Below are 57,671 nucleotides of genomic sequence, written 5' to 3'. Positions count from 1 at the left end.
TCTGGCATTAATGCTCAGCTTAGGCCTCAAAGCGCAATACATTGCCAGTCCGGCACAAATAAGTACGCCGCCGGTTGCACCAGGTGAATTTTATAACGAAAGCAGCATTACACTACTACCGGGGTACGAGGCAACGGGAAGCGCCACCAATACGTATTTGTATTACATATCGAATATTTCATGCACACCCCTGGCGGCTGCACCAAGCGCCGCTCAGAACTACATCATTACCTTTGTGCCGAGAAAGCCGGGTGTCGACCCTGCTTTGGGCAGCTATACCAACTGCGACCTGATCCAAACCATCCAGTACTTCGACGGGCTGGGCCGCCCTATCCAAACGGTGCAGGTAAAGGGATCGCCGTTAGCAAGGGACATTGTGCAGCCTATAGCTTACGATGCCTTCGGGCGCGAAGCGCAAAAATTTCTGCCTTATACTGCAATGGCAGCTAACAGCGACGGCAGCTATAAGGCAACCGCAATTGCCGACCAGGCTTCGTTCTATAACAACCCCGGCAGCATCTGGAATGCGCCGGGTGTAGGGTCGATACCTGTAACAGGCTCGATAACCCCGTCATATGCCCGCACCAATTTCGAGCCTTCGCCATTGAATCGTATAACCGAGCAGGGAGCAATAGGCAACGACTGGCAACCGGTGCCCGGCAGCGCGGCGGGTCATACTGTAAAAATTGAGTATCTCACTAATAACATGTTAACAGATACTTCGGCTACGCGCCGGGTAATGCTTTATTCGGCAGCGGTGAACAGCGACCAAACGCGTACGCTTACTTATGGCAATGCGTCCGGCAATTATTATGCGGCAGGGCAATTGTATGTAACGGTAAGCAAAGACGAGAACTGGAAAAGCGGCAGCGGCCGGGCAGGGACCGCCGAGGAATATAAAGATAAAGAAGGCCGTGTATTGCTAAAGCGCAACTTTAACTGGGTGCCCGGCTCACCCGGCACTCTCCAGATGCTAAGCACCTATTACGTGTACGACGACCTGGGCAATCTGGCCTTTGTGCTGTCGCCGGGGGCAAATGGAGATGCCGGGATAACCAGCGCGTCAAACCAGGTCGCACTGAATAATTTTTGCTACCAGTACCGTTATGACGAGCGGAACCGGTTAATCCAAAAGAAGCTGCCAGGCAAAGATTGGGAGTATTTAATATATAACAAGCTGGATCAGACTGTTTTATCGCAGGACGCGAACCAGAGGTTAAGTTACCAGTGGACGGTAAGCAAATATGATGCGCTGGGCCGGGTAATTATCACCGGGCTGTGGAACGCCGGTGCCACCATCGCTTCAAATACATTGCGTGATAGTATTTATAATAAACCGCAATGGGACACCCGTAATTATAGCGACACTACCAGTGGTTACAGCATCGGCAGTTACCCGGCGCTGAGCAAAACACTGATAAGGAACTATTACGACGAATACAGCCAGATCCCTAAACTGGCGGGTACGCCTTATATTATAGCGCCTATAGGGGCAAGTACCCAAACCAAGGGCCGGCTCACCGCAAGTAAAACAGCAGTGCTTAATACCATTGGCAACACTACGCCGGATATGCTGTGGGATGTTGCTTACTATGATGGCAAGGGCCGCAACGTAAAAACATACAAACAACATTACCTTGGCGGCACCGGGTCGCTAAACGTTTACAATTATGATGAGATCGCTACTACTTATAACTTTAATGATCAGGACACCTCTTCTATCCGGCAACACTATAAAAAAAACGGCTTAGGAACGGACAAAGTGTCTGCCCTAACCATTGTCAATAAATATATGTACGATCATGCAGGCCGCAAACGGCAAACCTATGAGCGGATCAACGGGGGTAGTAATGTGCTTTTGGCGCAGGTTGATTATAACGAAATAGGCCAGGTTTGGAAGAAGCATTTGCATAGTACAACCGGCGCAGCGCCATTCTTACAGGATATTACCTATGCTTATAACGAGCGGGGCTGGTTGAGTAAAATAAACGACCCGTCGGTTGCTGCAACTGCAACCCAGCTGTTTGCCGAACAACTAACGTATAACCAGCCGCAATACGGCGGATCTGCCCAATATAATGGCAACATATCCGGGCAGGGTTACCGGGTGTATAATTCGCCAAGTGCAGGCTTGCAAACTGCCGTGTACAACTATGATAAACTGGACCGGTTAATAGCGGGCACAGGCAGCAGCGGCTATACTGAAAAGGATATTACGTATGACCTTAATGGCAACATCACCGCTTTAAACAGGCTTACCGCGCCCAATAACGCTTCGCTTTTGTATACCTATACAGGTAACCAGTTGCAAGCGGTGAGCAATTCGGTGGCAGCTTTTCGCAGCTACCCACTGTACGATGCCAATGGAAATGCAAGAAGCGATGGATTAAATAATACCATTAATTACAACCTGTTTAACCTGCCGGAAAGCGTCCCATCCAAAAACCTCAATTACGCCTACGACGCAACGGGTCAAAAGCTAAAGAAAGTAAGCGGTACGGTAACAACAGAATATATTTCAGGGATTCAGTATACAGGCACTACAATAGATTTTGTTCAAACGGAAGAGGGCCGGGTGCTGAACCCAACAACTTCGCCTAACTACGAATACACACTTACCGACCACCTGGGCAATAACCGGGTAACGTTCGACCAGGTGAGCGGCAAGGTTGGCGAAGAGGATTATTACCCGTTTGGATTAAACGTAAACCGCTTGGCAAATGCCAGAAGTAAGTATCTTTACAATAATAAGGAGTTACAGGAAGAACTGAACCAGTACGATTATGGCGCGCGGTTTTATGATCCTGTAATTGCGAGGTGGACAAGTTTTGACCCATTAGCTGAAAAAGGTAGAAGATGGTCGCCCTACGTTTATGGGTTTAACAATCCTATCAGATTTGTTGATCCAGACGGCATGTGGCCAGATTGGGGGCACTTCAGGGCAGTGACGGGGTCATATTTTAGCGCATTTGGGCAAAATTTTAGTAGTGCCATACACGCTATTAAGTATGCAGCAGATAACCCGTTTACAACAGTCAAATCTGTCTTTAACGGCTTGAAAAGGGATAAGCCCGGTCATGGTAAGACAATAATACAGGCGAATATTGAAAGACAGATCGCTGCAGGCTATAAGAGATTTCAAACAGGAAATGATATACAAAAAGCTGCAGTTTTAGGTGCTGCTTCAAGTGAATTTTTGCAGTTATTCGGAGGCGAGGCCGCTGATGTAATAAAGGGCGCAAAAGCCGGTAAAGTGGCAGAAGTTGTAAGGTTTGCTGATGAGGCTCTCGTTGTGAGAGGAGGAATTGCTACCCCAGAAAGGATTGCAGCGTCGATAGGCGAACACCCTTCAGGTGTTATAGGCTTTTCTGTTGAGTGCGGCACATGCACTCTGGAAGAACTAGGAAATGGCGTTCCGCACCCGCAAATAGGAGTGACAACTGTAGGCGACGTTCGGCAAGCAGGCGGAGATGTAATAAAAACACCATCAGCACGAAGCCCCAATCATGCAACAGTTACCAACTTATCTCCAAATGCGGCGACCGAACTTTTAACACCACCGATAAAGAATCCAAACCCTAGAAAAAAACCATGAAAATTTTAGAAACCATATATGTAGATTTCAATAACACTGACGCAGAAGGAAGGGTGCGGTTAATTACCAATGGTGCTTTGCGTGATATAAAAGAAAAAGGTATTATACTTAAGGACGGATTAGAAGTACTTTTAGATGATAGAGAAGACTTTAAAGTAAAAGGCGTAGTGCAACATTCTGTCAGTGAGAATATTTGGGTTGCCAAATTTTCTTGGAAAGAATTAACTTCAGGGAAAAGCGACTAAGTTATTAAGATTCGACTTTATTGTAAGTATAAACTTTCAATCTGTATTAAGCGGGATGATCCAACCTGACGCGAGAATGCAACATAGATAAGTGGGCTGTTTAAATGTGCCTAACCAGCCAACAAAGTTTTTTCGCGAATACTTTTATCCCTTAAAACCCATGCTTCAAATGATATTATAAGGCTGTTTACGAACAACAATAGAGGGTGGATTCGGGTTGTACCCAAAAAAACGAAGAAATATTAATGTAGTTAAGTGTATGATTTATTGGTTGCGGGGTAGGATTTGAACCTGTGGCCTTCAGGTTATCCGTACAATGGCGGCGTTCCTGCCACCGATAAAGTGCAGCGTATTCTCACAGGCTGCAATAAAGTCTTCCTTTCGCTGGCTCATAGTCGCTTCTACATACGTAAGTTGACTGGCTTCGAGGATAGCCACAAAGACCGCAACTGCAATATATTCGCCTGTACCTTAACGGGTTATAGAGTGTTGTGTTACAAGTTGATTCTTGCAGATAGATAAGTATATCCTGCTTAATTGATTAAAAGGTACCTGGACATGTCACTCACTGAATGACGATACTGGTAAAGTGCTTCTGTACCTTTTAATAAATTAGGGAAGAGTGTAATTACTAATTCCTAAACTGCATTTGTAATTCAGAATTTTAACACCCTCTATAAAGTATAAAATTTCACTTTTTCTGAATTGACAGAAAGGGCATTTAAAGAGTCATTGAGCAGTTTACCTTATAATAAAATAGGGAAGTGTAGCAATTAACAAATCCAATCGAATCGATCTAATTCAGGATTTTAACTACCCTTATAAAAGTAAAAAAGTAAGAATTTTTGAATTAGATATAGATAGTGAGGAATGAATTATTAAGCAAAGTTACGATTATAGCTGCTGTAGCGAGGCAAGGAACTACGGCATAAACGCTCATAGCAGCCACACAACCCATTTATTCCGTTCCTCCTTGCTCTTGATTGCTATAATCGTCATGGGCATCATAATTCATTTAATCACTAAAATCAAAAACCAGTATGGAAAACTCCGAAATCATGCGCCAAACGTGCGCCAAAATCAGTCTAATGTGCTACTTTGGTGTGCAAAGTTCGTATATTAGACTAAACTAAAAAGCAGTAAAAGTATTAATTAATAGATTGTAAAACCTGCATTTTAAGCTTGTAGAGGCAGATTTAGCTACAAAACAACAACACCCCTTAGAATTAACTAAGAGGTGTTTTGTGCGCCCACCTGGGCTCGAACCAGGGACCAAAAGATTATGAGTCTTCTACTCTAACCGACTGAGCTATAGGCGCGGTTATTTTCGAGGCTGCAAATATGTAAAAATGCGGCCGGAATTACAAAAATCATTTCATTTTTTCCGGCTGGGCTGTAACCGCCTGTTTCATAGGTGGGTTTTTTAATATCGAAATGAGGAAGAGGTATACAAAGCCTGCAAAGCTACACCTGTACTAAGCAAACTATCCCTTCGGAGTTCCTAACAGGACTAATGAAAATTTCTTCCCTTATGAAATGCTCCTTCCGTAGGCACTGCCGGCATGGTAGAGCGCATATCGTAAGGATGTGGCTTGCTGGTTTCGTCGGCTCGGGCCAGCGTTTGGGGCAATTCGGTGCTGGTTTCTGTTAAGCTCCGCAGTAATGCTGTTAAATTAAAGCAGCGCTGTACCACCAGGTGCGTTACGCCGTTGGCAATTTGTAGTTTCCCGGCCACCATCAGCAAACGCGATTGTACGATCTCCTTGCGGTATTTATCAAAGAGATTTTGCCATACCACCAGGTTGGCCGAGCCTGTTTCATCTTCCAGTGTCATAAACAGCACGCCTTTAGCTGTTCCGGGCCGCTGCCGAACGGTAATTAAACCGGCAATGCACACATGGTCGCCATCTTTTTTTTGTGGGATGTCGCTTACTTTTATATTACGCATTTGCGTTAATTTGGAGCGCAGCAAACCCACAGGATGATCTTTCAGCGATAGTCCGGTAGAAATATAATCCTGCACTACATGCTCGCCGCGGGTCATTGGCGGCAGATCCGGTAGTGCTTCTAAAACGGTTTCAGAGAGTTGGCCATCAAATATGCCTATTGGCCTGTCGGCCAAAGCGGAGACCTCCCATAAAGCCATACGGCGGTCGGCACCCAGCGAACGGAAGGCATCTGCATCTGCCAGTTTTTCGAGAGCGGCCTCGGGTATGCCCACCGCCCGCAACTGGTCTATGTGGGTATAGCCATCGTTGCGCATGGCCACCAGCATGGTCATATCATCCTCCTTTAAACCTTTTACCTGTCTAAAGCCCAATCTTACCAAATGCTTCCCATTGTCTTTTGCTTCCAGCGTGTTGTCCCATTCAGAATAGTTTACGTCTACGGGCAAAACCTGTACTCCATGATCGCGTGCATCCCTCACAATTTGTGCGGGCTGGTAAAAGCCCATTGGCTGGCTATTAAGTAAAGCAGCGCAGAACACATCAGGGTAGTGGTATTTAAGCCAGGAGGAGATATAAACCAACAAAGCAAATGAGGCTGCATGGCTTTCGGGAAATCCATAGCCTTCAAAGCCCTGCAATTGTTTAAACACCCGCCGCGAAAAATCTTCATCGTAACCATTCGCCAGCATCCCATTTACCATTTTTTCTTCGTAATGCTTCAACATACCATTAGCCTTAAAGGAAGCCATACTTCGCCGCAATTGGTCTGCTTCTGCGGGGGTAAAGCCGGCTGCTACAATGGCTATCTCCATGGCTTGCTCTTGGAAGAGCGGTACTCCTAACGTGCGTTTTAATATTTCTTTAAGTTCCGGTTTTGGGTATTCCGGCTCTTCCTCCTTATTCCGCCGCCGTAAATAGGGGTGTACCATATCGCCCTGAATAGGACCGGGCCTTACAATGGCTACTTCAATCACCAGGTCATAAAACACACGTGGCTTTAACCGGGGGAGCATACTCATCTGCGCGCGACTCTCTATCTGGAAAACGCCAATGGTATCTGCCCGGCAGATCATGTCATAAACCTTCGGGTCGTTCTGCTCTACATTGGCTAAGGTCAGTTGCTTGCCGTAGTGCCGTAGTACGAGGTCAAACGCCTTGCGGATCATGGTGAGCATACCCAAACCCAATACATCTATTTTAAGGATGCCGAGGTCTTCCAGGTCGTCTTTATTCCATTCTACCTGGGTGCGGTTTTCCATCCGCGCATTCAGTATGGGGCAAAAATTGGATAGCTGGCCTTCGGTAATTACAAAACCGCCCGTATGCTGGCCCAACTGCCGCGGGAAACCCATCAGGTCGCAAGTGAGCTGCAATACTTTTAATATCAGCGGATCATTAGGATTCAATCCCTGGTCGCGCAGCCGTTTTTCATCAAAACCTTCCTCGTAAAAATCCCAAATGGTGGCGCCGATGCGTTTGATAGTGTCTTCGGACACGCCCATCGCTTTGCCTATATCGCGGATAGCGCCTTTATGCCGCTCCTGCGTAACGGTAGCAACAATAGCGGCCCTATCGCGTCCGTAATCATCATAAATAAACTGGATAATTTCTTCGCGCCGCTCATGTTCATAATCCACATCAATATCCGGCCACTCATCCCGCGCATCCGACATAAAGCGGGAAAACAATAAGCGTGATTCTTCGGGATTAACAGCTGTAATGCCCAAACAAAAACAGACCGTAGAGTTTGCTGCCGAGCCGCGGCCCTGGTGCAAAATACCCAGCTCTTCGGCTTTTTGGGTTTTGCGGTGTACCCGCAAAAAATACCAGGCGAGTTTTCGCCGTTCAATAAAAGCCAGTTCAAATTCAATTTGGATACGGTGTCTTTCGGGTACCGGTTCGCCAAAAACTTTCTTAGCGCCCGCCCAGGTTAAGTTTTCTAAACGCTGCTGCCGGGTGAGCCCATCAACCAATTCTTCTTCAGGTGCCAGGTATTTAAGTTCGTCTAACGAAAATTTACAGGCTGCGGCAATTGCATTGGCGTTGGCTATGGCTTGCGGATATTTTTTGAATAACCTGTCGATTTCGTCGCGTTCTTTCAAAAAACGCTCGGCATTGGAATGTAACTTAAACCCCGCCGTATGGATGGTGCATTTTTCGCGTATACAGGTAAGCACATCCTGCAGTTCGCGCCGTTCGCGGCTATGGTAATACACATCGCCGGTGGCCACTAAAGGTATACCAGTTTCCGCAAGGCGGAACAGGCGTTTTTCATCCTGCCCCTGGTAATTAAAAGATGCCGCCAAGTAAAGCGAAGAGCCAAACTGTTGCCGATATTCTAACAAGTCCTTTTTAAAAGCTTCATCAAATTCAAAGCGTGCGTTTAATTTATCCGGCGGAATTGCCACAAACAATAAGCCTTCTTTATGATCATATACGTCGGCTTTATTTAATTTACATTTGCCCTTTTCCGTACGCAGGTTACCTTTGGTAAGCAATGCAGATAGGCGGCCATATGCTGTAATATCAGTAGGGTAGGCGAGCAGGCTGGTGCCATCCACCAGGTCGAGCCGGCAGGCGGGGATAAAACCGATCTTGGCTTCCTTAGCGGCCATATGCCCGCGTACGATGCCGGCCAAAGAGTTCCTATCAGTTATAGCGATGGCCGAATAACCTAATCGTTTAGCTTCTTCTACCAGTTCGTGCGGATGCGAGCCCCCGCGCAGGAAGCTAAAGTTGGATGTTACCTGTAATTCTGCGTATTCTATCATCCTCTATCTAAGCAAAAAAGCCATGTAAATACCATTGTGCGTCGCCACCATCGTAATATCCCGAACGGAACACCCAGTAACGCTGTCCATCAGTATCTTCTACAACGTAATAATCGCGGTGTTCGCCACTGTCATGCCACCATTCGCGCCCGATTCGTTCCGGGCCATCGGCTTTGGTAATGTTATGGCGTTTGCCTTTATAAACAAATAGTTTTGGCGGGTTATCGGGCACTAAGGCCATCACTTCAATGCGTTCGGGCGGATTTAACAAACGCATGGGCCGCATTTGCATGGGCCAGGTGGTTTCGGGTTCTTCGGTAATGGAGGTTGCTGCTTTTACAGAGCGTTCGGGCCAGTAATGTTCGGCAGGTAAAAAACGCTGAATGGTTTGCGATCCTACCTTCCCGGCTACCCGGTCAAGCATTTCGGCCAATGAAGTATCAGCCAAGCCTTTATCCAAAGCCCATAACTGTTCTTGCGGGGTTTCCATTTCTTCCACTTTTGGCACTTCCAGCACAAATAACTCTATCCCCAAAGCGGGTTCTATTTTAGAGATCTGCAGCTCGAAGAGCTTTAAAAGGTGCGAAACGCTGTGCGAGCCCCTGTTGGTGGTAATGCCCGTTTGAACCGTGCGACCGTCTATCCGGTAACATTTAAGCACCGCTTTGCGCACCCCTTTTCCTTCGGCCTGCAGGCGTGTGCATACTGCGGATAACAGTTTCTCTATGGCGATAGCAATACCCGGCGCGTTGCGGATGGGTTCAAGGCAAGGTAATCGTTCTACGTAGGGTACCGGCGGCACCAATGGTTCCGGGTATTCTGTTACCCGGCCCAAAGCCTGGTCTAACCGCAATAGTAATTCTTTGCCAAAGCGCCGCCGCAAGGCTTGGGCCGGGATGGAAAGCAAAAGCCCGATGGTACGAAACCCTAATTTTTGCAATCGCTCTAAAATTTCATCGCTTAATCTTAAAGCGGCAGGTGGTAAACCAGCAATGGCCTTAGCCTGGGCACCGGACTCTACAATGGGCCTGGAAACGGCAAAATGAGCTACAGCCCAGGCTGCGCCGGGGGTATCTGCAATGGCTGCACGGGCATCAAAGCCTGCTTTGCGCAATTTTAAAACGATCTCTGTTAGATAACCACGCTCGCCAGCCCAAAGGTGGGTGCATCCGGAGATATCAAGGATCAAACCGTTGGGCAGGTCGACAGATACAATAGGCGTGTAACGGATACAACCAAGGCCTAATAAGCGCAGTAGCTTTGCTGCTTTGCCGGGTGTATCATCAACAACCACCAGGTCGGCTACCGCTGCACGCGCATCAGCTACGGCCATACCCGTAAATGCGCCCTGTTGTTCTGCCGCTGGACTGGCTGCGGTAATCACAACCCGGTTTTTTACAGGTGCCGCCAGCACAAAAGGAGCTTCCTTAAGCTCAAGCCGACGAAGCGCCAGGGCATCTGTCAGCAAATGGCGGAACACGATAACCATATAACGTTTGGGCATGCTTCAACCTACCTGCCTTTCTTCTGTAAGAGTTATTTCCTCAACCGGGATAAACCGGCCTTCCTGCCATTCCAGGATCCAGCTGCCCGGTTGCCCGTTGCGTACTTTTAACAGGTCTACCTGCCAGCGCAGGTGGCCTATACCGGGCAAGCCATCCATATCGGCACTTGGTAAGGATCTTACCTGCCAGCGTGCCGCGCAGGAAGTAGAGCCGAGTTTATCAGCAGCATTCCGCAGCACAAAACCGGTTACCCGGCTTTGCTCTACCGCTAACTGCAGGCGGCGCGATTGTTTAAAATTTATTTCGCCCAATTCGCAAACCACGGCTTTTAGTCCGGGGCATTTTAGGGCTTCCTCCATTACCCAAAGGGCATCTTTATCTTTGCTGAGGCTGATAAAGATGACCTTATGCGGTTCTACACCAAAAAGTGCGAGCGCAGGGGCAAACAGCCGCCTTGCCCGGCCTATCCATACACAGACGCCGCCCTGCTGCATCAATACCGAAAGGATGCCCGTAACCAGCCCGCCGGAAGCGGCAGCCTGTTCGCTGCTGCCGCAAACCAGTTCATGTATAGCCCCTATAGGGAACACCCCATTTGGAAAAGCGGCCTCTACCATACCCAAACCCACCAAATTACGCGTACCCACCGGCGGAGGCCTGTAACCTTCCCATTGCAGAATATCTTTCTGCAGCCTTTCGATCATTTCTCTTTTTTCAACGGGCATAATATCGAATTGGGACTGTAAAGTTATGCTAATATTTTTAGTATTTTATAATTTATTTTAGTATTTGTTAGATTGCATTATCCTCTTTTCGCTCTCATATTGACTCACCCCGACATCGCTGCGCTGGTCGACCCTCTCTACCTTCGGTAAAGAGGGTGAAGAAAGAAAGGAAAAAAGAAAAAAACTCCCCTCTTTCCCACGCAGGAGAGAGGGGTTGGGGGTGAGTCAACTCGCCGGTATGGATATAGCCCCTACGAAACGGAATTGGTGAAATAATCGGGCTTAACTACCCTTCCATTTTGAAAAAAGTATGTTGAAATGATAGGAGGTGGATGCATCGTTCCCCATAATTTAAGCTAATTTTATACGGCGAGCCGATAAATAAAAAAACTTGGCATAAGTTTGGGGCGCAAGCTATTTTTACATTCTGGTACCATGCAACAAAACATACTCATCATTGATGATGAAAAAAAGCTGAACGGTCTTTTAACCCGCATCATCGAGCTGGAGGGCTACAAGGTTTTCCAGGCGTACACCGGCAAGGAGGGGCTGAAGATACTGGCCCAGGAAGAGATTCAGGTGGTGATAAGCGATGTGAAACTCCCCGATGTGAATGGCGTTGACCTGGTGAAACAGATCAAAGAAAAGCAGCCTTACGTGGAAGTGATAAATCTTACCGCTTTTGGTACCATTGCCGATGGAGTGCTCTCCATTAAAAACGGCGCTTTCGATTACATAACCAAGGGCGATGATAACGATAAGATACTGCCCATGCTTGCCCGTGCTATGGATAAAGCACAACTGCAGTTACAGGTATTTAAGCTGCAAAGCAAAATTGTAAAACAATTTACTTTCGACGGTATTGTAGGGCATTCCAAAGCCATCAATGCCGCTATCGACCTCGCCAAAAAAGTTTCCGTTACAGATACCACCGTTTTACTGCTTGGCGAAACCGGTACGGGTAAGGAGGTATTTGCCAATGCCATCCATTACAATAGCCGCCGCAACACCGGGAATTTTGTTGCAGTGAATTGCAGCTCCTTCAGTAAAGAATTATTGGAGAGCGAACTGTTTGGCCATAAAGCAGGGGCATTCACGGGTGCCATGAAAGATAAAAAAGGCCTTTTTGAGGAAGCCGACGGCGGAACCATGTTTTTAGATGAGATCGGCGAAATGGATATTAACCTGCAGGCCAAGATCCTCCGCGTAATTGAGCAGGGCGAATTTATCAAAGTGGGGGATACCAAAACAAGCAAAGTAAACGTGCGCATCATTGCCGCCACCAACCGCAAGCTGGAAGGTGAGATAGCCAAGGGCAATTTTAGGGAGGATTTGTTTTACCGCCTATCCGTATTCCAGATCATCCTGCCATCGTTAAACGAACGCCGCGATGATATCGCCCTGTTAGCAAAACACTATCTTAAGGAATACACCCGTAAAGTAGGGCAGAAGATAGGGGATATGAGTCCGGAATTTTTGACTGGTTTGGAGAAACACAACTGGAAAGGCAACATCCGCGAGCTGAAGAACATCATCGAACGTGCGGTAATTATCTGTGATGGCAACACCCTAAGCGCCGACCTGCTTCCGCTTGATTTTTATGACGGCGGAGATAATACGCCATCCTCCTTTGCGCTTTCGGCCATTGAGAAACACCACATCAATAAGATACTTCACTATACCAAAGGCAATAAAACAGAAACTGCCCGCTTGCTTGGCATCGGCTTAACCACCCTCTACCGTAAAATTGACGAGTACGAGCTGGAAAAATAATGCCCCAAAATGGAAATTTCCACTCCAAAATAGAAAAACCACCACCCCAAAATGAAAAAACGACCACTCCATTTTGGTAGGGTTGTGCTTGCGGTTATTTCCGAAAGTGCTTTTTAAGCGCGTATAAGCAATTTTTTATTTTTGGTATGCACGTTGCAGGCGGCTGGGCATGAATAATTACCCCTTAGCCCCAAACTATTGCATTTACTGCGTACCCGTTAAAATTAATCCAATATCAACCCTTAATCATTTTAGTTTATGAGCCACGCACGCAAGCTTTCTGCGGGTGGTGTTTTAGTTACCCTCGGTATCATTTTTGGCGATATAGGTACCTCGCCTTTATACACCCTGCAAACTATTTTAAAAGAAGGTGGCCGCGCCGACGAGTTTATGGTGCTTGGTGCTATCTCCTGCGTTTTTTGGACGCTCACCCTGCAAACTACCTTCAAATACATTTTCATCACCCTGCAGGCAGATAACCGCGGCGAAGGCGGCATCTTCTCACTTTTTGCCCTGGTAAAACGCTACGGCAAATGGCTGGCTATCCCGGCCATCATCGGCGCGGGCACTTTACTGGCCGATGGCATCATTACCCCACCGATATCAGTCACCTCGGCTATAGAAGGGCTTGGGCTGGTGCCGGCTTTATCGCATGTGATCATCCCGGGCAGTACCATCATCCTCGTTATCGTGATCATCATCATTATACTGCTCTTCTTTTTTCAGCAGTTTGGTACCAATGTAGTAGGTGCGGCTTTCGGTCCCATCATGCTGGTTTGGTTCCTGATGCTGGGCGGATTGGGTGCTGCGCAGATAGCCCAATACCCTGCCATATTTAAGGCATTCAACCCTGTTTATGCCTACGATCTGCTGGTAGAACACCCTAACGGTTTTTGGTTGCTGGGTGCAGTGTTTCTATGCACTACGGGTGCCGAGGCATTGTACTCCGACCTGGGGCATTGCGGCCGCAAAAACATCCAGGTAAGCTGGATATTTGTTAAAACCACCTTGCTGCTCAACTATCTTGGCCAGGGAGCCTGGGTGTTGAGGCAGGCCAACCCGGATATTGTGCATAATGTAAACCCGTTTTTTGCGATAGTGCCGCATGGCTTCATCATCCCGGCGGTTATTGTGGCTACTATGGCTACCATTATTGCCAGCCAGGCACTTATCAGCGGCTCGTTTACCTTAATAAGCGAAGCCGTGAGTATGAATTTTTGGCCCCGCATAACGGTAAAATACCCATCCAACATCCGCGGACAAATTTATATCCCCAGCATCAACTGGCTGCTGTGTATTGGCTGTATACTGGTAAGCTTATACTTTAAAACTTCCGAGGCGATGACGGCTGCCTATGGTTTCTCTATCACTATAGCCATGTTGATGACCACTATTTTGATGTATTATTTTATGCGCTATAAAATGCACTGGCCGGTATGGTTGGTTACCATTATCCTGTGCATGTTCCTTTCGGTAGAGTTTTCTTTCTTTGTGGCCAACGCCGTTAAAATTATGAAGCGATTGTTCTTTGTCGGGTTCGAAGTTGGCTTGATATTTACCATGTACATCTGGTTCAGGGCGCGGAAGATCAACAACAGGTTCCTTAGTTTTGTGGACCTGGCCGATCAACTCCCTGTATTAACGGCCTTGAGTGCAGATACCACGGTATCTAAATTTTCTACGCACCTTATCTACCTTACTAAGGCCAACAACAGCAAACAGATAGAGCAAAAGATCATCTACTCTATCCTCAGCCGCAAACCAAAAAGAGCCGATGTATACTGGTTTTTGCATATCGAACGTACCGACGAGCCTTTTACCATGGAATATAGCGTAGAGGAGTTAAAGGAGGATAAAGTGATACGGGTGGAGTTTCGCCTCGGGTTCAGGATCCAGCCGCGTATAAATGTGCTGTTCCGCAAAGTGGTGCAGGAGATGGTAGCCAATAAGCAGTTGGATATTACCAGCCGATACCCGTCTTTAAAACAATACCACATGGCTGCCGACTTCCAGTTCGTGCTGATGGAGAAATTCCTCTCGTACGAAAATGAGTTCAGCGCCAAAGAAGGTTTTATCCTGAACAGCTATTTTGCCATTAAACGACTGGCACAGTCGGATGCCAAGGCGTTTGGGTTGGACACCAGCGAAACCAAGGTAGAAAAGATACCGTTGGTGGTAAGCCCGGTGTCGTATTTTAACTTGAAAAAGATAGCGCCCTCCGGGCACGCCTGATGTTTTCCCTTTATGATAAGCAACCCTTCCAAAACGGAAGGGTTTTTTGTTATACAGTATTTTTATTTATGGCTTTATTTTGATTAAAATATTGATAATGAGTATTTTATGAATAAATATAAAAATGTGGCCCCTCTATTGGCATAGGTGGTGAAAATAATAAGACAATGATCACCATAATCCTCTTCCTTTCCCTGCTTGTGATAAGCTGGTTTATTTTTAAATCAATCGACTGGTTCGAAAAAATCTAACACATCATGATCGCATTATTCATCATCTCTATCGCAGTTTTCCTATACATGGTATACGTGCTGCTTAAACCCGAAAACTTTTAACTAAGAACACAATGAACACAGAACTATTAGGAATTGCGGTCTCCTTTGTGCTGATGCTGATCATCGGCATCCCGCTGGGCAAGTACCTGGCAAAAATGTTTGCCGGCGAAAAAGTATGGACCGATTTTATGAAACCCATCGAAAACGGTATCTATAAATTATCGGGCATTAACCCCAACGAGCCGATGGACTGGAAACAGTTTTTAAAAGCCATGATGTGCATCAACATGCTTTGGCTGGTTTACGGCTTTTTTGTTTTAATGCACCAGGATAAGCTGCCCCTTAACCCCGATGGCAACCCCGGCATGACTGCCGACCTGGCCTTTAATACCATCATTAGCTTTGTAGTGAACTGTAACCTGCAGCACTACAGCGGCGAAAGCGGTGCCAGCTACCTTATACAGCACTTTATATTCATGTTTTTGCACTTTACCAGTGCGGCTACAGGTATCGCCTGCGCGGTGGCATTTTTTAAAGCCTTCCGCGATAAAACCACAACCAACCTGGGCAACTTTTGGCAGTACTTTGTAAAAGCCATCACCCGTTTACTGCTGCCGTTATCTATCGTAATAGCTCTAATATTAACTTTTAACGGTACGCCAAGCAGCTACGCCGGTAAAGACCAGTTTATATCCCTACAGGGCGATACCGTACACGTATCGCGCGGACCGGCTGCACAAATGATAGCCATTAAGCACTTAGGTACAAACGGTGGTGGCTGGTTTGGCGCAAACTCGGCACATCCGCTGGAAAACCCTAACTACTTAACCAACATCACCGAAATTGTTTCGCAAATGATCATCCCGATAGCGATGGTACTGTGCTTCGGTTATTTTATCGGTCGTAAAAAAATAGGCTGGGTAATATTTGGTGTAATGATGATAGGTGCTTTAATGCTCCTCATCCCAAGTATCAGCAGCGAAACCGGTGGTAACTCTGCCATCGCCAAAATGGGCATCTCGCAACCAACCGGTGCCATGGAAGGTAAAGAGGTAAGGTTTGGGCCAACTGCCACAGCGTACTGGAGTACTTTCACTACCATCGTATCTACCGGCTCTGTTAACGGTATGCACGATAGCACCATGCCCCTTACCGGTTTATGGCAATTACTGGGTATGATGATCAACGGTTTTTTTGGAGGCTGCGGCGTGGGGATACTCAACTACTTTATCTACCTCATTATCGCGGTGTTTATTTCCGGCTTAATGGTAGGTCGTACCCCCGAATTTTTGGGCCACAAAGTGGAGGCGCGAGAAGTAAAGATAGCCGCTTTGATCACCTTGCTTAGTCCGTTTTTAATTATGGCGGGCACGGCCATAGCAGCCTTTGTTTTTACCAACCACGGCAATGCCGACTGGGCGGTTAAACCATCGGCCTGGTTAAATAACCCGGGCTACCACGGCTTTAGCGAAATGCTTTACGAGATGACCTCATCCAACGCCAACAACGGCTCCGGTTTTGAAGGCTTGGGCGATAACAACATCTTTTGGAACGTAAGCACCGGCATCCTGATGATACTGGGCAGGTTCCTGCCGATCATTGGTCCGGTAGCTATCGCAGGTTTGCTGGCCAAAAAGAAGTTCATCCCCGAATCGGCAGGTACGTTGAAGACCGATACCGTAACCTTCGGCCTGATGACCTTCGCTGTAATATTGGTACTCAACGCATTATCATACTTCCCTGCACTGGCTTTAGGGCCGATTGCAGAGTTCTTTTCAATGCCTAAATAATCTAAATCATGACAACCAGATCAAATAAATTGTTCGAACCGGCACTTGTGCAAACTGCATTGAAAGAGTCGTTCATAAAACTGAACCCAAAGGTAATGCTGCGCAACCCGGTAATGTTTACCGTGGAAGTGGGCACCGTTATTATGGCCTACATGTGCGTTTACAGCTTTTTGCACAGTGGCCAGGGTTCATTCGCATATAACCTTATTATCTTCATCGTGCTGCTGCTTACCCTGTTGTTTGCCAACTTTGCCGAGGCTATTGCCGAGGCACGCGGTAAAGCACAGGCCGATAGCCTCCGCAAAACCCGCGAAGAAACACCCGCTAAAGTGTTGTTGAAAGACGGCAGCATCGTAGGTAAGTCATCAAACGAACTGCGTAAAGGCGATGTGTTTGTTTGCGAAACCGGCGATACCATCCCAACCGATGGCGAGATCATCGAAGGTTTAGCTACCATAGATGAATCGGCCATTACAGGTGAATCTGCCCCGGTTATCCGTGAGGCAGGCGGTGATAAGTCATCTGTTACAGGTGGTACCAAAGTATTATCCGATAATATTAAAGTAGTGGTAACTACCGAACCCGGTGAAAGCTTCCTGGATAAGATGATCGCCTTGGTAGAGGGTGCATCGCGCCAGAAAACACCGAACGAGATAGCTTTAACTATCCTGCTGGCCAGTTTTACGCTGATCTTTATCATCGTATGCGTTACGCTGAAACCTTTTGCCGATTATGCAAATACCCCTATCACTATAGCCGCGTTAATTTCGCTTTTCGTTTGTTTAATCCCCACAACTATCGGTGGCCTGTTATCGGCCATCGGTATTGCGGGGATGGATAGAGCGCTGCGTGCCAACGTGATCACCAAATCGGGCAAAGCGGTAGAAACTGCCGGTGATATTGATGTATTGCTGCTGGATAAAACCGGTACCATTACCATTGGTAACCGTAAAGCAACCCAGTTTTGGCCGGCCCCCGGTGTTTTACCTGCCGACCTGGTGAAAGCCGCCGTGCTTTCTTCCCTGGCCGATGAAACCCCCGAAGGTAAATCTATTATAGAACTGGCACAACACGGCGATTTGAAAATTTCGCTTACCGCACCAGCCGGGGCCGAGTTTATCAAATTTACCGCCGAAACCCGATCCAGCGGTATAGATACAAAAGATGGCCTGCGCATCCGTAAAGGCGCTTTTGATTCTATCAGGAACATGTCGGTAGCGGCGGGTAACAAGTTTTCCCCCGATGTGGAAGAACGCGTAAAAGCCATTGCATCAAATGGTGGTACGCCACTGGTGGTGGCACAAAACGAAGTGGTTTTGGGTACCATAGAATTGCAGGATATCATCAAACCCGGCATTGCCGAACGTTTTGAACGCCTGCGTAAAATGGGTATCAAAACCGTGATGGTAACCGGCGATAACCCGCTTACCGCCAAATTTATTGCCGAAAAAGCGGGTGTGGATGATTTTATTGCCGAGGCCAAGCCCGAGGATAAAATGAACTACATTAAACTGGAGCAGGCCAATGGCCGCCTGGTAGCTATGATGGGCGACGGTACGAACGATGCCCCTGCATTGGCCCAGGCAGATGTAGGCGTGGCCATGAACAGCGGTACACAGGCCGCAAAAGAAGCCGGGAATATGGTGGATCTGGATAACGACCCAACCAAGCTGATCGAGATAGTAGAGATAGGCAAGCAGTTGCTCATCACACGCGGTACGCTTACAACCTTCTCTATTGCTAACGATGTGGCTAAGTACTTCGCTATTGTGCCGGCTTTATTTATCGCCTCTATTCCCGCCCTGCAAAGCATTAATATTATGCGCCTCCACAGTCCGGAGAGCGCGATATTATCGGCTGTAATATTTAACGCCATTATCATCCCGATGCTGATACCATTGGCGTTGAAAGGAGTGGAATACAAACCTATCGGCGCCAGCGCGCTGCTTCGCCGTAACCTGCTGATCTATGGTTTGGGCGGTGTTATCGCACCATTCATCGGTATCAAATTAATCGACTTACTTATTTCCCTATTCTTCTAATTAATAGAAATCATGAAAACGAATTTAATGAAATCCATACGCTTAACACTGGTACTCATTGTGCTGCTTTGTGTAATATATCCTGTGTTTATCTCTTTTGCCGGTAAACTTTCTAAAGGCAAAGGTGACGGTGAAACCATATCTGTAAACGGCAAAGTAGTTGGCTATGCCAACGAAGGCCAAAGCTTTACCCAACAAAAATACTTCTGGGGCAGGCCATCGGCAGTAGCTTATAATGCCGCAGGTTCTGCAGGCAGCAACAAAGGCCCAAGTAATCCTGATTATTTAAAAGATGTTGCCGGCCGGATAGATACCCTGCTAAAATACCACCCGTATTTAAAGCGCAGCGATATCCCTGCCGAAATGGTAACCGCATCTGGCAGTGGTTTAGACCCGGATATTTCCCCGGATGCTTCTAAGATCCAAATTAAACGCATTGCTGATGTGCGTGGCCTAAGTGTGCAACAAGTAACAGATTTGGTTGCTGCACATACCGAAGCCCCGCTGTTAGGCTTATTTGGCCCTGCAAAAGTGAATGTATTAAAATTGAACGTAGCGCTTGATCTGTTAAAAAAATAAGTAATCTCGTCATGCTGAACTTGTTTCAGCACCTCATCATAAAGGTAGCCATTATGCTAATTGCCCTGCTTAGCTGCGAGCTTTGCATGTGGGGTGCCGAAACAAGTTCGGCATGACGTTTAAGAAAATTAACATGAACAAAATACTATTATCAGCTGCACTAATACTATCAGCAGCATTCGCAAAAGCACAGGACACTACCAAAACTGTAGAGGCCCCCTTAACCATCTCCGGCTCTGTAGATGCTTATTATAAATATGATTTTTCGCGGTTTCGCAATGCGGCGGGCAGTTCCAATATCCCCACCAGCTTTGCTACCGACCAAAACTCTATATCCATCGGCATGGTCGATCTGGCCGTAAAAAAGAAGGTGAGCAAAGCCTCCTTCGTAGGCGAAATTTCTTTTGGTCCGCGCGGGGAGGGACAATCCATTCCTAACGCCGGTACCAACGGGCAATCCTTCCATATCCAGAATTTATACATTGGCTATGATGTTACCGATAAACTGAACCTTACTGCCGGTTACATGGCCACCTTTGTAGGTTATGAGGTAATATCGCCGGTAGGCAACTTTAATTATTCTACCTCGTACCTGTTCACCAACGGTCCGTTTCAAAATGCAGGGTTTAAAGCTACTTATGCTTTCAGCAGTAAAGTAAGCCTGATGGCCGGCATCTTTAACGATACCTGGAACAACTACCAATCCAACCGGGATGTATCTACCTTTGGCGCACAGCTGTTTGTAAGTCCGGTAAACGGCTGGACGGCCTACCTAAACGTATTGAGTGGCCCAACATCGGGCACCATATTCGACTTAACCACCGCTTACCAGGTAACCAACGCCTTTAAGCTCGGGCTAAACGGCGCCACTTTCTCGGCACCGGATGCTGTTGGCGGTGGCTTTGAAGGTGTAGCACTGTATCCGCAACTCGCCGTATCTAAAGATGTAACTTTGGGCTTACGCGGCGAGTATTTTAAAACAAAAAACGGCGGTTTTGTACCTGCAGGCCCTGCGGCAGGCCAATCTATCAAAGCGTTTACGTTAACGGCTAATGTAAAAGCCGGCCCGTTGACTTTGATACCTGAGGTACGACTGGATAAAGGCAAACAAATGCAGTTTGTAGATAGTAATGGTGCGCCAACCAAAACGGCATCGCAGTTTTTAGTAGCAGCGGTTTACGCCTTTTAATTCTATAGCAATGGCAGAAGAGCAGGAACATAAAGACGACTCCGTAAAAAACTTCATCGAACTGGTGAAGAAAAGCAGGCGCGGCAAGCTGAAGATCTACATCGGCATGAGTGCCGGTGTGGGCAAAACTTACCGGATGCTGCAGGAAGCGCATGCCCTGCTCAAAAATGGCATCGATATCCAAATAGGCTATATCGAAACCCACAACCGGGCCGAAACACATGCCCTGCTGGCCGGTGTTCCGTTCATTGGCCGCCGTAAAATATTTTACAAAGGCAAAGAGCTGGAAGAGATGGACCTGCAGGGCATCCTTAACCGCCACCCCGAAGTGGTGATAGTAGATGAGCTTGCCCACAGCAACATGGAGGGTAGCAAAAACAGCAAGCGCTGGCAGGATGTACGGGATATTTTAGAGGCCGGTATCAGCGTGATCACCGCCGTAAACATTCAGCATCTGGAGAGCCTGAACGAGGAAATAGAATCCATTACCGGCATCGCCATCACCGAGCGTGTACCCGATAAAGTGCTGGAACTGGCGGACGAGATCGTCAACATCGACCTGACAGCCGATGAGCTGATAGCCCGTTTAAAAGAAGGCAAGATCTACGATAAAGCTAAGGTGGCTACCGCTTTGCAAAACTTTTTCCGTAACGAGAAGATCCTGCAGTTGCGCGAGATCGCTTTAAAGGAAGTTGCCCATCACCTGGAGCGGAAGATAAACGTAGAGGTGCCCAAACAGATCAAGCTACGGCCCGAGAAGTTTTTGGCTTGCATATCCTCCAATGCCGAAACCGCTAAAATTGTGATCCGCAAAACGGCGCGGCTGGCCTCTTATTACCGTTCGCCCTGGATAGTACTTTACGTGCAAAGCAGCAACGAAAGCCTTGACCGGATAAAATTGGATAAGCAGCGGCACCTCATCAATAATTTTAAACTCGCAACTGAGCTTGGCGCCGAGCTCATCAAAATAAAGAGCGACGCCATCACCAAAACCATTATGCAGGTGGCCGAAGAAAAGGAAGTAACCACCATTTGCATAGGCAAGCCTCATTTAAATTTGTGGCAGGTGATATTAAGAACGGCTATATTTAACGAATTACTTAACAAAATTGCAGCGACGGAAACGGACCTGGTGATATTATCATGAAAGTAAAAACTAAACTCCGGTTAGGCTTCGGCTTCTTATTTGTAGTGGTGCTATTTTTTGGCGCTACAGCATTATTCTACATCCGCGATATCTCGGAGAACTCGAAGATCATTCTTAAAGATAACTACGAGTCGCTGAGTTTTGCGCGCGAGATGCGGAATATATTGGATGGTAATGAACTGCCATTAAATAGAGGCGCCCTGGATAAATTCAATAGTTACCTATTAAAACAGGAAAATAATATTACAGAACCGGGTGAACGGGAGTTGACTCATGGCGTAAGAACTGCGCTTGATTGGCTATCCGTATCTCAACCAATCGAAAAGCAAAAATACGCATGTCGACTGATAAGGAAAGACCTTGCGGAGATAGAACGCCTTAACATGCAAGCCATTGTGCGCAAAGACGAGAATGCCCGAAAGGCAGTAAGCAAGGCCACCTTGTTTTTGGGTTTGGTAGGCAGTTTTACCTTTTTGGTGCTGTTTAGTTTCAGTGTGAATTTCCCCGGTTTTATTGCTAATCCGTTACGTGCCTTGCTAACCGGTATCCGCGAAATTGGGCAGAAGAATTACGATACCCGTCTCCATTTTGAAAAGGACGATGAGTTTGCCGAAGTAGCTAATGCCTTCAACTTGATGGCCTCCCGGCTGAATGAATGGGAAAATAGCAACCTCGCCACCGTAATATCCGAGAAGCGCCGTATCGAAACCATTATTGAGCAGATGCAGGATGCCATCATCGGGGTGAATGAAAAGCAGGAGATACTGTTTATGAATGATGCCGCCCGCAAAACGCTTAATATCAATGATGATAAAGTAATCGGCAAAAACACGGATGCGCTAATAAAAGGTAACGACCTGTTCCGGTCTATCATTGGTGATGAGGCTATAGTTAAGCCCTTTAAAATTGTGCTGGATGGGCGGGAAGCTTATTTTCAATTACAGAGCAGCAGTATTGTGGTGCCCAATGTTAGCGAAACTGAGGAGGTGCTGCGGGTTGCCAACCGCTCCGCCGGTAAGGTTTATATTCTTAAAAACATCACCGAATTTAAGGAGCGAGACGAGGCTAAAACAAATTTTATCGCCACCATTTCGCATGAACTGAAAACACCTATCGCCTCTATAAAAATGAGTTTGAAATTGTTGAATGATGAGCGCGTAGGGGCGATGAATAGCGAACAGCATCAGCTGATAGCCCATATAAAAGACGATAGCGACCGCCTGCTGAAGATCACCAGCGAATTACTGGAACTCTCGCAGGTGGAAACCGGCAATATTCAACTCAACTTTGTGCCGGTTAGCCCCATGAAGATAGTCGACTATGCCATCACGTCCATTAAATTCCAGGCAGACCAGAAAAAAGTACAGCTGGAAATAGTGCAGGATAACACCTTGCCCGATGTACATGTTGATATCGAAAAAACGGCCTGGGTGCTGGTGAATTTCCTATCGAACGCCCTGCGTTACAGTGCCGAAAAATCGAAGATCGTGATACAGGTGGCAGCTAAAAACAGCAAGGTAGAGTTCTCTGTAAAAGATTTTGGCAAAGGCATAGATGAAGCCTACCAAAAACGCCTGTTCGACCGCTACTTTCAGGTACCAACCGATGGGCAGAATAAGTCTGGCTCGGGTTTGGGCCTCGCCATCTCCAAAGATTTTATCAATGCCCAGGGCGGTACCATCGGTGTAGAAAGCGAAATAGGAGAGGGCAGCAGGTTTTACTTTAGTTTGCCGGTGTAGGTTATGTAGTTCATAGATCATAGTTGATGGTTCATAGCCGGTGAAGGATCCTCCATGGATTGTAAACCATCAACTATGATCTATTAACTATCAACTTCCTCACATAAAACTATCCGCTTCCCTGTACGCCTTTATCAGCGCCAGTTCGCCTTCTTTGCCTTTGCCGGCGTTGCCGTGTTCCATGCCCATTACGCCGCGGTAACCTTTATCGTAGATGTGCTTAAAGATATTTTTATAGTTCATTTCGCCGGTGCCGGGTTCGTTGCGGCCGGGGTTATCGCCAATTTGATAGTAGCCAATTTCGCTGATGCAAAGATCAAGCGTAGGAATAATATTGCCCTGGTTACGCTGCACGTGGTACATATCGTACAGTATTTTGCAGCTTGGGCTGCCAACGGCTTTGCAAATTTCATACGCCTGGTCGGGCGTGCGGAGGAATAGGTTGGGGTTATCGCTCAGGGGTTCCAATACCATCATAATGCCATGCGGTTCGAAGATAGCAGTGCCTTTTTTAATAGCCTCTATCACATGCCCGGTTTGCACACCAATAGGCAGCCTGCGCTCAAAATCGCCGGGGACAACCGTAACCAGCTTGCTGTTGATGCGTTTGGCAACTTCCACTGCCTGTTGGCACGATTTTATAAAGTTATCCGTATGCTCCTGCTTACCCGAAGCCAGCATATTGCCATCGTTGCTTAAGCCGGGCTGTACAAATACGCCCATGGCCATGCCCAGTTTCGCTAAGGTATCACCTATCTTTTTCTGCTGCTCAACCGGGCGGCCGCTCATGCCATTATCTTCAATAGCGCGGAAACCCTGCTCATAAGCAAACTTTATTTGCTCTACAAAATCATCGCCTGCGTGGTTTTTAAACATGCCATCATGAATGCCATAATTTAAATTGAAGGTTTTGCCTGCGAGGGATGAACTGTTTTTATCAGATGCGGCGGCTTTTAAAACACCACCGGTTAATAAAGCACCACCGGCAAGCACGGAGCTTTGTACGAAGTTTCTGCGTTTCATATATAGGTTTATTTGGAAGAGGCAAGATAGGGGAAATGGGCGGAATGGCAAAGGGCGGTTTGAATGTCGAACACCGAACGCCCAACTCCGAATAATGAAGTTTTAAAATTCATCATTCATTATTCGAAATTCGGTTTTCGATATTGTTTCTTTACTCCTCAAACACCCTCACCGTCTTCACATACCTGCCCACATAATAGCTGTTCATGGGCGTTTCGGTAACGCCAAGGTTATCATGGCCGGAGGTGGAGTGGATAAACCTGAGTTCCTGCCCGGGCGTGGCTAAGATGATGCCCATATGGCCTACAACACGCACGGTGCTGTCGGTGCCGGTAAAGAGCACCAGATCGCCGGTTTTGGCGTCTTTCAGGTTCACCTCGCGGTGCAAATAGGTAAAGCCCTCCGATGTGCGGGGCACGGCGATACCGAAGTGGTTAAAAACATAAGTAATAAACCCCGAGCAATCAAAACCTTCGGCAGGGTCTATCGAGCCATATTTGTAAGGCACGCCTGTAAGCGTTTTTGCAAAGGTAACGAGTTCTAACGGTGTGGTTTGCCCGGTTACAATACGGGTGGTATATCCTGCGCTGTCTGCCGTCGGCAACGGGATGATGCCTTCGGGTGTTTTTTTAACGGTATCGCCTGCGCTGGTTATTACATAGGTTGGCTCATCGGGGCCACCGCAACCCATGGCGGCAATTAATAATATTCCGTATAGCAGCGTTCGTATCATATCTATAATACACAAGTGCAGTGCTTTAGTTTTAAGCAAAGGAATAGCGGTGACATTTAGCAGCGTGAACCACTTAATACCTGTCTGTTTTACATTTTATCATTTGTGCCGTTTTTAAACTGCAATATTTTTCTTTATTTGCATCCTAATTATAAACCTACTATGAAACGCTACTGCCTTACCCTCGATCTGCAGGACGATCCCGCCCTTATAGCAGAATATGAAGCTTACCACCAGCGCGTGTGGCCCGAAATTTTGCAAAGCATTACCGGCAGCGGGATAGAAAATATGGAGATCTACCGCCATGCTGATCGCCTGTTTATGATCATGGAAGTGAATGATAGCTTTAGTTTTGAAGCCAAGGGCGCTGCCGATGCCGCCAACCCTAAAGTACAGGAATGGGAGCAACTGATGTGGAAATACCAAAAGCCCCTGCCAACTGCAAAGCCCGGCGAAAAATGGCTGTTGATGGATAAAATATTTCAGCTATAATTTATGCAGAAGATAGATGCACACCAGCATTTTTGGAAGTTCGACCCGCTGAGGGATGCCTGGATCACCGATGATATGGCCGTTATTCAGCGCGATTTTTTCCCCGCGCATCTTGCGCCTGTATTGGCAGAGAATGCTATAGATGGCTGCATAGCCGTGCAGGCCGATCAAAGCGAGGCGCAGAATAGTTTCCTGATGGAGCTTGCGGCAAACAATTCATTTATAAAAGGCGTAGTAGGCTGGGTAGATCTGCAAGCAGATAACCTGGACGAGCGCCTGCAATATTACAAACAGCATAGCATCATTAAAGGCTTTCGCCATGTTTTACAGGCCGAGGCAGGGGAGTTTATGCTGACGGAGAAATTTACGCGGGGCATTTCGCAGCTCCATCAATATGGCTTTACTTATGATGTTTTGATAAAGCACGATCAACTCAGCTATGCCGAAAAACTGGTGGCCGCTTTTCCGCAGCAAAAATTTGTGATAGACCACCTGGCCAAACCTGCCATTAAAGCACAGGAAACTGCACCCTGGGCGCAGCAGATAGCTGCCATAGCGCAGCATAAAAATGTGTATTGCAAGATAAGTGGTTTTTGTACCGAGGCAGATTGGGATAACTGGCAGCCAGCAGATATAAAACCATATTTGGATGTGGTGTTTGATGCTTTTGGTACCGATAGGCTGATGTTCGGTTCAGATTGGCCGGTGAGCCTGCTGGCTGGTGGTTACAATAAAACAGTTGAATGCCTTACAGCATACCTGGCCTCGTTTTCGCCTGCCGATCAGGAAAAATTCTGGGGCGGCAACGCGGCGGCATTTTATAATTTATAAAAAATGGACTTACAGCTTAAAGATAAAGTAGTAATAGTAACCGGTGGTGCCCGCGGCATTGGTAAGGGCATAGCCGTAGCCCTTGCCGGGGAAGGTGCTATACCCTTCATCATCAGCCGTACCGAAGCGGAGAATGTAAAAACGGTAGGGGAGATAGAGCAATCCGGTGGCAAAGCGTACCATACTGTTGCTGAGCTGAGCGACCCCAAGGCCTGTGAGCGCGCCGTAGCCGAAGTAATAATGCAATGCGGCCGTATAGACGCGCTGGTGAATAACGCCGGCGAGAACGATGGAGTAGGGCTGCAAAACGGCAGCTACGAGCGCTTTATGCAATCGCTGCATAAAAACCTGGTACATTATTACCTAATTGCGCATTTTGCGTTGCCGGAGTTGATAAAATCGCAGGGAAGCATCGTTAATATCACCTCGAAGGTTGCCGATACAGGGCAGGGGGGCACATCTGCCTACGCCGCATCAAACGGCGGCCGCAACGCCATGACGCGGGAGTGGGCGGTGGAACTATTACCACACAATATCCGTGTAAACGCCGTTGCCGTAGCCGAGTGTTACACTCCCTTATACGACCGCTGGATAAAAACCCTTGATAACCCCGAAGAAAAACTGGCATCTATAACAGCCCGTATCCCGCTTGGTAACCGGATGACCACTATTGAGGAAATAGCCAATACAACGGTGTTCCTGCTGTCGCCATTATCAAGCCACACTACCGGCCAAATTACTTATGTAGATGGTGGGTATACGCATTTAGACAGGTCGTTGTAAGCTTTTTTCCGGCCTGATAACCGCAAGAGCGGCTAAGCGGTCTTTCGCTTGTTTTCATACCAGTATCTCGCCAGCACAATGGGCAGGGCCACGCAAATAATAAGGATGGCCATGCCCGTAACGGTGCCCTTAAATGTGAATTTGTTGATATCTATTTTTAGTTTGCTAACCGGTAAAACCAGTAAATTCATTATCACCCACATCAATATCCCGTAAACAAAGGCTACTACGCCGGCATTCCTGCGCAAAATTGCTTCGCGCTGATAAAAGATAAAGAAGATTAGCGTAAAAATGGCGGCAATAAGGTAATGAAAGCCCACACCAATTAATATCGAACGGTTCCCTCCCAAAAAAGCGGCTTCGCGGCCAATAGCACCGGCGGCGATGTATTGAAATACCATTTTACCCTGCCCCGCGGCAAGGATATAAACGGCGGCGAGCGCGTCAAGACTACCAGCTATCAGAGCGGCTACGATACCGGTTAGCAGCAGCCCCGGCGTGTTTTTGTTTGGCATGTATAAGGGTTGTTATAAAAGGTGCGGTAAATATGCATATTTATTACCGTATAATATTGGCCATAAACAACAAAAGCCCCCTCACACTCGCTGCTTGGGGGCTTTAACCTAAACCTTATCACAATGGTGGCAGACGCCACCAGTAATAGATACAGCGAATTTATTAAATAGTATTCGATATCACCAAGTGTTTTATGGAAGTATCATTAAATTTAACGTAATGGGCAACAGTTTTTCTTATTAGTTGTGGCGAATTTCTTATAAATGTGTTTTTATGACACATCGTGCCTTAAATGCTTACCTATATCATGTTTTAGGTGTTTAAACAGAGATTTTTGCTTGTTTTCTATCAAAAGTGCAATAGATAATACACAAGTGAAACAATGCCCTTGCCACCGGTTTTTCTACTGTGTTGATAAGTGTTTAAAGTATTTTTTAGTATATAATATCTATTGAATGCATGTAAATAATATAGATGGCGATATTGACAGGCTGTTACCGTGGTGACATTAAAATTTGCTGTTTATGCCATACATTTACCTCATGAAAAACCTCGCCGCCTTGTTACTCACCCTGTTCGCCTGCCTTAACGGCGCTTTGGCGCAAATAAGCTACCCGGATGCGGGCCTGCCCACCGATACACCGAAACTTTTTGCCCCCGGCCTGCTTACCGATGGGTTAAGCAACCGCGATCTTACCATGTCGCCCGCCGGCGATGAGCTGTTTTTTACCATCCAGCACCCCAAGTTCATCGCCAGTGTGATCGTCCGCGTGGACAAAGTAAACGGCGTTTGGGGCAAGCCGGAAGTAGCACCCTTCTCGGGCATTAACCGCGACCTGGAAGCCGCATTCTCGCCGGATGGGAAAACGCTTTACTTCAGCAGCGACCGCCCTCTTGCGGATAAAAAGCCAAAGCGTGATTTTGATATCTGGAAGGTGAGCAAAACCGCAGGCGGCCAATGGGGCGTGCCCGAAAACCTTGGTGCGGTGGTCAACAGCACCAAAAGCGAATTTTACCCCAGCGTAGCAAAAAATGGCAACCTGTATTTTACGGTAGAAGCCGCTTACGGCAAAGGCAGCGAAGATATTGTGCTGTGCCGATACACGCCTAAAGGCTACGAGGCCCCCATCAGCCTGCCCGAAGATATCAACACCAAATTTGATGAGTTTAACGCCTTTGTAGATCCTGATGAGCAATTCATCCTCTTTACCTGCCAGGGCCGTGCCGACGATATGGGCAAAGGCGACCTGTACCTTGCCCGTAAAAACGCCGCAGGCAACTGGCAGCCAGCCCAGCACCTGCCCGCCGGCATCAACAGCACCTCGCTGGATTATTGCCCCTACATAACCCCCGATAAAAAGTATCTCATTTTCACCAGCAACCGCCTCAGCAAAGGCTGGTACGATGACAAGGCAGTGGATTATAAAACGTTGAAGGCCCTGTTAAGCGAAGCCGGGAATGGGTTGGATGATGAGTATTGGGTGAAGTGGGGGTGGTGATAATATTTGAAATTTGTTATACTAGTTTAGTATATTTAAATTTTTATGCAATATGTTTATAATTAAAAGTATAGAGGTCGAAGGTTTTTGGGGTAATAGCAGCATTCAAGTAGATTTAAACCCTGATGTTAATATTTTCATCGGAAAAAACGGAAGCGGTAAAACTACTTTTATCAATTTGTTGGAGGCAACGTTAACTGGAGACGTTAATAGGTTGTCAACTTATCGCTTCAACAAAATCAAAATAAACTTAATCGAATCATCTCATAAAAGGCAGATCATTGTAGAGAGAAATGATGTCACAAACTTTATCTTGGTTAAAATTGGCACTTCAAAGTTCGAGTTTTCAATGTATGACCTTAACAACATATATCGAGCACAATTCGGTTACCAACATCCGCGTAATTATAACCAGAAATTATTAAAGGATAGGTTAGGAGAGTTATTAGGTATTACATATTTGTCCGTACATCGAAATGTTATAAAAAAAGAAACCGATATAATTCAAGACGAGCAATTGGGACAGCAAAATCCAGTTGATGCCAGATTGACTGACTTGATGAATAGATTACTCTCTTACCAATTGGAGTTGCAATCTTTCGTAAACGATTTATCTAAACAGTTTCAACGAGATATCTTGAAATTGATGTTATATAATCCAAATTATGATGTTGTAAAAATAGACTCATTTATAAGCATAGATTTCGAAAAACTAAAGCGCGGTTTAACCCAAGCGTATAAAGATTTAGGATTGTTGGACGATGAGCAAAAACAAAACATAAATCATCATTTATCAATAATTAAAAGAGCATCAGATCAAATTAATAGATACACTAATAAGGAGGCACAGGACCTGTATGTGGATGATGTTACAGCTCTAACATTGATGAAAAGATCTGAAAAAATAGTTGAACTATCCTCTGCGCTTGAATACAAAAGGAATGAAATTTTTGAGCCAATTGATAGCTATATGAGATTGATAGCTGACGATTTTATATCTAACAAAACGCTAAAATTTTCAACTGGCAAAAAACATGATTTAGTCTTTACTAATGATAACAAAGACTTCCTACCATCCCAGTTGTCATCCGGAGAAAAGCAGCTCTTGATTTTATTTACTGAGGCATTATTGCAAAAAAGAAGTAAAAGCATATTTATAGCTGATGAGCCGGAATTATCCTTACACATCTCATGGCAGCGTAAAGTGATATCAACTTTGCAATTGTTAAATCCAAATTCACAAATAATTCTTGCGACCCATTCTCCAGAAATTGTTGGGCCATTAAAGTCCAAAACTATAAATATGAAAGATATTATAATATAATGAGGGAGGATGATCTTGTGTACTCGACGGCTGCGTTAGAAGCAAAAGCGACATTTTACAATAAAGACTACACCATTTATGTTGAAGGGAAAGATGATTTATTGTTTTGGGACACCATATGTAAATACGCAAAGTTGAGTAATTATCACATTGAGGATGTTGGAGGCGAACCAATCAATTATTACAAAGAGCTTCTTACCGACGATCCAGATTTTATTGTTGCGTGTGACTTAACATATGACGAGATTAAAGGAATTAAAAATAAGTCTCCAAAACTCGTTTATACCTATGGTCACTCAATAGAAAATAGCATGTATAGGTCAATTGACCGTATTGATTCAGCAATAAAAAAATATTCAAAGGATTTGAAATCTCATAGAGAAGAAATCAAGTCAGCTATTGATGAGTTGATTGATAAAATTAAAAAACTTATAATTTACGATATTGCAAACGAGGTGTTTAATAAGTCTGTTGCTGTTATTGCAAATAATTGTGCTCGTTATTTAAAAGTAGGCTATTCATATCATCTATGTAATAATAAGATCAACGAAACGATAAATAAAATTTCTCACTTATTTGAAAAGGAAGAGTTGGAATTTTGTGAAAACAGGCTTAATAAAGTTAATAAAAGTTTGTGGTTCTATATACGTGGTCATTTTCTAACTACTTGGATATTAAAACTAATCAAATATTTGTGCGAACAATCTTCTAAGGTAAAAATCGATATTACTTATAATGCTATTTATTCAGAGTTTATTGAATGTAATAAAAGTGATAGCGATATCAAGTATCTAATAAGAAGTTTAAAGCGAGCAAAAAATAGTATTTATGTTACGTAGACTCAAGTTACCGTTCTCGCAGGCTCTCGCGATAGAGGACTCTGTGCGTTGTCACAATCAACCAACGCCAATCAAACGTATTAAAGTTCTTTGATCCGCTCTCTATTCCCACCATTCGTCAAACCTCCACTACCATTCGTCAAAACAATTTCCCCACCCAAAGCGCAAGCCATTCTTTTGAGTAAAAATCAAAGAAAATGGAAACCACGCAACGACAAACTTACCTGGACTGGCTCAGAATAATCTCCATTGCAGGTGTACTTATTTTCCACTCGGGGATGCCCTATGCAGATGATGAATGGTGGCACGTCCGCAACCACGATACCAGCCAGTTGATGGCCATGAGCAACTATTTTATGCACTTGGTGCGGATGCCTTTGCTGTTCTTTATCAGCGGTACAGTGAGCTATTATATGATGCAGCGCCGATCGGCCTGGAGTTTTATCGGGCTGCGCTTTACCCGGTTATTTATCCCGTTGGTGGTAGGCATGTTCATCATCGTGCCGCCGCAGATCTACATGGAACGCCTTACCCAGGGTTTTACAGGCAATTACTGGGATTTTTATAAAACAGTTTTCAGGTTCGAGCCTTATCCTAAAGGAAGCTTTAGCTGGCACCACCTGTGGTTCATCTGCTACCTTTTTGTGTACGACCTGGTGTTCGCGCCGGTATTTATGTGGCTCATCTCGCCAAAAAGCGCCCGTTTTAAGCAAGCGCTCCATGCGTTAGGCAAAGGCAAATGGGTATACCTGCTGGCCATCCCATCTATTGTATGGTACACCATGTTCGCCCGCAAATTCCCCGAAACGAACGATTTAACACACGATGCCTGCTTTATTGTTTACTGGCTATTGTTTTTGCTGGCGGGGTTTATCTGCATACTGCAACCCAGCCTGATGGAGAGCCTGCAGCGCAATCGCCGCTTTGCCATTGCTATCGGCTTTATCAGCCTTGTACCTATTTATTACCTATGGCTAAACCCGCCGGCTAATGGTGCCGCGTGGAGTGCTCTGCGGGGCTACAGCTTCCGGTCGTTCTCGGTAATTGTGGCCTGGAGCTGGGTGCTGGGCCTGGTGGGCTACGGCAAACAATATTTGAACAGGCCGCACCGTTCGCTGGCGTATTTAAACCAGGCAGTGTACCCCTTTTATATCCTGCATCAAACCATAATTGTTATTTTAGCCTACTACATTGTAAAAACCAACGATACGGTGATCATGAAGTATATTTATACGGTAGGGGTAACGCTGTTCTTCACCATGGGTATTTACCACTTGTTTATAAGGCCTTACGCCATAACGCGATTTTTATTTGGGATGAAGCCTTTGGAGAAGAAAGTGGAGAGGTTAGAGGTTAGTGGAACAGACGTTAGAAAGACGGAAGTGGTGGTAGCGGAAGTTAAAGAAGCGGTGCTCGTATAATTCGCTATTTTACTCACCCCGACTACGCTAACGCTGGTCGACCCTCTCTGCTTCGCAAAGAGGGTTAAAAAAAAGAAAAATGCAGCTCACCCTCTTTCCGCTTGCGGAGAGAGGGTCGGGCAGCGAAGCGTACCCGGGGTGAGTCGACTCACCGCCATGCAATAACAAATAAAAATGAATCAAGTCCTTAAAAATATATTCCCGGCGTTTTACGGGCTGCTCAACTACTTTACCATCAGGTTGCTGCAAGATACCGATTCGCACTCGCATTTTTGGGGGCGCCCCTGGCAAACCACGGCCGGAGAAATGGCCGTTAGCGTTGTGGTGGGGTACGCCACGCTTTTTGGGGTAAAGCGCATTTGCCGGTACAACGATAACAAAGCGGTAAAAAGTTCGCTCACTAAGGAGCTGCTTACAGTAATGGCACTTTCCGTGGCGGTAAATAACCTGGTGCTGGTACCCATGGCAGCCTTTACAGATGATGGACTGTCCATTAGCGACCTGGCGGAGATAAACACCATTCCGTTGTTGTACACCATTTTATATTACGGCATAGTACGCAGTCGCATTTACCTTAAAGCGTACGTTGCGCACCAACTATTGGTAGAAAAACTGACAAACGACCAGCTGGAAACCGAGCTGAAATTCCTACGGGCGCAGTACCACCCGCATTTTTTGTTCAATGCATTAAATACCATTTACTTTCAGGTAGATGATGATGTGCCGGGGGCGAAGCAGAGCATTGAACTGCTCTCAGAACTATTGCGCTACCAACTGTACGACCGGCAGCACCAGGTGAGTATTAAGCAGGAGCTGGACTACCTGCAAAACTACATCCAGCTGCAAAAAGTTCGCGCCAGCAAAAAAATGGTATTAAATGTTGATTTTGATGCCTCGCTCGCCGAACAGCAGGTTTACCCGCTGCTGTTTTTGCCGCTGGTGGAGAACGCTTTTAAATACGTGGGAGGGAAGTACGGCATCAGCATAATTGCCCAAAGTGAAGCAGGCGGCATTCTATTTACGGTAGAGAACGATCTCCCCGGGCAATACCAGCCGGATAAGGAAAACAGCGGCATCGGGATAGAAAACCTTAAACGCAGGCTGGAACTTTTGTATTCCGGCAGGCACCGCTTAACTTTAGATAAACAGGCCGATAAGTTTACCGCCACACTGCACCTTAATAACTAACATGAAACCCATCACCTGCATTATAACCGACGATGAACCCTACGCGCGCAAAGGCTTGCAGGCCTACGTGGAAAAAACCGCGTTCCTGCAATTGAAGGGGCAATGCGAAGATGCCATGGAACTTGGTGAAATGCTGAAACAGCAGCCGGTAGATCTGCTGTTCCTCGATATCCAGATGCCGCATATTACAGGTGTGGAGTTTTTACGATCGCTAAGAAACCCGCCAAAAGTAATATTTACTACCGCTTTTAAAGAGTACGCTATAGAAGGATTTGAGCTGGACGTGCTGGATTATATGCTGAAACCCATCAGCGAGGAACGGTTTAAGAAGGCCGCATACAAGGCCAAAGATTACTTTGACCTGAAGGGTACTACTGAAACACCTACTTACCTTTTTGTAAAAGCCGAGGGCAAATTGGAGAAGATAGTTTTTGATGAAGTGCTGTACCTCGAAGGCATGGAGAACTATGTTATTATCTATACAGCCCTAAAGAAGGTGATCACCCATAGCACCTTAAAAGCCCTTATTGAGAAATTACCCAAACAGGCCTTTATGCAAACCCATAAATCCTTCGTGGTATCTCTTGATAAGGTAAATAGCATCGAGGGCAATATGCTGCATATTGGGCAGCACCGTGTGCCTATTGGCAGGCAATTGAAGGATGAGGTGATGGAGCGGCTGATAAATCGGCGCTAAGCTTGTAAATACCATACCCGTAGCTTAGTTTTGGATAGATAAATCACATCCTATGGCTAACTCCCCGTCCGCTTCGCCCGAAAAACTGGTGTTTAAAACCCTGCGCGACCAGTACCTGCACTTCGGGCTGCCGGTGGATGATATAGATGAGAAAACCGATTTCTCTATCCATAACCTTAAAGATATCCACGCAACGCTGCCCTATATCTCGCAAACCTTCAGGCCGAATTTTTTTTCCTTTGTGTTTGTGAAAAACGGCTCGGGCAAATACACTACGGATGACCTGGTTTTTGATACCGTACCCGGTACCATTTACTTCACCAACCCGGGGCACTATAAATCGTACCATTGGAAACAGATGGAAGAAGTTTACCTGGTCACGCTAAGCGAATCCTTCCTGAAGGAGAACGTGCACCCGGATGTTTTTGAGGAGTTTCCATTCCTGCTGGCCGAGACCGTGCAGCCAAGGGTACTGGCCGAAGCCGAGTTTGCCGAATTTGAGCAGCTGTACCTCCAGATCAATAAAGAGTACCTGGCGGCGAGCCCGTACCGTAACCGCATTATAGGCAACCTGTTTGTGGTATTGCTGTTGAAGATAAAGGAATACTTCTGGAAGGATTATAACCCTATTTATGAAGGCAACCGCAGTTCGCAGATCGTAAAAACCTTTAAACTGAGCCTCGAAAAACACTACCGCGATCTCATCAGCCATAAAGTGGAACATGTATTTCGCGTGCAGGATTATGCGGATGAGCAGTTTCTGCATCCAAATTACCTTAGCAACGTTATCAAAATAAAAACCGGCAAACCCATCGGCACCTGGATAGCCGAGAAAACCATTGCCGAAGCAAAATCGTTGCTGCAAAATTCAGCCACCTCTATTAAAGAACTCGCCTGGATGCTGGGCTTTACCGAGGCTACCCACTTTAGTAACTACTTTAAAAAACATACCGGTACCTCACCGGTGCTGTATCGCAAGCAGCATTTAAGCAGCTCTTAACAAACGGCGCTCTACGGGTTTATTTTATTGATTTGTTCTACGCTTATCTTTAAAATTTATACCAATCTTTAATATTCGTATGTAATGCTTTGATATCTGTATTTCTGGCGTAGTGCGTTCTCCGACCTTTGTTCTATCAAATAAAACAAAGAGAAAACATGAAAACGCTATCACAAAAAGTAATCTTAGTAACCGGCGCATCAAGAGGTATTGGTGCAGCTATCGCCCACAAACTGGCTTCACAGGGGGCAAAAGTAATTGTAAACTACGCCGGCGGTAAAGACGCCGCCGCCGAAACCGTAAACAGCATTATCAGCAAAGGCGGCGAGGCCATTGCCCTGCAAGCCGATGTAAGCAAAGCCGATGAGGTAAAGGCCCTGTTTGATAATGCCATTGCCCACTATGGCCGTATTGATGTACTGGTGAACAACGCCGGTATCATGATCACCAAATTGATAAAAGATACAACCGACGAGGATTTTACCCGCCAGTTTGATATCAATGTACGCGGTACCTTCAACACCATGCGCGAGGCCGCGGCCAAACTGGCCGATAAAGGCAGCATCATCAACTTTTCATCAACCACCACCCGCGTAATGATGCCAACTTACGGCACCTACGTGGCTACCAAAGCTGCTGTTGAGCAATTAACCCGTGTATTTGCCAAAGAGGTTGGCGCAAGGGGGATCAATGTAAACTCGGTGTCTCCCGGCCCTACCAATACCGAACTGTTCACCAAAGGTAAACCACAGGAAGTTATCGACCGCCTGGCATCCCTGTCTGCCTTCAACCGCATCGGCGAGCCCGAAGATATCGCACAGGTAGTGGCCTTCCTGGCCGGAGATGAGGCTAAATGGATCAGCGCCCAAAATCTGGGCATCAATGGCGGAATGGCTTAATCTTTAGATAAAAGAGAAAAGACAAAAAGAATCAAGACAGCAAGAATTAAGAATCAAGAGAATCACCAGAATCGGTGAAATCAATAAAAAATCAGTGTAATCACAATAAATAAAAACAATCATCATGAACTCACTAAAAAACAAAGTAGCATTAATAACTGGTTCGGCCAGGGGTTTGGGTAAGGCAATTGCAGAGCGTTATGCCGCGTTAGGTGCCGATATCGTCATCAATTACTCACGCGATAAAGCCTCTGCCGACGAAGTGGTAAGTAACGTCAAAGCCATGGGTGCGAGGGTAATTTCGGTACAGGCAGATGTTAGCAAAGTGGCCGACCTGGAGCGTTTATTTGCCGAAGCAAAAGCGGCTTTTGGCAAAATAGATATCGTAGTAGCCAATGCAGGTATCGAACTGGTGGAAACCCCGGTAGTTGATTTTACCGAAGAACAGTTCGACAGGGTGTTTGGGATCAACACAAAAGGCACTTATTTTACCATGCAGCAGGCGGCAAAAAATGTGGAGGACAACGGGCGCATCATTTATATTGCCAGTAGCACCACATCGTTCCCGGTACCCGGCATGGCGGTTTACGGCGGCAGCAAAACCACGCCACGTTATTTGGTAGATATCCTTTCAAAAGAGATAGGGCACAAGGGTGTAACCGTAAACTCTATCATCCCTTTCGCGGTAGACCACTCCGGCATATTCGCCGAGGCCGACAGCTACCCAGAATTAAGGAAACAACTGCTGGATAGCTGCCCGATGGGCCGTTTAGCCGAAGTGGAAGATGTAGCCAACGCCGCCGAGTTTTTCGCCAGCGATCTGTCGTCCTTTGTGTCAGGCCAGCACCTGTTGGTAAATGGCGGCGCGACAAACTAAACGGTAAATTACAACCAGGTTTGAGCCTTCACCGGTTCAGCAAAACGGATAGCCTTTGGTTAGCCGTTTTTGTGCGTTGGAAAAAGGCACAATTGCGAAAGCAAGGAGGGAGCGGGGCCGGTAAGCTATCCGTCATACAACCACTTACTACTCACTTTTCACCACTCACTAAAGCGCCTTCTTTATCGCCCTTGCTAAAATATCCACCGCTTCCTCCAGTTCCTTTACATTCATGGATGCAAACCCCAGCCTTACAAAATTATGCCTCACAAGCGGGTCGTGGTAATGCTCGCAGCCGCTGCCTATGGTAAGGCCCATTTCGGCGGCTTTCTCGGTCACTTTCAATCGGTCGATGCCGTTTTTATACTCCATCCACACGGCAAAACCACCATTAGGGATAGTAAAGGATACATTATCGCCCAGTTTCTCCTGCAGCAGCCGGCAAAGCACATCGCGGCGTTCCTGGTAAAGTTTGTTGGCCTTTTTTAGGTGGCGGCCTATATCCCCGTTTTTAAGCAGGTTGGCCATCGCTTCTTCTAATAGCTGCTCGCCTTGCCGGTCAATTAGCCTGCGCAGTCGGGTGGCTTGCGTAATAAGGTTCTGCGGGGCTATCATAAAGCCGATACGCAGGCCCGAGGCAATAGTTTTGCAAAACGAGCCCACGTATATTACGCTGCCATAATCATCGGCACTGGCCAGCGGTAAAATAGGGCTGCTGGAGTAGTGGAAATCATAATCGTAATCATCTTCCACAATGGCAAATTTGTAGGTTTTGGCCAGTTCCAGCAGGCGCATCCGCCTTTCGGAACAGAGCGTAACCGTGGTGGGCTGGTGGTGGTGCGGTATCACAAACAGCATTCGTATGGGCTGCTTTTTGCAAATGGCCTCCACGGCATCCAGGTTAATGCCAAACTGGTCTACGGGTACCGGGGCTATTTGTGCCCCGGCCTGCTCAAAAACTTCGTTGGCCATGCTGTAGCCCGGGTCGCCCACTATTACGGTGTCGCCCTTGTTCAGCAGCACTTGCGCAATAATGTAAAGCGCCATTTGTACGCCTTTGGTAATAATGATGTTATCGGCGCTTACATGCAGTCCGCGGGTTTCCGAGAAGAATTTGGCCAGTTCTATCCGCAGGTTTTCAGAACCTTGCTCAGGGCCGTACATAAGGTATTTGGTATTGAATTTTTGCGATGCCAGGCGGCGGTATTCGCGGATCATCAGTTCCAGCGGTGCTATGCGTGTATCCGGCGAGCCGTTGTTGAACACGAGGTTACCTTCGGGCGGGGCCACAAACATATCCTGGCAAATGACACGGGTATCATCCACATCGTACAGCGTTTGGCGTGCAAAGCCAACCGGGTGCGGTGCATCTGTTAAAGCCCGTGGCGCTATATTGGGCAGATTTTTGGCTACGAAGATACCTTTGCGCGGCAAAACATCCACCCAGCTTTGGGCGTAAAGCTCGTCATAAGCCGCCACCACGGTTTTACGGTGCACATTAAGCGACTGCGCCAGTACGCGGCTACCCGGCAAGGCTACACCCGGTTTTAAAATGCCTTTGCGGATAGAGCATATCACTTCGTTGGCTACCTGCAGGTACACCGGCACCTGCAGGTTTTTGTCAATGCAAACAAGGCTTTCTAATAATTCCATCTGGACTATCTTGATTGTTATTTCTGGACTATGTGTATAGTCCACCAAGTACGTAATTTTATATCAATAAAACAAATCAGATCATGCAACTCGCCGGAAACTTCAAAGCCCCATCCGTTTTTCTCAGAATAGCCATTGCCGCAAGCTACCTTTGGGCATCAGCCGATAGGTTAGGTATTATAGGTGCCCATGGCCAGCCACATATAGGCTGGGGCGATTGGCAGCATTTTTTGGATTACAGCAAACAAGTAATGAGCTTTTTACCCGATGCATTGGTAGCGCCACTGGCTGTTATAGCAACTGCGAGCGAGGTGATCATTGGCCTGATGCTGATCATGGGGTTGTTTACACGTGTGGCTGCTGTTGCCAGTGGCCTGCTGAGCCTCAGCTTTGCGTTATCGATGGCTATTTCCTTAGGCATTAATGCACCGCTTAACTACTCGGTATTTACGCTGAGCGCCGCGAGTTTTTTACTGGCGACCGCGCCTTATTATGTTTATAGTTTGGATGCCATGAAACAGTTGCCGCTCTGCCGGCGCCTGGACTACTATGCAGGTGACCACCTGATAGATATCATCAGGTAATAACTTTATTTAATAAACAAAGGCCTCACCCCAAAGCCCTCTCCAAAGGAGAGGGGCTTTAAAAATTTTAGAACCCTCTCCTTTGGAGAGGGCAGGGTGAGGCAAAAAAACATATAAAACCACAACACAATGGAAACCAGATCGATCAATAAACCCTCTACCTTATTAGTAGTGGTAGCATTTGCTACCGTATACGTGGTATGGGGGTCCACTTACTTTTTTATACAGATGGCTCTTAACGGTATCCCGCCGATGATAATGGGTGCCATGCGTTTTGTAGCAGCCGGTATTTTGCTACTGGGCTGGTGTTACTTAAAAGGCGATAAGATATTCGATAAAGCAACCATCAAAGCATCCGGCATCAGCGGGCTGTTTACCTTGTTTGTAGCAAACGGGATAGTAATATGGGTAGAGAAATTTATCCCCAGTGCCATGGTGGCTATTATGGTATCGGCCAACCCCATCTGGTTTGTGATACTGGATAGGGCGAACTGGAAGATCAATCTGAAAAGCCGCAGCACCATTTGGGGCCTTATTATTGGCTTTAGCGGTGTGATACTGTTATTCGGCGAGGCTTTCTCCAAATCGGTTGCAGGCGGTGTAGATACACAGCACGTTGTTGGTTTGCTGCTGCTTATTGTTGGCCCGATAGCCTGGGCAGGCGGATCATTATATTCGAAAAAAACAGCGACCAACGCGCCGGTGCGTGTTAACACGGGCTGGCAAATGATGGCAGCAGGTATTGCGTTTATCCCGGCAGGGTTTATAGATAATGAGTACGCTACATTTAATATCGGCGCGGTACCTGCACAAACCTGGATGGCTGTTGCGTACCTGATATTCTTTGGATCGATAGCAGCCTTTAGCGCTTATGTTTGGCTGTTGCAGGTAAGGCCGGCTACGCAGGTAAGCACACACTCGTATGTAAACCCCGTTATAGCGGTGTTGCTGGGCGTATTTTTCGCCTCGGAAGTAATTAGTTGGATGCAGGTTGTAGGGCTTGTTATTATCCTGCTGAGCGTATTGCTGGTGAACCTGAGCAAATATTCGTTCGGCAAACCCGTGGCGATAAAACCCATTAAACCCGCGCCCGCAGAAAAGACCGAAGCTGTATTAGTGGAAAAACTTTGCGGCGTAAATTCCTGATCAGTTAGTTAATAGTGTGAAGGCCGATAGCTGTAATGGTTGTCGGTCTTTTTTATTTTACCTTGTGGTACGACAAGAGTATCAAGCCAACGATATCCCATAAAAAATGGCAGGCTATCAGCACTTTTATGTTGCGGTATTTTTGGTAAAAATAAGCGAATATAAAGCCGATGAGCATCGGACCCAAAACGTTCACGAGGGTTCCCCAGCGCATATGGGCCAGGCCGAATATTACAGAAGTGATGATCACCGGCCAATGTGTGCTCTTGAAGAAGAGCTGCAGCCTTGGCATTAAGTACCCCCTGAAAACAAATTCTTCTACTACGGCGGCGGTAACCGAAATAAATACTTTTAACGGCAAGCTAAACTGACCGATGCCAACCATGGCGTCGCTGCGTTTAAAGAGCTTAAAAACCGTTAAAAGTCCGCCAATAATATTGGTACCAATAATTAGGGTAAACAGCATACCGAATATCGACGCGAAATAAAAACCGGCGCCGTATCTTTTTTCGGACCAGAGTAAAACCGGCTGATGTTCGCGGCGCCACACGTAAACAAAAATTAGCGCCAGCCACAGCCAATATAAAAAGCGGGATATAATGAAAGATGTTGGCGACCAATCGGAAATACCGATGGCGGTGTTGATACCCCGGTTAACAAAGGAGATAATAGCGAAGAACAGCACAGTTAAAGCCATGCCCCTGATAACAATAGCGTGTTGAGGTGTTGGTTGTTCGGCGGTGAGCGGCATGTATTAAGGTTTATCGGGGGATTTGAATACCTAATATAGATAATTTATCGTAAAAAATCACCTTGTTCGGGCTTGTTCGGGCTGTTCGCACCCCATGCCGAACGCGAACAAGTCTAAAAAAGCAGGCATTGGTGGTGATAAAATACCTATAGCCATTAATTTGTTCGCTTCCCCATCAACCCATCATTAAACTTCAGCAATAAATTAAACAGATCCTCATACTCGTTCAGGGGCAGGGTGGCGCTGATGTCATAAATATCGTGATAGGCCTTTATCCCGCCAAGGGTGTACATAAAAAACGCAGGTACGCCCTTCTCGCTGAAAAAGTAATGGTCGCTGTTGGCGGCTTTGCCGCGGGAGTTCACTTTTACCAGGTAATTGCCCTTTTCGTTCACCTGTTTCAGCAGGGCAAATTCAGCAGGGAAAACCGAAGCGTTTACCACCGTGATACCGTCTATGCCGGTACCTTCCAGATCGAGATTCGTGAGAAAGCGGATGTTTTTTAAGTCGATAAGCGGATGCTCGGTAAAATACTTGGAGCCAAGCAAACCCGCTTCTTCTCCCGCAAAAAATATAAAGGCCATAGTGTAGGGCTGCGGATGTTCGCCGTAATATTTGGCCAGGCTAAGCACCTGCGTTACGCCGCTGGCATTATCATTGGCCCCCGGGAAATAGGTTTTGCTGCCCATGCCGCCGAGGTGGTCGTAATGTGCGGTGAATACGATGATAGAATCGGGTTTGGAGGTGCCTTTTACCACACCGCAAATATTGCCGGTTTTAAAATTAGGATTGAACTTGTTTTCTATATCCACCTTGATGGTTTGCGGCAGGGTGTTTTGCAGTTTTTTGTCCAGTTGGATAACCGTATAATCCAATACCGTTTGCTCTGCCGACCAGGTGAGCTTATTCTCCAGCGTAACGATGATTCGGTTCGCCTGGTCGATAAAATGGGTGCTGTCCTGCTGCGTTAGATTGCCTTCGCCTTTTACGCCTTTGCTATCCGGTGTAACCAAAAAATCTTTGCCGGGCACAAGCAGTACGCCGTTTATCGCTACCTCCACCTTGCCGGGGAAGGTATTTACGGAGTAGCTGAACTCCTGCAGGTAGCTTTTGCCGCCCATGGGTTTTACGCCGTATCTTTTTAGCTGGGCACTGATGAAATCCGCCGCTTTGCCCATCCCATTGTTGGTGTAGCCGCGACCCCAAAAATATTTGGAGGTAAGCGTATCCACCATTTTGCGGGCGAATTTGATGTCCTGTGCCTGGGTGAATTGGGTTGCGAGTAGGAATAAGGTTAGGAGTTTGAGTTTCATAAGTGCTTAGGTTAAGGAAATGGGTTATGCTTTGCTGTTCTTAACAGTGCAGCCGGTTAACTATACCGGCATCGTCGGGTCAACCTTCTCCGTAACTTTCTTATAGATGGAAAAGCCCCCGTATGCGTAAACCACAGCAATAAATATATACACCCAAACCGAGATATTGCGCCCGGCAAATATCAAATAGGAATAGGGGATACTGAAACATACACAGGCGATGAGCAGCTGCGTCATAAATGGTTTTTTGTTGCGCATGTTTTTGATCACCCAACCCAGGAAGAAGAAGAATAGCGGCTTGCTTACTAAATAAAGAATGGCAAGCAGTAAAGGATTTACATCATGCTCTTCGCCGAGACTGAAAAGCCAATCCTTAAATATGTTGAAATATTCTATCATTGGATGCAAGGTAGGATTTTCTTGTTAATCTGCCACCAACAAAAAACGCCGGACATTAGCCCGGCGTTCCATCATAATTATAAGACCCGTATTTAATCCGCTTTCAAGCCATACTTTTCGCTGAATTTGCGGTACAGTTGCTTGTGCAGATTATCCAGGTTGATGCTGCGGCCTTGTATGTAGGCTGTTTCTACCTTCAGGGTGATCATATCCAACGCGTCGCCGGCGGAGATGAAAAGGGTGGCATCCTTACCGACTTCGAGAGAGCCGGTAGTTTTATTGATGCCCAAAATTTTAGCGTTGTTCAGGGTGATCATGGATACGGCCTGCTCTTTGGTTAAGCCGTAGCCAACAGCCTGACCCGCCTCGAAAGGCAGGTTACGCTGGCGCCAAAAGCCGGTGCCGGTTAAGCCGTACAATACACCTGCATCCTGCAATATTTTTGGCATTTTGTAGGGCAGGTACACATCGTCCTCATCCTTGTCGGGCAAGGTTTGGGTTTCGCGGAGGATAACGGGTACGTTGTTATCTTTCAACGTTTCGGTAACCAAATAAGCTTCCTTGCCGCCAACAATTACGGCCTGTACGCCAAAAGTTTTGGCAAAGGCCACCGCCTGCATAATTTGCTTGGCTGCATCGGCATTAATAAATAGTTTTTTGCTGCCGCTGAACAACCCCTTCATAGCCTCGAAACGGAGGTTAGCTATAGCAGGTTTGGCGCCTTCATTGTAAGCTTTTGCTTCGGTAAAAAGGCGGGTAAGGGCGTCAATAGCTTTCTGCGCGCGTTCAGCAGGAGTTTCGGCACCCGGGGCGGCAGGGCCCCTGCGGCGACCGGCTGATGAGGACGGCCAGTTCAAATGAATAGCTATATCGGTTTTGTAAGCAGCATCTTCCCAGTTCCAGGCATCAAGCTGTACAACGGATGATTCGCCCGGGATAAGGCCACCGCTTGGTACGGGTTGGGCCAGTAAAATACCGTTGCTGCGTACCGTTGGTATTACTTTACTATCAGTATTATACGCGATGATAGAGCGCACATGCGGATTCAGTTCGCCGGTTTCTTCATCATCCACCGTGCCGCGCGCGCCGGATTCTACCTCTATCAAGCCCAGCGTGGTCATGGGGGCGATAAAGCCGGGATAAATTTGCTTACCGGAAGCGTTAACTACTTCGTAACCTGTTGCAGGGCCGGTGCCTTCGCCAATGGCGGTAATTTTGCCTTTATCGAAGGCGATGTAACCGTTATTGATCACCTGCCCGTTACCCACATGGATGGTGGCACCGGTGATGATAACGGGTTTGCTTTGCGCTTTGGCCGGCGATATATTGGCCTGCGCAAAGGCGAGGGTAGTGCCAAGCAATAATCCCCCTATGCTTAAAATTGTTCTTTTCATGGTTATTGTCATTTGGGATTATCGTATTTTGCTTGCTGCCTGTTTTGCGGCGCGCTCTTTTTCCATTTCGGTGTACTCATCGGCTACCACAAAGTTTTCTTCTTCCAAAGTTTCGCACTGGTAGGAGCGTGGCCTGCGCGGCCCGCCCGGCTTTTGGGTGTTTTGGCCGGCGTTTTTCAGCTCCAGCATTTTTTGGATAATGCGTGCCGCATCGGTTTTAACCGCCTTTTGTTTTTCTGCATCCTGCGAGTAATCCCAATATAAAATACCATCTACAAAGGTTTTCTCCGCAACTGCGTAAATACTCAACGGGTTGGCCGACCATACCACAATATCCGCATCCTTGCCTGCTTTTATACTGCCAATGCGATTATCTACGTGCATCATTTTAGCCGGATTAAGGGTGACAAGTTTCAAAGCATCTTCCTGGCTCATGTTGCCGTAGGTTACCGCTTTACCGGCTTCCTGGTTTAGGCGGCGCGCCATTTCTTCATCATCCGAGTTAAAGCCGGTTACCAAACCAACTTCGTGCATCAGCTTGCCGTTGTATGGGATAGCTTCGGCAACTTCGTTTTTGTAGGCCCACCAATCGCTGAAGGTTGAGCCGGCAATGTTATGCGCCTTCATTTTATCGGCCACTTTGTAACCCTCCAAAATATGGGTAAAAGTGTTGATCTTGAAACCAATCGAATCGGCAACGTGCATCAGCATATTAATTTCTGACTGTACGTAGGAGTGGCAGGTAATAAAGCGCTTGCCGTCCAATATCTCTACCAAAGCGTCCAGCTCCAGGTCGCGGCGCACGGTATTGCCTTTTACGGCACGCGCAGCTTTATATTCTTTGGCGCGGGTAAAGGCATCTATATAAACCTCCTCTACACCCATACGTGTTTGCGGGAAACGCAGTACTGAGCCTGGCGTAATGTTATTATTACTGCCTTTGACGTTCTCGCCCAGGGCGAATTTGATAAAACCATCAGAGCCCTCAAACTTAATTTCCTCGGGCAATAAACCCCAGCGGTGTTTGATCAATTGGGTTTGACCGCCAATAGCATTTGCCGAGCCGTGCAGGATATGCGAGGTTGTTACCCCACCTGCCAGCTGTCGATAAATGTTGATGTCTTCTGCATCTATCACATCGGCAATGCGCACTTCTGAGGTTACGGATTGTGTACCCTCGTTGATACCGCCGGTGCCTGCAATGTGCGAGTGCTCATCCACAATACCCGCGGTAATATTTTTCCCTGTTGCATCTATCACCTTAGCGGTGCCTGCTGCCAGGTTTTTACCAACAGCTTTTATTTTGCCATTCTCTAACAATACATCGGTGTTTTGCAGGATGCCATCTTTTTCGTTGGTCCAAACGGTGCCGTTTTTAAGTAATACGGTCTCAGCCTTGGGTAATTCTGTATAGCCAAAAGGTGCGAAAGGATAAATAACCGGGCCTACCGCTAAATTTGGTTTAGTAGTTGGCTTTGGTGTTTGCCCTACAGGTGCAGCACCAGTATAGGTAGCGCTAAACCCTGTAGAACTTCCATCCGGCAATATAGCGTTGCCGCGAATAGTAATTGGCGATACCGATGAGATATGTCCCGCTAAGCGGATCACGCCCGCCGGTTTGGCCTTATAGTTAAAATAGATGCTGACATCATCGCCGGTGCGGGTGATGGTGCCTTTTACTTTTACGCTATCGATACCGGTACGTTCGATGTTTACATCATAAGTGCCCGGGGTACCGCCTATCTTAAGAGAAGTATTGGCAAAGCCGTCGCCGGTTAAAGTATAGGTGCCACGAAGGTCGGACACATCCATTTTTGATACCACATACTGGCGGCCTTCTACCCAGTTCTCGTAGATCACGTTCTCGGCTTTAAACAGGCTGTCGGAAGTGATGATAAAGCTGGCCATTTTGCCTTTCGCCAGGGTACCCACTTTGTCGCCCACACCCAGCATTTCGGCGGGGATGGTGGTTAATGCGTTCAATGCTTGTTTCTCGGTAAGGCCGTAACTGATGGCACTGCGCAGGTTGGTCCAAAAGTCTTTAGCACTGGCAATACCATAAGAAGTAAGCGCGAATTTGATGCCTGCTTTTTCCAGTGCGCCGGGGTTGGTAGGGGCAAGCTCCCAGGCTTTTAATTGCTCATAGCTTACGTTACGGGCATCCAGCGGGTCCTCGATATCATAAGGTGCCGGGAAGTTTAGCGGAACAATCAGCGTGCTGCCGGTTGCTTTTACAGCGGCAATACGCTGGTATTCCAGTCCGTCGGTTTTCAGGATGTATTGTTTACCGAACTCTTTGGCGATTTTCACCGCACGCAGGATGGATTGCGGGTCGCTCACCTCAAAGATCTGCGGAAGCGCCTGGGTACGGTTAAATTCATCCAGCGAAATATTGTACTCGGTTTTTTGAGTTTTGTACCATGCCGCATCCAGGTAGGTTTGGCGCAACAAGGCTATGCTGCCCATTAGCGAGGATGGATAGTTGGTAGCAGCGGTACCCTTACTGAAGGAGTAATGCGCTGCAGCCTGGTCGTTCAGCATCACGAAATTATCGCGTTCATCGGCGAGGCTTACCACTACGGATGTACCGCGGGCAATACCATCATGTATCAATGATTGTACGGTGCCGAAGCCATTCTTTTTCAAAGTTTCAGCTGCATCAGCATTTACATGGAAAAGGTTTTTGGCGTTTATTTCGGGGCGAATGGCTTCGTTCCAGCCGAATGCGCCGGGCTTGGTAGATACATATACACGCGGGCCGCCGAAACCACCACCACCGGCTGTACGGGGCGCATCGGGGATGCCGTAGGTGGTGTAAGCATCAACTAAGCCGGGGTAAATAAATTTGCCCTTCAGGTCGATAGTAACATAGCCTTTTGGCACGGTTACCTGAGCGCCAACGGCCTCTATTACGCGGTCGTTAATCAGCAGGGTAGCCTTGCTGATGGTTTGGTCGGCATTTACTACAATGGTGGCGTTGGTAAACGCATATTTCCCGGGTCGGATATCCCAGCTGCCGTTCACCGGGAAGGTTTCCTGGGCGCGGCATAATTGAAATATCAGCAGGAAAAAACAAAAAAGTAAAGGTTTTTTCATTTGATGTGATTGTTTACTGCTAAACTATTAAATTTTCGTTTGGCTATTACCGGTTAAGGCAAAATCATACAATTGTTACATCTTTGTTAGGAGAGAGGAGGGGAGCAGTGTGGCTATTTGACTCACCCCGACGACGCTTCGCTGGTCGAATCTCTCTGCTTCGCAAAGAGGGTTGAGAAAAATAAAACTCTTTACCCTCTTTGCCGCAGGTAGAGAGGGGCGGGCAGCGAAGCGAACCCGGGGTGAGTCAAATAACAGAGCGGACAAGATGACTAAATCACAAACGGGAATACAATGCGGATATTAATTTTAGGCGCCACAGGCCGCACCGGCAAAATACTCCTCCAAGAGGCGATTGCTCAGGGCTACGAGGTGAATGTTTTGCTGCGCGATAAAAGCAAACTGAATATAAGCCACCCCACACTTCGGGTATTTGAAGGCCTGCCTACTGATAAGCCCCTGTTGGCAGCCGCCATGGCCGGGTGCGAAGCCATCCTGAGCGCCTTAAATATCTCCCGTACTTCCGACTTCCCCTGGGCCAAACTGCGCACACCCGCTAATTTTCTTTCCGAAACTGCTGAATGTATCATCGAACTGGCCCCTCTTCATAACATTAACAGGGTTATCCTCACCTCGGCCTGGGGCACGAGGGATACCCGCGAAGACATCCCCTGGTGGTTTAAATGGATAATTGATAATAGTAACGTAGGCATGGCTTACCGCGACCACGAACGGCAGGAGGAATTGTTCTCTGCATCAACCTTAAACTATACCATTTTGCGGCCGGCAGGGCTTATCAATTCAACAAAAAGCAAAACGGTTATTGTTAGTCTTAATAACCAACCCAAACCCCACCTTACCATCAGCCGCAGCAATGTGGCCAAATTTATGGTGCATGTACTGCAGGATGATCTTCTTTTGCGCCAGATGCCGGTGATATCAGTCTGATAATATTTATCAGACTGTTGATGAACCACCGCTTATTAACCGTAAGTTTTTATTTTTTTAACTTACGGAGATTGTTTTCTCTCTCTCTTAATATTGATATGTATCATATTTATTACAAAGCAATTTTATTATTATTTATAAATGGTATAATAGTTTAAACATATATATTTGGAGCATACAAAGCCGTAGCCTGCTGCTGTTTATGTCTTTTAAACGCAGTATTATCACAGTCCCATATTGTGCCTGCAGTCTAAACCCTGCGGTCATTATTAAATCATTGTTAGTGCAAACTATTATAATATCATAAGATGAATAACCTTACCTTATCTGCAATTTTATTGCCCAAACTTTCCTACCGGAGGGCTAAAGCAATAATCCTGGCGCTTGCTATTAGCTGCACCGCCTTTTCGGCATCGACCGCTAAACCGATACCTGTTGCCAATGGCCGGCACGCTACGGCATTCGCTTCAACCATTAGCTCGTTTGCACCCGCATCGGGTGCTCCGGGTACGCTGGTAACCGTAACCGGTACCGGCTTTACCTCGGCATCTACGCTTATTATCGGCGGAAAGCCTGCTATAGTAACCTCTTTTACCTCTACACAAATTGTGGGTATGGTAATGCCAGGCGCGAGTACGGGTAAAGTAACCGTAAATACCGGTGCCGATGTAAATTCAGCTACCAATTTTACGGTAACGCCAACGCCGTTCCCAACACAACAGTTGGGCGGTAAGCTGGCGGATACCACGACTTACCCTAATGCTTATCAACTACAATACGCTGAATCTCACGGAGGGCTACCACTGCCTGCCACCAGCTATAGGTACAAAAATGTAAAACAAGGCAATAACGTAGTGGTAAGCGCCGACGGCAATACAGCCGTTGCAGCATCATTGGTAGGGTTAAATTACGAAACACAACAAGCCTACGCTATACCAGGAGGGTTAACGTTTTATGAAAAGCATGACGGTGCCTGGGTTAAAACCGGCTATTATTTTTTAAATTTCAGTATTGGCCCTGCTCCATTTGGAAAAGCGCTTGCGTTAAATGCCAATGGAACAGTGCTTTTTGTGACCCATTCCGCAGATTACGACCCCTACAACGCGCCGATAAGCGTATTTGAAAAGCAAAATGGGGTATGGAAACCTACTACCTTCCAGGGGAATGGTCAGTCGGTTGCGGTAAGCGCCGATGGCAACACCGCTGTAACTGGATATGGAGCTCTCAGATACGTTAGGGGCGGTGTTATCACAACGGAGTATACAACTGTATATCATCGTATAAACGGCAACTGGGCCAAAGACCCAACGTTGCCGGGCGACGGCTCTTTTAACCTGACCGGGATACCCGATAGTGTAAAAACGATAGATTTTGGAGAAAACCAAAAGGCAGGTGGCAATGTGGCGCTAAGTGCTGATGGAAAAACGCTGGCGGCTACATCATACTTAAGTGGTACTTTTATTATGAAGTTGAATGGTACACAATGGGTTAAAGAAGAATTGCTGACAGGAGCGACTGGCCTTATTTCATTGAGCGCCGATGGTAATGTTTTGATAAGCACAAACGCAGGTTATCTCGGTAATACCGCACCGGGGTATTCAAAACTATTTACCCGCGCCGGTTCTACCTGGAGCAGTGCGCAAATCATACAAGAGGCGGGCACCGAATCTATTACAGCCGATGGCAACATCATATTGTTTAGCGGTAATTCCGGCCCCGTAATATATATACGTAACAACGCGGGTGTGTGGGTAAAGCAAAACAAAGCACTATCCGCAGGCTCGGCTACCTCGGTAGCCATTAGTGCCGATGGTACAACAGCCTTCTCGGGTAACGTAGATGATAACAGCGTAGGGCAGGTGAAAACAAAAATTTATACCAGTAATACAGTTTATGAGAACGGCCAATATATTACCACAACTGATACGAGCTACCGTACCGACCCTTACGGTTCACTTACGGCGTACAGTGTAGCGCCACCAATGTCCATAGCCTCGGTAAGCCCAACAACCGGGCCAGTTGGTACACTGGTTAAAGTTACGGGTACCAGTTTAGAAGGTGCTACCTTAAGCATTGGCGGTAAAGATGCCATTGTGGTATCTAACACAGGCACGGTTATTACCGGTATGGTTATGCCGGGTACTGTTACGGGTGTGGTAAGCATTACCAATGGCACTACCGTGGCCGGCGGCAATTTTACGGTAACCCCTACGCCATATCCGAAACAACAGCAGGGCCCGATAATGGCCGACTTAAATACGTATAACGGAAGCAGGCCTGTCGGCCAGGGCAGTTCGCTGGCCTTAAGCGCGGACGGTAACACCGCTATGGTTGGATCGCTTAACGGTTTAAACGGCGTAAACCGGGGCGGTCTTACGTTCTATGAAAGAAATAATGGTACCTGGGCACAATCCGGCCAGTATTATGCAACCGCCGCTGAAGATGTACAGCTTGGAGGAAATATTTCTATAAATGCCGACGGCACAGTGGCCATCTCAGCTTCTAATTGGCGCGGAGGGAACGCTCCCGAAAACTTAGTTTATGCTTTCGAAAAACAAAATGGCGTGTGGAAAAAAACGGCTGAGCTTGGGCGTGGTTTCTCGGCATCAGTAAGCGCCGATGGCAACACAATTGCTGTAGGATACGGCGTTTCTAGAGCGACCCCTATCCAGGGCGTTACTATTTATCACCGTATAAATGGCATTTGGGTAAAGGATCCAGAAGTGCCAAATTCTCCTGTGCCTGCAACTATAGACTTTGGCGCGGGTATTTCAGCCGGTGCGATAGTAACTATGAGCGCCGATGGAAAAACCATAGCGGCGGCGTCGTTATTCGGCCATGGTACTTATATAGTTACATATAATGGTACAAAATGGGTGGTACAGGCCAATATACCCCAAATTGAGAATAGAATGAGTTTAACCGCAGATGGCAACTTATTGCTAATGGGCGGAAATATATATGCCCGTAAAGGTACAGCCTGGAGCCTTGCACAAACCATGCCGGAGCACACTGATGGTTCTATCAGTGCCGACGGCAATAGCATCATTTTGTCGCGTAACACCGGGCCCGTGGTTTATACACGTAATGGTGCCGGCACCTGGGTAAAACGAAATGTTATCTTATCAGACAAGTTTGCGCCGGAGGTAGCCATAAGCGCCGATGGTACTACCGCATTCTCCAGCAATTCAACTGACTTTACTTTTGGGCTGCAAGGTGGCCCTAACGTAGGCTCAGTTACCGCTTATACTACCGGCGAGCCAACTACCGTTGCATCGGTTAGCCCGACTACCGGGCCCGTTGGTACCATCATAAAACTTTCGGGAACAGGTTTATTAGGTACCGGCGTAAAAATTGGCGGTGTAGATGCTGTGATCGTTAACAATACAGGTACAACAATGTCGGCATTGGTTATGCCGGGTACTATTACAGGGGCAGTAACCATTACCGATGGCAACATTGCCGCAGGCAACTTTACTGTAACACCCACTCTATACCCCAATATAAGGCAAAGCCCGGCAATGGCCGATACGTCAAAATATATATCACACAATCCCGGCAGGCAACCGCTATCGTTACGCCGCGCACAGCAAGGCTACTCGGTAGCCATTAGCGCCGATGGTAATTCGGCTGTGGCAGGCGTGGGCGTTGGCGAAATACAAAATTTTGTAAACGGAGGCGTGATTTTTTATGAGCGGCAAAACGGAGCCTGGCAACAATCCGGAGGAGTGTTTAGCACAGGCTCCCAAAACGGAAACTTCGGCCCCAGGGGTTATGAGAGTACCATGAACGCAGATGGCACAGTGGCCATTGTAACAGGGCAAGGGGCCACCGGTGTTAATAGTGGGAACTTTGCGGGGGTTTATTACAAAGTAAACGGTATATGGACCGAGGGCGCCGGCATTGGCGGAGGCCAGACAGCGGCATTAAGCGCGGATGGTAATACTGCCGTAATAGGCGATTACCATACGGGGAAAGGCACCAAAGGTGGAGTGCCCCAAATTAGAACATTAAATGTATACAACCGAATTGGCAGCAACTGGGTGCAGGGCTCCGATATTCCATTTTCAGCCGGCACAACGGCCACCGCGGCTATAAGTGCCGATGGCAAAGTAATAGCCGGAAGCACGCCTGTTGGCAGCAACCAGTATACTTCTGTATTCGTAAAAACTGATGCCGAATGGGTGCTTGCTACCGATTTGCCAAATATAGCGGGCGATAAACTGGCACTGAGCGGCGATGGCGCACTGTTGCTTATCTCTAATAGTATTACCGGGGCATCTGTTTATGGCCGCAATGGGAATACCTGGGCGCTTAAACAACAATTGCCTCAAAACGGCAGAGGCAGTATTAATATTGATGGCAGCGTGATCATGTTTGCCGAGGCAACCGGTACCGTGGTTTACACCCGCGCTGGTAGTGCCAACTGGGTAAAACAAACCACAAGCTTTGATCCATCGGCTGGCTTTGCGATAGCGGTAAGTGCAGATGGCACAACTGCCTTTATGGGCAACCCGCGCGATAGCAGTAAGGTGCCTAACCAAAATGTGATGATAGCTGACGCTTATTACCCTAATGTGGGTGATCTTACTAAGTTACAAGCCCTGGGCGCTGTAACGGCATTTGTAGCAGGCACGCCGGTAAACGCGCCAAGCGGTTATGCCAATACATTAACCTTTACCAATACAACTACAACAGGCACCACCCTTAGCTGGACAAAAGGTAACGGAGGCTTACGTGCAGTGTTCATTGGTGTAAAAGGCACCGCGGCACCATTGCCGGCAGATTTTACCACCTACAACGCCAATGCGGCGTATGGTTCGGGTAAGCCACTGGGTACGGCGGGCTGGTACTGTGTTTACAATGGCGATGGCTCATCGGTCAATATAACTAACCTGCTGGCCGGTACCACTTACCGCGCCGAAGTAATAGAATACAACGGCAATAACGGCAACGAAAGATACCTCACCACAAGGTTTGCGCCTGCTGATGTTACCACTTTAAAAGCGCCAGGAACGGTGCAGGCATCGGCTGTAACATTTGCGGGTACAACAGGTACCACAACAACCGTAAACTGGGTAAACGGTAACGGCACAGGCCGCGCGGTGTTCATCAACAAAACCAACAGCGGCGCACCGTTGCCAGCCGACGTTTACTATTCGGGCAACTCTAAGTTTACAGGCGGCAACCAAATAGGTAGCAGCGGCTGGTATTGCATTTATAACGGCACCGGGTCTACTGCAAATGTAACTTTGTTAACTTCAGGCCAAACCTACCGTGTAGCGGTGGTAGAATACAGCGGTACTATTGCAGCACCAAAGTATCTTACTACAGGCATAACACCTGCAAATGTGTCAACGCCAATTGAAGCCCCATCCGGTTATTCAACAGCCTTAACCTTCAGCAATACAACGGCAACATCAAGCACCTTAAGCTGGACAAATGGTAACGGTGCCGCGCGTATCGTATTTATTAAAAAGGGTACAAGCGGCGGCTTTACCCCGGTAGATGGTGTGGGCTATGCGCCAAATAACCCGTATACACAGGGCTTCGCCTTATCTGATGGCTGGTACTGCGTTTACAGGGGCACAGGCAATTCGGTAAACCTGTTAGGTTTATCGCCTGTGTCTACCTACCGCGTTGCCGTGATTGATTATAATGGCACGGGTAACACCGGCGGCGTGGCTTATGGCAAACGCTTTAATTCGCAAAACGTAACCACTCTGGCCGCGCCAAATGTACAGGCAACGCCGCCAACCGGATATGCAGTTTCTTTAGCGTTTAGCAATACGGCATCAACATCAACCACCTTAAGCTGGGTAAACAGCAATGGCGCTGCACGCGCGGTGTTTGTGAGGATAGGCACCAGCGGCGCGCTTGGTGTTACGCAAGGCACTACCTACACTGCCAATAACACCTTCGCAGCGGGTACACAGGCAGGCACCAGCGGCTGGTTCTGCGTTTACAATGGTACCGGTAATAACGTAAACATTGTTGGATTAAACCCATCAACCACTTACCGCGCAACGGTTATTGAATACAACGGTGCACCCGGTTTAGAAGGTTATAACCTGAGCAGGTATAATGGCGCCAACGTAACTACAACTGTAGCACCTGTTTTACTGTTAACCACAAATCAAAAACGGATGCTGGTAGAGCAGGATGTAATAGCAGATGATGCGGTGTCTGAATTGAATGTGCATCAGGGGGTATCTCCAAACGGCGATGGGGTGAACGACGTATTTACTATCGACGGGATAGGCGCTTACCCGGAGAATACTGTGAAGGTTATAAACAATAGCGGCGACGTTATCTACAGCGTTACAGGCTATAATAATTACGGCAAATCTTTCGACGGCCACGCCGCCAACGGTACATTACAAAAAGCCGGTACTTACTTTTATTCATTAGAATATAAGAAAGGTACTGAAGTGATCCACAAAACCGGTTATTTGGTTATTAAGTACTGATGTTTAAGCTTAAGCAAATGCCACGCAGAAAATACTGCGTGGCATTTGCTTTTTAAGCCCTTAACGGCGTTTACTTAACACATTTGATAAACAAGGTGATTTTATTTAATGGCTTGTTTGACCAATTTGTTGCATGCAAAGAAATTAACTGCTTTAAAGGCAATCTATAATCGCGAAAGTTGATTTTTTCGTGCCGATTTCTTTTTAATCACCTTATTAAATTGCCCCAGTATTTATTAAATATTATTATTTGATTTAAGCCGGATATTAGTTTAAACATCTATATTTGGCATATACAAAGCCGCAACCAACTGAGGTTTAAAATTTTAAACTTTAGTTATATAAACAACCTTATTACATCTGTCGGTGCATATTTAGAAAGTATGTGCATTTATTGGTGAGTACTTAGTAACTCCATTGCACACAAATACTTATTTAAATATGATGAATAACCTTACCTTATCCAGGATTTTATTGCCCAAATTTTCCCGTCATAAATTCAAAGCGATTGCTTTAGCGCTGGTTTTGGCGTCTACAACATTGGCCTCCTTTGCTTCAAAACCAACTGCTGTTGCAGACAGAAGAAGTAATACGGCATTTGCCTCAACCATCACATCTTTTTCGCCGGCTTCGGGAGCACCGGGTACTTTGGTTACCGTAACAGGTAGCGGCTTTACATCGGCATCAACACTTACTATAGGCGGCGTGCCCGCTATAGTTACGTCATTTACTGCAACTCAAATCGTCGGTATGGTAATGCCGGGCGCAGTTACAGGTAAGGTCACGGTTAACACGGGTATCAATGTAAGTTCAGCCACCGATTTTATAGTAACCGCTACACCATACCCGGCTTTTCAACAAGGTGCAAAGCTTATCGATACAACAATCAAATACGGCCCTTACAACTTGGTGCAAACATCTGCCCTGGCCGCTGATGGAAACTCAGCACTTGTAAACGGCGGCTCAAGCTATCTTTTTTACGCCCGTAAAAACAACACGTGGACTGTTTCCTCAGCATTTACGGGCAGTAACCGATACAGAACAGTTAGCAATTACCTTGCTTTGAGCGCAGATGGTAGCACCGCATTAATAGGAGCCGACGCAGGGCCTGCTAAGTTGTACAAGCGCAATAATAGCGCTTGGCAAGATGCCGGTACGCTAAACGATTCTTTAGGTAACGTAGTAGGGCTTTCTGCCGATGGTAAAACAGCCATATTAGGTAAAAATACGTATGGGGGCAGTTATAGTGGCGGCGAAACGGGCTTGGGTATCACCATCATGAAACTTGTTGGCAATACCTGGCAGAAACAAGAGGTAGCGGATGTTCCAAACTACACAGAAGAGCATGTGTATTATGGCATGCTCCGTTTTGATGAAGAGGGTAACCTGATCAACACCCCTATATATTATACGGTGGGCAGGTCGGCTCCGGGCAACCGCGTGGCCATAAGCGCCGATGGCAAAACGGCCGCAGCATCCTCTTTTCAAAACGCCGGGCGTTACAACCGCCTGTTTAACCTGGGTTACACCGCTATTTACAAGCTTTTATCAACGGGGTGGGAAGTGCAGGCAGTGCTGCCGCAATATCGTGATTTTAAGTTTAGTGCCGATGGAAATACTTTTTTGGCAGGCGGGGATGTTTACAGCCGGAACGGGGCTGTATGGAGCCTGCAACAGACATTACCCTACGGCGGGGGTTCTATGAGTGCCGACGGAAACACCATTGTATTTGCCGCCCCAACGCCTACTGCCTATATCCGTACAGGCAATGGCTGGGTACAAAAAGAAATACCTGCGCCAAACCCGGCGGCAGTTGCAACAGAGAATAGTTTGAACAATATTGCCCTTAGTGCAGATGGCGCCACTGCATTTTTCGAGGTTCCGGACGATGCAACACGCAAGGGCCAATCTGGATCGCCGCTTGGTTCGATAACCGTTTATGGTACCGAACCATATAACCCACTTGATTACGCTACCACCATAACGTTCTCAAATACAACTGATAAAACCACCACCCTAAGCTGGCCACGCGGAAACGGCACTACCAATCGCGCGGTATTTTTAAAGATGGGTACGGCAGGTTTACCGGCAGCCATTAAAGGTACAGCGTATGCCCCTGATAGCTCTTTTATGTCGCTTGGCTCGTATGTAAAGGGCGGTGTTGCGGCTACAGGCTGGTATTGCGTTTACAACGGAAAGGGTGGCTATGTAAATATTACCGGGCTAAAAACCGGTACCA

General features: G+C 46.9%; 41 protein-coding genes and 1 tRNA gene (2 of these 42 cut by a window edge). 28 read left to right on the top strand and 14 right to left on the bottom strand.

Annotated features, from left to right (window positions below):
* Nucleotides 1-3,595 carry the 3' portion of a DUF6443 domain-containing protein gene (locus IDJ77_RS03705; protein WP_191187582.1) on the top strand. Its footprint begins 56 nt before the window's first position, so the window shows 3,595 of its 3,651 coding nt (coding positions 57-3,651); its start codon lies off the left edge, out of view; it ends in the stop codon at nucleotides 3,593-3,595.
* The gene (locus IDJ77_RS03700; RefSeq protein WP_191187581.1) at nucleotides 3,592-3,840 is read left to right on the top strand and encodes a hypothetical protein; all 249 of its coding nucleotides are present in this window, start codon (nucleotides 3,592-3,594) and stop codon (nucleotides 3,838-3,840) included. Before IDJ77_RS03705 ends, IDJ77_RS03700 begins: the two co-directional genes overlap by 4 nt.
* Nucleotides 3,841-4,140: 300 nt before the next feature.
* Here the strand turns inward: IDJ77_RS03700 and IDJ77_RS03695 are convergent, their stop codons facing one another.
* From IDJ77_RS03695 to IDJ77_RS03675, 5 genes are all read right to left on the bottom strand, one after another.
* The gene (locus tag IDJ77_RS03695; RefSeq protein ID WP_191187580.1) at nucleotides 4,141-4,278 is read right to left on the bottom strand and encodes a hypothetical protein; all 138 of its coding nucleotides are present in this window, start codon (nucleotides 4,276-4,278) and stop codon (nucleotides 4,141-4,143) included.
* An 807-nt stretch (nucleotides 4,279-5,085) separates the two neighbouring features.
* A tRNA-Ile gene (locus IDJ77_RS03690) sits at nucleotides 5,086-5,159 on the bottom strand.
* A gap of 191 nt (nucleotides 5,160-5,350) precedes the next feature.
* Nucleotides 5,351-8,560: an error-prone DNA polymerase gene (locus IDJ77_RS03685; protein WP_224750953.1), complete on the bottom strand. Its 3,210-nt coding sequence runs from the start codon at nucleotides 8,558-8,560 to the stop codon at nucleotides 5,351-5,353.
* A gap of 7 nt (nucleotides 8,561-8,567) precedes the next feature.
* The gene (locus IDJ77_RS03680) at nucleotides 8,568-10,064 is read right to left on the bottom strand and encodes a Y-family DNA polymerase (RefSeq protein WP_191187579.1); all 1,497 of its coding nucleotides are present in this window, start codon (nucleotides 10,062-10,064) and stop codon (nucleotides 8,568-8,570) included.
* A 3-nt stretch (nucleotides 10,065-10,067) separates the two neighbouring features.
* Nucleotides 10,068-10,790, bottom strand: coding sequence for an ImuA family protein (locus IDJ77_RS03675; RefSeq protein WP_191187578.1), 723 nt, complete (start codon nucleotides 10,788-10,790; stop codon nucleotides 10,068-10,070).
* A 435-nt stretch (nucleotides 10,791-11,225) separates the two neighbouring features.
* Here IDJ77_RS03675 and IDJ77_RS03670 point away from each other — a divergent pair, with 435 nt between their 5' ends.
* The 9 genes from IDJ77_RS03670 to IDJ77_RS03630 all read left to right on the top strand — a co-directional run bounded on the left by IDJ77_RS03670 (nucleotide 11,226) and on the right by IDJ77_RS03630 (nucleotide 23,556).
* Nucleotides 11,226-12,563 (top strand): sigma-54-dependent transcriptional regulator, encoded by a 1,338-nt coding sequence (locus IDJ77_RS03670; protein WP_191187577.1) that lies wholly within the window; start codon nucleotides 11,226-11,228, stop codon nucleotides 12,561-12,563.
* A 258-nt stretch (nucleotides 12,564-12,821) separates the two neighbouring features.
* Nucleotides 12,822-14,795 (top strand): KUP/HAK/KT family potassium transporter, encoded by a 1,974-nt coding sequence (locus IDJ77_RS03665; protein WP_191187576.1) that lies wholly within the window; start codon nucleotides 12,822-12,824, stop codon nucleotides 14,793-14,795.
* A 257-nt stretch (nucleotides 14,796-15,052) separates the two neighbouring features.
* On the top strand, nucleotides 15,053-15,130 hold the full coding sequence (locus tag IDJ77_RS27995; RefSeq protein ID WP_078346467.1) for a potassium-transporting ATPase subunit F: 78 nt from the start codon (nucleotides 15,053-15,055) through the stop codon (nucleotides 15,128-15,130).
* 11 nt (nucleotides 15,131-15,141) lie between these two features.
* The gene (kdpA, locus tag IDJ77_RS03655; RefSeq protein ID WP_191187575.1) at nucleotides 15,142-16,860 is read left to right on the top strand and encodes a potassium-transporting ATPase subunit KdpA; all 1,719 of its coding nucleotides are present in this window, start codon (nucleotides 15,142-15,144) and stop codon (nucleotides 16,858-16,860) included.
* 8 nt (nucleotides 16,861-16,868) lie between these two features.
* Entirely contained in the window at nucleotides 16,869-18,902 is a 2,034-nt protein-coding gene (gene kdpB / locus IDJ77_RS03650) for a potassium-transporting ATPase subunit KdpB (RefSeq protein ID WP_191187574.1), read from the top strand.
* A 12-nt stretch (nucleotides 18,903-18,914) separates the two neighbouring features.
* Nucleotides 18,915-19,481: a K(+)-transporting ATPase subunit C gene (locus tag IDJ77_RS03645; protein ID WP_191187573.1), complete on the top strand. Its 567-nt coding sequence runs from the start codon at nucleotides 18,915-18,917 to the stop codon at nucleotides 19,479-19,481.
* A 133-nt stretch (nucleotides 19,482-19,614) separates the two neighbouring features.
* The gene (locus IDJ77_RS03640; protein WP_191187572.1) at nucleotides 19,615-20,670 is read left to right on the top strand and encodes a porin; all 1,056 of its coding nucleotides are present in this window, start codon (nucleotides 19,615-19,617) and stop codon (nucleotides 20,668-20,670) included.
* Between the two features lie 10 nt (nucleotides 20,671-20,680).
* Complete coding sequence (locus tag IDJ77_RS03635; RefSeq protein ID WP_191187571.1) at nucleotides 20,681-21,817, top strand: sensor protein KdpD; 1,137 nt, start codon at nucleotides 20,681-20,683, stop codon at nucleotides 21,815-21,817.
* A complete protein-coding gene (locus tag IDJ77_RS03630) occupies nucleotides 21,814-23,556 on the top strand; it encodes an ATP-binding protein (protein ID WP_191187570.1) in 1,743 nt (580 codons plus the stop codon). Before IDJ77_RS03635 ends, IDJ77_RS03630 begins: the two co-directional genes overlap by 4 nt.
* 99 nt (nucleotides 23,557-23,655) lie before the next feature.
* On the opposite strand, the gene IDJ77_RS03625 is transcribed toward IDJ77_RS03630, so the two are convergent.
* Nucleotides 23,656-24,579, bottom strand: a complete 924-nt coding sequence (locus tag IDJ77_RS03625) for a hydroxypyruvate isomerase family protein (protein ID WP_191187569.1) — start codon at nucleotides 24,577-24,579, stop codon at nucleotides 23,656-23,658.
* A gap of 151 nt (nucleotides 24,580-24,730) precedes the next feature.
* Nucleotides 24,731-25,312, bottom strand: coding sequence for a C40 family peptidase (locus IDJ77_RS03620; protein ID WP_191187568.1), 582 nt, complete (start codon nucleotides 25,310-25,312; stop codon nucleotides 24,731-24,733).
* A gap of 162 nt (nucleotides 25,313-25,474) precedes the next feature.
* Between IDJ77_RS03620 and IDJ77_RS03615 the strand changes: the two genes are divergently transcribed.
* From IDJ77_RS03615 to IDJ77_RS03605, 3 genes are read left to right on the top strand one after another with little or no spacing between them, the layout of a single operon-like run.
* Nucleotides 25,475-25,804 carry an L-rhamnose mutarotase gene (locus IDJ77_RS03615; RefSeq protein ID WP_191187567.1) on the top strand — a complete coding sequence of 110 codons (330 nt, stop codon included), beginning with the start codon at nucleotides 25,475-25,477 and terminating at the stop codon, nucleotides 25,802-25,804.
* Between the two features lie 3 nt (nucleotides 25,805-25,807).
* Nucleotides 25,808-26,635, top strand: coding sequence for an amidohydrolase family protein (locus IDJ77_RS03610; protein WP_191187566.1), 828 nt, complete (start codon nucleotides 25,808-25,810; stop codon nucleotides 26,633-26,635).
* 3 nt (nucleotides 26,636-26,638) lie between these two features.
* Complete coding sequence (locus IDJ77_RS03605; RefSeq protein ID WP_191187565.1) at nucleotides 26,639-27,418, top strand: SDR family oxidoreductase; 780 nt, start codon at nucleotides 26,639-26,641, stop codon at nucleotides 27,416-27,418.
* 32 nt (nucleotides 27,419-27,450) lie between these two features.
* Here the strand turns inward: IDJ77_RS03605 and IDJ77_RS03600 are convergent, their stop codons facing one another.
* Nucleotides 27,451-27,933: a hypothetical protein gene (locus IDJ77_RS03600; RefSeq protein WP_191187564.1), complete on the bottom strand. Its 483-nt coding sequence runs from the start codon at nucleotides 27,931-27,933 to the stop codon at nucleotides 27,451-27,453.
* Between the two features lie 525 nt (nucleotides 27,934-28,458).
* Here IDJ77_RS03600 and IDJ77_RS03595 point away from each other — a divergent pair.
* The 9 genes from IDJ77_RS03595 to IDJ77_RS03555 all read left to right on the top strand — a co-directional run bounded on the left by IDJ77_RS03595 (nucleotide 28,459) and on the right by IDJ77_RS03555 (nucleotide 37,678).
* Entirely contained in the window at nucleotides 28,459-29,433 is a 975-nt protein-coding gene (locus IDJ77_RS03595) for a TolB-like translocation protein (RefSeq protein ID WP_191187563.1), read from the top strand.
* A gap of 52 nt (nucleotides 29,434-29,485) precedes the next feature.
* Complete coding sequence (locus IDJ77_RS03590; protein WP_191187562.1) at nucleotides 29,486-30,757, top strand: AAA family ATPase; 1,272 nt, start codon at nucleotides 29,486-29,488, stop codon at nucleotides 30,755-30,757.
* On the top strand, nucleotides 30,757-31,596 hold the full coding sequence (locus IDJ77_RS03585) for a DUF4435 domain-containing protein (RefSeq protein WP_191187561.1): 840 nt from the start codon (nucleotides 30,757-30,759) through the stop codon (nucleotides 31,594-31,596). Before IDJ77_RS03590 ends, IDJ77_RS03585 begins: the two co-directional genes overlap by 1 nt.
* 197 nt (nucleotides 31,597-31,793) lie before the next feature.
* Nucleotides 31,794-33,017 carry an acyltransferase family protein gene (locus tag IDJ77_RS03580; protein WP_191187560.1) on the top strand — a complete coding sequence of 408 codons (1,224 nt, stop codon included), beginning with the start codon at nucleotides 31,794-31,796 and terminating at the stop codon, nucleotides 33,015-33,017.
* Nucleotides 33,018-33,191: 174 nt separating this feature from the next.
* A complete protein-coding gene (locus tag IDJ77_RS03575; protein WP_191187559.1) occupies nucleotides 33,192-34,205 on the top strand; it encodes a sensor histidine kinase in 1,014 nt (337 codons plus the stop codon).
* Between the two features lies 1 nt (nucleotide 34,206).
* Complete coding sequence (locus IDJ77_RS03570) at nucleotides 34,207-34,902, top strand: LytR/AlgR family response regulator transcription factor (protein WP_191187558.1); 696 nt, start codon at nucleotides 34,207-34,209, stop codon at nucleotides 34,900-34,902.
* A gap of 52 nt (nucleotides 34,903-34,954) precedes the next feature.
* Nucleotides 34,955-35,902 (top strand): helix-turn-helix domain-containing protein, encoded by a 948-nt coding sequence (locus IDJ77_RS03565; RefSeq protein WP_191187557.1) that lies wholly within the window; start codon nucleotides 34,955-34,957, stop codon nucleotides 35,900-35,902.
* Between the two features lie 158 nt (nucleotides 35,903-36,060).
* Complete coding sequence (locus IDJ77_RS03560; protein WP_191187556.1) at nucleotides 36,061-36,801, top strand: SDR family oxidoreductase; 741 nt, start codon at nucleotides 36,061-36,063, stop codon at nucleotides 36,799-36,801.
* Between the two features lie 124 nt (nucleotides 36,802-36,925).
* A complete protein-coding gene (locus IDJ77_RS03555; RefSeq protein ID WP_191187555.1) occupies nucleotides 36,926-37,678 on the top strand; it encodes an SDR family NAD(P)-dependent oxidoreductase in 753 nt (250 codons plus the stop codon).
* Nucleotides 37,679-37,846: 168 nt separating this feature from the next.
* Here IDJ77_RS03555 and pdxR read toward each other — a convergent pair whose 3' ends face one another.
* Nucleotides 37,847-39,331, bottom strand: a complete 1,485-nt coding sequence (pdxR, locus tag IDJ77_RS03550) for a MocR-like pyridoxine biosynthesis transcription factor PdxR (protein ID WP_191187554.1) — start codon at nucleotides 39,329-39,331, stop codon at nucleotides 37,847-37,849.
* Between the two features lie 83 nt (nucleotides 39,332-39,414).
* Between pdxR and IDJ77_RS03545 the strand changes: the two genes are divergently transcribed.
* Entirely contained in the window at nucleotides 39,415-39,915 is a 501-nt protein-coding gene (locus IDJ77_RS03545; protein WP_191187553.1) for a DoxX family membrane protein, read from the top strand.
* A gap of 129 nt (nucleotides 39,916-40,044) precedes the next feature.
* Nucleotides 40,045-41,061: an EamA family transporter gene (locus IDJ77_RS03540; protein WP_191187552.1), complete on the top strand. Its 1,017-nt coding sequence runs from the start codon at nucleotides 40,045-40,047 to the stop codon at nucleotides 41,059-41,061.
* Between the two features lie 52 nt (nucleotides 41,062-41,113).
* On the opposite strand, the gene IDJ77_RS03535 is transcribed toward IDJ77_RS03540, so the two are convergent.
* The 5 genes from IDJ77_RS03535 to IDJ77_RS03515 form a co-directional block, all read right to left on the bottom strand.
* On the bottom strand, nucleotides 41,114-41,812 hold the full coding sequence (locus IDJ77_RS03535; RefSeq protein ID WP_191187551.1) for a CPBP family intramembrane glutamic endopeptidase: 699 nt from the start codon (nucleotides 41,810-41,812) through the stop codon (nucleotides 41,114-41,116).
* A gap of 155 nt (nucleotides 41,813-41,967) precedes the next feature.
* Nucleotides 41,968-43,125 carry a M28 family metallopeptidase gene (locus IDJ77_RS03530; protein ID WP_191187550.1) on the bottom strand — a complete coding sequence of 386 codons (1,158 nt, stop codon included), beginning with the start codon at nucleotides 43,123-43,125 and terminating at the stop codon, nucleotides 41,968-41,970.
* A 60-nt stretch (nucleotides 43,126-43,185) separates the two neighbouring features.
* The gene (locus tag IDJ77_RS03525) at nucleotides 43,186-43,524 is read right to left on the bottom strand and encodes a hypothetical protein (RefSeq protein ID WP_191187549.1); all 339 of its coding nucleotides are present in this window, start codon (nucleotides 43,522-43,524) and stop codon (nucleotides 43,186-43,188) included.
* A 92-nt stretch (nucleotides 43,525-43,616) separates the two neighbouring features.
* The gene (locus tag IDJ77_RS03520) at nucleotides 43,617-44,918 is read right to left on the bottom strand and encodes an amidohydrolase family protein (RefSeq protein WP_191187548.1); all 1,302 of its coding nucleotides are present in this window, start codon (nucleotides 44,916-44,918) and stop codon (nucleotides 43,617-43,619) included.
* A gap of 18 nt (nucleotides 44,919-44,936) precedes the next feature.
* Nucleotides 44,937-48,014 carry an amidohydrolase family protein gene (locus IDJ77_RS03515; protein WP_191187547.1) on the bottom strand — a complete coding sequence of 1,026 codons (3,078 nt, stop codon included), beginning with the start codon at nucleotides 48,012-48,014 and terminating at the stop codon, nucleotides 44,937-44,939.
* Between the two features lie 294 nt (nucleotides 48,015-48,308).
* Here IDJ77_RS03515 and IDJ77_RS03510 point away from each other — a divergent pair, with 294 nt between their 5' ends.
* From IDJ77_RS03510 to IDJ77_RS03500, 3 genes are all read left to right on the top strand, one after another.
* Nucleotides 48,309-48,962 carry an NAD(P)-dependent oxidoreductase gene (locus IDJ77_RS03510; protein ID WP_191187546.1) on the top strand — a complete coding sequence of 218 codons (654 nt, stop codon included), beginning with the start codon at nucleotides 48,309-48,311 and terminating at the stop codon, nucleotides 48,960-48,962.
* A gap of 308 nt (nucleotides 48,963-49,270) precedes the next feature.
* Nucleotides 49,271-55,432, top strand: a complete 6,162-nt coding sequence (locus IDJ77_RS03505; RefSeq protein ID WP_191187545.1) for a T9SS type B sorting domain-containing protein — start codon at nucleotides 49,271-49,273, stop codon at nucleotides 55,430-55,432.
* Nucleotides 55,433-55,873: 441 nt separating this feature from the next.
* On the top strand, nucleotides 55,874-57,671 hold the 5' portion of the coding sequence (locus tag IDJ77_RS03500; RefSeq protein ID WP_191187544.1) for a T9SS type B sorting domain-containing protein. 1,631 nt of this gene lie beyond the right edge of the window; 1,798 of the gene's 3,429 nt are visible here — the first part of the coding sequence; the start codon lies at nucleotides 55,874-55,876; its stop codon lies beyond the right edge, outside the window.

The sequence above is a fragment of the Mucilaginibacter pankratovii genome (genome assembly GCF_014773265.1).
Lineage (GTDB): Bacteria > Bacteroidota > Bacteroidia > Sphingobacteriales > Sphingobacteriaceae > Mucilaginibacter > Mucilaginibacter pankratovii.
The sequence above is the reverse complement of the archived record's forward strand: the minus strand, read 5'-3'. Positions and strand labels throughout refer to the sequence as shown.

What these genes read in the sequence shown, in the direction of transcription:
- IDJ77_RS03700 (WP_191187581.1), top strand. Translation starts at nt 3,592, where the DNA reads ATGAAAATTTTAGAAACCATATATGTAGATTTCAATAACACTGACGCA.
- IDJ77_RS03685 (WP_224750953.1), bottom strand. Translation starts at nt 8,560, where the DNA reads ATGATAGAATACGCAGAATTACAGGTAACATCCAACTTTAGCTTCCTG.
- IDJ77_RS03680 (WP_191187579.1), bottom strand. Translation starts at nt 10,064, where the DNA reads ATGCCCAAACGTTATATGGTTATCGTGTTCCGCCATTTGCTGACAGAT.
- IDJ77_RS03675 (WP_191187578.1), bottom strand. Translation starts at nt 10,790, where the DNA reads ATGCCCGTTGAAAAAAGAGAAATGATCGAAAGGCTGCAGAAAGATATT.
- IDJ77_RS03670 (WP_191187577.1), top strand. Translation starts at nt 11,226, where the DNA reads ATGCAACAAAACATACTCATCATTGATGATGAAAAAAAGCTGAACGGT.
- IDJ77_RS03665 (WP_191187576.1), top strand. Translation starts at nt 12,822, where the DNA reads ATGAGCCACGCACGCAAGCTTTCTGCGGGTGGTGTTTTAGTTACCCTC.
- IDJ77_RS27995 (WP_078346467.1), top strand. Translation starts at nt 15,053, where the DNA reads ATGATCGCATTATTCATCATCTCTATCGCAGTTTTCCTATACATGGTA.
- kdpA (WP_191187575.1), top strand. Translation starts at nt 15,142, where the DNA reads ATGAACACAGAACTATTAGGAATTGCGGTCTCCTTTGTGCTGATGCTG.
- kdpB (WP_191187574.1), top strand. Translation starts at nt 16,869, where the DNA reads ATGACAACCAGATCAAATAAATTGTTCGAACCGGCACTTGTGCAAACT.
- IDJ77_RS03645 (WP_191187573.1), top strand. Translation starts at nt 18,915, where the DNA reads ATGAAAACGAATTTAATGAAATCCATACGCTTAACACTGGTACTCATT.
- IDJ77_RS03640 (WP_191187572.1), top strand. Translation starts at nt 19,615, where the DNA reads ATGAACAAAATACTATTATCAGCTGCACTAATACTATCAGCAGCATTC.
- IDJ77_RS03635 (WP_191187571.1), top strand. Translation starts at nt 20,681, where the DNA reads ATGGCAGAAGAGCAGGAACATAAAGACGACTCCGTAAAAAACTTCATC.
- IDJ77_RS03630 (WP_191187570.1), top strand. Translation starts at nt 21,814, where the DNA reads ATGAAAGTAAAAACTAAACTCCGGTTAGGCTTCGGCTTCTTATTTGTA.
- IDJ77_RS03625 (WP_191187569.1), bottom strand. Translation starts at nt 24,579, where the DNA reads ATGAAACGCAGAAACTTCGTACAAAGCTCCGTGCTTGCCGGTGGTGCT.
- IDJ77_RS03620 (WP_191187568.1), bottom strand. Translation starts at nt 25,312, where the DNA reads ATGATACGAACGCTGCTATACGGAATATTATTAATTGCCGCCATGGGT.
- IDJ77_RS03615 (WP_191187567.1), top strand. Translation starts at nt 25,475, where the DNA reads ATGAAACGCTACTGCCTTACCCTCGATCTGCAGGACGATCCCGCCCTT.
- IDJ77_RS03610 (WP_191187566.1), top strand. Translation starts at nt 25,808, where the DNA reads ATGCAGAAGATAGATGCACACCAGCATTTTTGGAAGTTCGACCCGCTG.
- IDJ77_RS03605 (WP_191187565.1), top strand. Translation starts at nt 26,639, where the DNA reads ATGGACTTACAGCTTAAAGATAAAGTAGTAATAGTAACCGGTGGTGCC.
- IDJ77_RS03600 (WP_191187564.1), bottom strand. Translation starts at nt 27,933, where the DNA reads ATGCCAAACAAAAACACGCCGGGGCTGCTGCTAACCGGTATCGTAGCC.
- IDJ77_RS03595 (WP_191187563.1), top strand. Translation starts at nt 28,459, where the DNA reads ATGCCATACATTTACCTCATGAAAAACCTCGCCGCCTTGTTACTCACC.
- IDJ77_RS03590 (WP_191187562.1), top strand. Translation starts at nt 29,486, where the DNA reads ATGTTTATAATTAAAAGTATAGAGGTCGAAGGTTTTTGGGGTAATAGC.
- IDJ77_RS03585 (WP_191187561.1), top strand. Translation starts at nt 30,757, where the DNA reads ATGAGGGAGGATGATCTTGTGTACTCGACGGCTGCGTTAGAAGCAAAA.
- IDJ77_RS03580 (WP_191187560.1), top strand. Translation starts at nt 31,794, where the DNA reads ATGGAAACCACGCAACGACAAACTTACCTGGACTGGCTCAGAATAATC.
- IDJ77_RS03575 (WP_191187559.1), top strand. Translation starts at nt 33,192, where the DNA reads ATGAATCAAGTCCTTAAAAATATATTCCCGGCGTTTTACGGGCTGCTC.
- IDJ77_RS03570 (WP_191187558.1), top strand. Translation starts at nt 34,207, where the DNA reads ATGAAACCCATCACCTGCATTATAACCGACGATGAACCCTACGCGCGC.
- IDJ77_RS03565 (WP_191187557.1), top strand. Translation starts at nt 34,955, where the DNA reads ATGGCTAACTCCCCGTCCGCTTCGCCCGAAAAACTGGTGTTTAAAACC.
- IDJ77_RS03560 (WP_191187556.1), top strand. Translation starts at nt 36,061, where the DNA reads ATGAAAACGCTATCACAAAAAGTAATCTTAGTAACCGGCGCATCAAGA.
- IDJ77_RS03555 (WP_191187555.1), top strand. Translation starts at nt 36,926, where the DNA reads ATGAACTCACTAAAAAACAAAGTAGCATTAATAACTGGTTCGGCCAGG.
- pdxR (WP_191187554.1), bottom strand. Translation starts at nt 39,331, where the DNA reads ATGGAATTATTAGAAAGCCTTGTTTGCATTGACAAAAACCTGCAGGTG.
- IDJ77_RS03545 (WP_191187553.1), top strand. Translation starts at nt 39,415, where the DNA reads ATGCAACTCGCCGGAAACTTCAAAGCCCCATCCGTTTTTCTCAGAATA.
- IDJ77_RS03540 (WP_191187552.1), top strand. Translation starts at nt 40,045, where the DNA reads ATGGAAACCAGATCGATCAATAAACCCTCTACCTTATTAGTAGTGGTA.
- IDJ77_RS03535 (WP_191187551.1), bottom strand. Translation starts at nt 41,812, where the DNA reads ATGCCGCTCACCGCCGAACAACCAACACCTCAACACGCTATTGTTATC.
- IDJ77_RS03530 (WP_191187550.1), bottom strand. Translation starts at nt 43,125, where the DNA reads ATGAAACTCAAACTCCTAACCTTATTCCTACTCGCAACCCAATTCACC.
- IDJ77_RS03525 (WP_191187549.1), bottom strand. Translation starts at nt 43,524, where the DNA reads ATGATAGAATATTTCAACATATTTAAGGATTGGCTTTTCAGTCTCGGC.
- IDJ77_RS03520 (WP_191187548.1), bottom strand. Translation starts at nt 44,918, where the DNA reads ATGAAAAGAACAATTTTAAGCATAGGGGGATTATTGCTTGGCACTACC.
- IDJ77_RS03515 (WP_191187547.1), bottom strand. Translation starts at nt 48,014, where the DNA reads ATGAAAAAACCTTTACTTTTTTGTTTTTTCCTGCTGATATTTCAATTA.
- IDJ77_RS03510 (WP_191187546.1), top strand. Translation starts at nt 48,309, where the DNA reads ATGCGGATATTAATTTTAGGCGCCACAGGCCGCACCGGCAAAATACTC.
- IDJ77_RS03505 (WP_191187545.1), top strand. Translation starts at nt 49,271, where the DNA reads ATGAATAACCTTACCTTATCTGCAATTTTATTGCCCAAACTTTCCTAC.